The sequence below is a fragment of the Corallococcus sp. AB032C genome (assembly GCF_003668935.1).
GTDB classification, from domain to species: domain Bacteria; phylum Myxococcota; class Myxococcia; order Myxococcales; family Myxococcaceae; genus Corallococcus; species Corallococcus exiguus.
Genome location: NZ_RAWP01000026.1, coordinates 1 through 57,145 on the forward strand (window position 1 = coordinate 1; position 57,145 = coordinate 57,145).

At 71.2% G+C, this 57,145-nt stretch carries 46 protein-coding genes and 1 pseudogene (1 of these 47 cut by a window edge); 29 read left to right on the forward strand and 18 right to left on the reverse strand.

The window, feature by feature from the left end:
• The 4 genes from D7X99_RS13875 to D7X99_RS13890 form a co-directional block, all read left to right on the forward strand.
• Positions 1-988, forward strand: a 988-nt coding sequence (locus D7X99_RS13875; protein WP_233613365.1) for a methyl-accepting chemotaxis protein, incomplete at its 5' end; no start/stop codon positions are given.
• A gap of 66 nt (positions 989-1,054) precedes the next feature.
• Positions 1,055-2,101, forward strand: coding sequence for an ATP/GTP-binding protein (locus D7X99_RS13880; protein WP_121778226.1), 1,047 nt, complete (start codon positions 1,055-1,057; stop codon positions 2,099-2,101).
• Complete coding sequence (locus tag D7X99_RS13885; protein WP_121778227.1) at positions 2,098-2,724, forward strand: DUF3226 domain-containing protein; 627 nt, start codon at positions 2,098-2,100, stop codon at positions 2,722-2,724. Before D7X99_RS13880 ends, D7X99_RS13885 begins: the two co-directional genes overlap by 4 nt.
• Before the next feature lie 166 nt (positions 2,725-2,890).
• On the forward strand, positions 2,891-3,250 hold the full coding sequence (locus D7X99_RS13890) for a VOC family protein (RefSeq protein ID WP_121778228.1): 360 nt from the start codon (positions 2,891-2,893) through the stop codon (positions 3,248-3,250).
• Between the two features lie 6 nt (positions 3,251-3,256).
• Here D7X99_RS13890 and D7X99_RS13895 read toward each other — a convergent pair whose 3' ends face one another.
• The 3 genes from D7X99_RS13895 to D7X99_RS13905 are packed head-to-tail and all read right to left on the reverse strand — an operon-like array spanning position 3,257 to position 5,833.
• Positions 3,257-4,153, reverse strand: coding sequence for a hypothetical protein (locus tag D7X99_RS13895; protein WP_121778229.1), 897 nt, complete (start codon positions 4,151-4,153; stop codon positions 3,257-3,259).
• The gene (locus tag D7X99_RS44650; RefSeq protein ID WP_368667762.1) at positions 4,131-4,202 is read right to left on the reverse strand and encodes a hypothetical protein; all 72 of its coding nucleotides are present in this window, start codon (positions 4,200-4,202) and stop codon (positions 4,131-4,133) included. Before D7X99_RS44650 ends, D7X99_RS13895 begins: the two co-directional genes overlap by 23 nt.
• A gap of 47 nt (positions 4,203-4,249) precedes the next feature.
• Positions 4,250-5,833 (reverse strand): NAD(P)/FAD-dependent oxidoreductase, encoded by a 1,584-nt coding sequence (locus D7X99_RS13905; RefSeq protein ID WP_120598703.1) that lies wholly within the window; start codon positions 5,831-5,833, stop codon positions 4,250-4,252.
• A gap of 213 nt (positions 5,834-6,046) precedes the next feature.
• Here D7X99_RS13905 and D7X99_RS13910 point away from each other — a divergent pair, with 213 nt between their 5' ends.
• The 9 genes from D7X99_RS13910 (at position 6,047) to D7X99_RS13950 (ending at position 18,895) form a co-directional block, all read left to right on the forward strand.
• Positions 6,047-6,532 carry a chemotaxis protein CheW gene (locus D7X99_RS13910; RefSeq protein WP_120598696.1) on the forward strand — a complete coding sequence of 162 codons (486 nt, stop codon included), beginning with the start codon at positions 6,047-6,049 and terminating at the stop codon, positions 6,530-6,532.
• Positions 6,529-8,355, forward strand: a complete 1,827-nt coding sequence (locus tag D7X99_RS13915; protein WP_121778230.1) for a protein-glutamate O-methyltransferase CheR — start codon at positions 6,529-6,531, stop codon at positions 8,353-8,355. Before D7X99_RS13910 ends, D7X99_RS13915 begins: the two co-directional genes overlap by 4 nt.
• A gap of 12 nt (positions 8,356-8,367) precedes the next feature.
• Positions 8,368-8,982 carry a chemotaxis protein CheW gene (locus tag D7X99_RS13920; protein WP_121778231.1) on the forward strand — a complete coding sequence of 205 codons (615 nt, stop codon included), beginning with the start codon at positions 8,368-8,370 and terminating at the stop codon, positions 8,980-8,982.
• Entirely contained in the window at positions 8,979-10,622 is a 1,644-nt protein-coding gene (locus D7X99_RS13925; RefSeq protein WP_121778232.1) for a methyl-accepting chemotaxis protein, read from the forward strand. The genes D7X99_RS13920 and D7X99_RS13925 overlap by 4 nt, the downstream gene beginning before the upstream one ends.
• Before the next feature lie 9 nt (positions 10,623-10,631).
• A complete protein-coding gene (locus D7X99_RS13930) occupies positions 10,632-12,782 on the forward strand; it encodes a response regulator (protein WP_121778289.1) in 2,151 nt (716 codons plus the stop codon).
• On the forward strand, positions 12,779-13,843 hold the full coding sequence (gene cheB, locus D7X99_RS13935) for a chemotaxis-specific protein-glutamate methyltransferase CheB (RefSeq protein WP_121778233.1): 1,065 nt from the start codon (positions 12,779-12,781) through the stop codon (positions 13,841-13,843). Before D7X99_RS13930 ends, cheB (D7X99_RS13935) begins: the two co-directional genes overlap by 4 nt.
• 111 nt (positions 13,844-13,954) lie before the next feature.
• Complete coding sequence (locus D7X99_RS13940; RefSeq protein WP_121778234.1) at positions 13,955-15,688, forward strand: ATP-binding protein; 1,734 nt, start codon at positions 13,955-13,957, stop codon at positions 15,686-15,688.
• A gap of 96 nt (positions 15,689-15,784) precedes the next feature.
• Positions 15,785-17,566 carry a monovalent cation:proton antiporter-2 (CPA2) family protein gene (locus D7X99_RS13945; protein ID WP_121778235.1) on the forward strand — a complete coding sequence of 594 codons (1,782 nt, stop codon included), beginning with the start codon at positions 15,785-15,787 and terminating at the stop codon, positions 17,564-17,566.
• A 15-nt stretch (positions 17,567-17,581) separates the two neighbouring features.
• The gene (locus D7X99_RS13950; protein WP_121778236.1) at positions 17,582-18,895 is read left to right on the forward strand and encodes a dicarboxylate/amino acid:cation symporter; all 1,314 of its coding nucleotides are present in this window, start codon (positions 17,582-17,584) and stop codon (positions 18,893-18,895) included.
• Here the strand turns inward: D7X99_RS13950 and D7X99_RS13955 are convergent, their stop codons facing one another.
• A complete protein-coding gene (locus D7X99_RS13955) occupies positions 18,896-19,318 on the reverse strand; it encodes a response regulator (protein ID WP_233613367.1) in 423 nt (140 codons plus the stop codon).
• Positions 19,319-19,565: 247 nt separating this feature from the next.
• Between D7X99_RS13955 and D7X99_RS13960 the strand changes: the two genes are divergently transcribed.
• The 4 genes from D7X99_RS13960 (at position 19,566) to D7X99_RS13975 (ending at position 24,680) form a co-directional block, all read left to right on the forward strand.
• On the forward strand, positions 19,566-19,757 hold the full coding sequence (locus D7X99_RS13960; protein ID WP_121778238.1) for a hypothetical protein: 192 nt from the start codon (positions 19,566-19,568) through the stop codon (positions 19,755-19,757).
• A 100-nt stretch (positions 19,758-19,857) separates the two neighbouring features.
• Positions 19,858-21,336, forward strand: a complete 1,479-nt coding sequence (locus D7X99_RS13965) for a sensor histidine kinase (protein ID WP_121778239.1) — start codon at positions 19,858-19,860, stop codon at positions 21,334-21,336.
• Positions 21,318-22,715, forward strand: coding sequence for a sigma-54 dependent transcriptional regulator (locus tag D7X99_RS13970; RefSeq protein WP_121778240.1), 1,398 nt, complete (start codon positions 21,318-21,320; stop codon positions 22,713-22,715). The genes D7X99_RS13965 and D7X99_RS13970 overlap by 19 nt, the downstream gene beginning before the upstream one ends.
• Positions 22,716-23,159: 444 nt before the next feature.
• Positions 23,160-24,680 (forward strand): ATP-binding protein, encoded by a 1,521-nt coding sequence (locus D7X99_RS13975; protein WP_121778241.1) that lies wholly within the window; start codon positions 23,160-23,162, stop codon positions 24,678-24,680.
• A gap of 22 nt (positions 24,681-24,702) precedes the next feature.
• Here D7X99_RS13975 and cheB (D7X99_RS13980) read toward each other — a convergent pair whose 3' ends face one another.
• From cheB (D7X99_RS13980) to D7X99_RS14010, 7 genes are read right to left on the reverse strand one after another with little or no spacing between them, the layout of a single operon-like run.
• A complete protein-coding gene (gene cheB, locus D7X99_RS13980) occupies positions 24,703-25,734 on the reverse strand; it encodes a chemotaxis-specific protein-glutamate methyltransferase CheB (protein WP_121778242.1) in 1,032 nt (343 codons plus the stop codon).
• Complete coding sequence (locus D7X99_RS13985) at positions 25,731-26,552, reverse strand: protein-glutamate O-methyltransferase CheR (protein ID WP_121778243.1); 822 nt, start codon at positions 26,550-26,552, stop codon at positions 25,731-25,733. Before D7X99_RS13985 ends, cheB (D7X99_RS13980) begins: the two co-directional genes overlap by 4 nt.
• A 13-nt stretch (positions 26,553-26,565) precedes the next feature.
• Positions 26,566-28,932 (reverse strand): HEAT repeat domain-containing protein, encoded by a 2,367-nt coding sequence (locus D7X99_RS13990; protein ID WP_121778244.1) that lies wholly within the window; start codon positions 28,930-28,932, stop codon positions 26,566-26,568.
• Positions 28,929-31,472, reverse strand: coding sequence for a methyl-accepting chemotaxis protein (locus D7X99_RS13995; RefSeq protein ID WP_121778245.1), 2,544 nt, complete (start codon positions 31,470-31,472; stop codon positions 28,929-28,931). The genes D7X99_RS13990 and D7X99_RS13995 overlap by 4 nt, the downstream gene beginning before the upstream one ends.
• The gene (locus D7X99_RS14000) at positions 31,453-31,899 is read right to left on the reverse strand and encodes a chemotaxis protein CheW (protein WP_121778246.1); all 447 of its coding nucleotides are present in this window, start codon (positions 31,897-31,899) and stop codon (positions 31,453-31,455) included. Before D7X99_RS14000 ends, D7X99_RS13995 begins: the two co-directional genes overlap by 20 nt.
• Entirely contained in the window at positions 31,896-33,968 is a 2,073-nt protein-coding gene (locus D7X99_RS14005) for a chemotaxis protein CheA (protein WP_121778247.1), read from the reverse strand. Before D7X99_RS14005 ends, D7X99_RS14000 begins: the two co-directional genes overlap by 4 nt.
• Positions 33,965-34,357, reverse strand: a complete 393-nt coding sequence (locus D7X99_RS14010; RefSeq protein WP_121778248.1) for a response regulator — start codon at positions 34,355-34,357, stop codon at positions 33,965-33,967. Before D7X99_RS14010 ends, D7X99_RS14005 begins: the two co-directional genes overlap by 4 nt.
• Positions 34,358-34,559: 202 nt before the next feature.
• Between D7X99_RS14010 and D7X99_RS14015 the strand changes: the two genes are divergently transcribed.
• Both D7X99_RS14015 and D7X99_RS14020 read left to right on the forward strand, forming a co-directional pair.
• Positions 34,560-36,104, forward strand: a complete 1,545-nt coding sequence (locus D7X99_RS14015; protein ID WP_158627007.1) for a response regulator — start codon at positions 34,560-34,562, stop codon at positions 36,102-36,104.
• 80 nt (positions 36,105-36,184) lie between these two features.
• Positions 36,185-36,580: a response regulator gene (locus D7X99_RS14020; protein ID WP_158627008.1), complete on the forward strand. Its 396-nt coding sequence runs from the start codon at positions 36,185-36,187 to the stop codon at positions 36,578-36,580.
• 10 nt (positions 36,581-36,590) lie between these two features.
• Here the strand turns inward: D7X99_RS14020 and D7X99_RS14025 are convergent, their stop codons facing one another.
• Positions 36,591-36,971: a response regulator gene (locus tag D7X99_RS14025; protein ID WP_121778251.1), complete on the reverse strand. Its 381-nt coding sequence runs from the start codon at positions 36,969-36,971 to the stop codon at positions 36,591-36,593.
• A 184-nt stretch (positions 36,972-37,155) separates the two neighbouring features.
• Here D7X99_RS14025 and D7X99_RS14030 point away from each other — a divergent pair, with 184 nt between their 5' ends.
• A complete protein-coding gene (locus D7X99_RS14030) occupies positions 37,156-40,041 on the forward strand; it encodes a PAS domain-containing protein (protein WP_121778252.1) in 2,886 nt (961 codons plus the stop codon).
• 35 nt (positions 40,042-40,076) lie between these two features.
• On the opposite strand, the gene D7X99_RS14035 is transcribed toward D7X99_RS14030, so the two are convergent.
• From D7X99_RS14035 to D7X99_RS14045, 3 genes and pseudogenes are all read right to left on the reverse strand, one after another.
• Complete coding sequence (locus D7X99_RS14035) at positions 40,077-41,408, reverse strand: hypothetical protein (RefSeq protein ID WP_121778253.1); 1,332 nt, start codon at positions 41,406-41,408, stop codon at positions 40,077-40,079.
• On the reverse strand, positions 41,405-43,600 hold the full coding sequence (locus tag D7X99_RS14040; RefSeq protein WP_121778254.1) for a hypothetical protein: 2,196 nt from the start codon (positions 43,598-43,600) through the stop codon (positions 41,405-41,407). The genes D7X99_RS14035 and D7X99_RS14040 overlap by 4 nt, the downstream gene beginning before the upstream one ends.
• Positions 43,590-44,959: pseudogene (locus D7X99_RS14045) on the reverse strand (hypothetical protein). Before D7X99_RS14045 ends, D7X99_RS14040 begins: the two are co-directional and overlap by 11 nt.
• 123 nt (positions 44,960-45,082) lie before the next feature.
• Between D7X99_RS14045 and D7X99_RS14050 the strand changes: the two are divergent.
• The 3 genes from D7X99_RS14050 (at position 45,083) to D7X99_RS14060 (ending at position 48,530) form a co-directional block, all read left to right on the forward strand.
• On the forward strand, positions 45,083-45,604 hold the full coding sequence (locus tag D7X99_RS14050; RefSeq protein WP_121778255.1) for a hypothetical protein: 522 nt from the start codon (positions 45,083-45,085) through the stop codon (positions 45,602-45,604).
• Positions 45,601-46,761: a hypothetical protein gene (locus D7X99_RS14055; RefSeq protein ID WP_121778256.1), complete on the forward strand. Its 1,161-nt coding sequence runs from the start codon at positions 45,601-45,603 to the stop codon at positions 46,759-46,761. Before D7X99_RS14050 ends, D7X99_RS14055 begins: the two co-directional genes overlap by 4 nt.
• A gap of 125 nt (positions 46,762-46,886) precedes the next feature.
• Complete coding sequence (locus tag D7X99_RS14060; protein ID WP_121778257.1) at positions 46,887-48,530, forward strand: ATP-binding protein; 1,644 nt, start codon at positions 46,887-46,889, stop codon at positions 48,528-48,530.
• On the opposite strand, the gene D7X99_RS14065 is transcribed toward D7X99_RS14060, so the two are convergent.
• Positions 48,472-48,882 (reverse strand): hypothetical protein, encoded by a 411-nt coding sequence (locus D7X99_RS14065; RefSeq protein ID WP_120577135.1) that lies wholly within the window; start codon positions 48,880-48,882, stop codon positions 48,472-48,474. The two genes, D7X99_RS14060 and D7X99_RS14065, sit on opposite strands and share 59 nt — an antisense overlap.
• Before the next feature lie 94 nt (positions 48,883-48,976).
• Positions 48,977-50,950: an ATP-binding protein gene (locus D7X99_RS14070; protein ID WP_121778258.1), complete on the reverse strand. Its 1,974-nt coding sequence runs from the start codon at positions 50,948-50,950 to the stop codon at positions 48,977-48,979.
• Between the two features lie 275 nt (positions 50,951-51,225).
• On the opposite strand from D7X99_RS14070, the gene D7X99_RS14075 reads away from it, so the two are divergent.
• From D7X99_RS14075 to D7X99_RS14095, 5 genes are all read left to right on the forward strand, one after another.
• Entirely contained in the window at positions 51,226-51,678 is a 453-nt protein-coding gene (locus tag D7X99_RS14075) for a Fur family transcriptional regulator (RefSeq protein WP_120527796.1), read from the forward strand.
• A gap of 180 nt (positions 51,679-51,858) precedes the next feature.
• Positions 51,859-52,236, forward strand: a complete 378-nt coding sequence (locus D7X99_RS14080; RefSeq protein ID WP_120560878.1) for a response regulator transcription factor — start codon at positions 51,859-51,861, stop codon at positions 52,234-52,236.
• A 47-nt stretch (positions 52,237-52,283) separates the two neighbouring features.
• Complete coding sequence (locus D7X99_RS14085) at positions 52,284-52,769, forward strand: hypothetical protein (RefSeq protein WP_121778259.1); 486 nt, start codon at positions 52,284-52,286, stop codon at positions 52,767-52,769.
• 203 nt (positions 52,770-52,972) lie between these two features.
• The gene (locus D7X99_RS14090; protein WP_121778260.1) at positions 52,973-54,520 is read left to right on the forward strand and encodes a hypothetical protein; all 1,548 of its coding nucleotides are present in this window, start codon (positions 52,973-52,975) and stop codon (positions 54,518-54,520) included.
• Between the two features lie 225 nt (positions 54,521-54,745).
• A complete protein-coding gene (locus tag D7X99_RS14095; RefSeq protein WP_121778261.1) occupies positions 54,746-55,654 on the forward strand; it encodes a metallophosphoesterase in 909 nt (302 codons plus the stop codon).
• 22 nt (positions 55,655-55,676) lie between these two features.
• Here D7X99_RS14095 and D7X99_RS14100 read toward each other — a convergent pair whose 3' ends face one another.
• Positions 55,677-56,114 carry a DoxX family protein gene (locus tag D7X99_RS14100; RefSeq protein ID WP_120577140.1) on the reverse strand — a complete coding sequence of 146 codons (438 nt, stop codon included), beginning with the start codon at positions 56,112-56,114 and terminating at the stop codon, positions 55,677-55,679.
• Between the two features lie 326 nt (positions 56,115-56,440).
• On the opposite strand from D7X99_RS14100, the gene D7X99_RS14105 reads away from it, so the two are divergent.
• On the forward strand, positions 56,441-57,145 hold the 5' portion of the coding sequence (locus tag D7X99_RS14105; protein WP_233613371.1) for a transporter. Its footprint extends 78 nt past the window's final position; 705 of the gene's 783 nt are visible here — the first part of the coding sequence; the start codon lies at positions 56,441-56,443; the stop codon falls past the right edge of the window.

A 57,145-nucleotide genomic window follows, 5' to 3' on the forward strand; every position in this document is an offset into this window, starting at 1 on the left:
CAAATCTCCCAACTCATCCGTGGACACCCACTGCGGCGGAGACGCGCTGGTGGAGGGCCGCGCGTCTCCGCCGCAGTGGGTGTCCACGGATGAGTTGGGAGATTTGTCCGCGCGCACGTGGCTGCTCTACGAGCAATTGCAGGAGCTGCCCCGGGCGCTGAGCTCGTCGGCGGGGCACCTGGCGAAGGCGGGCACGCGGCTGACGGAGGCGAGCGACCAGCAGAACCGGACGTTGTCGCGGCAGGCGTCGGCCATCCACCAGGCGCGCACGACGGCGCAGGAGATCCAGCAGATGTCGAAGCTGGCGGCGAGCCGCGCGGGGAGCGTGTTGCAGGTGGCGGAGCGCGCCGCGGCGATGGGCAAGCTGGGCGAGGAGTCGCTGGCGGGCACGGAGCAGGGGCTCGCTGACATCCGGGGCCTGACGCACGGCTTGAATCAGCAGGTGGTGGACCTGGGCACGCGGGCACGCGAGGTGGGCCGGGTGTCGGAGGTGGTGAAGTCGCTGGCGGACCAGTCGCACATGCTGGCCATCAACGCGGCCATCGAGGCGAGCCGCGCGGGCGAGCAGGGCCGGGGCTTCGCGGTGGTGGCGCGGCAGATGCGCGAGCTGGCGGACCAGTCCATCAAGGCGACGGGCCAGGTGCGCGGGCTGCTGGAGGGCATGGAGGCCGCGACGGGTGAGGCGGTGGTCACCGCGGACAAGAGCTCGGCGGGCGTTGAGGCGGCGCTGGTGCCGCTGCGCAAGAGCGGCGAGCGGCTGCGGGAGCTCATCAAGCTGACGCACGAGTCCGCGGCGGCGGTGCGGCAGATTGCTGAAGCCGTGGCGCAGCAGCACGCGGGCGTGGATCAGCTGTTCAGCGCGGTGAGCGAGATGGACGAGCTGATGGCCGCGACGCTGCGGCAACTGGGGACCACGCAGGAAGCGGCTACGGCGGTGGCCCAGGCGACGGGGCAGGTGTCGGAGCTGGCGGAGCGGTACGTGTCGTAGGGGTGCGGCGGTCGGGGGGGATGACCGCCGTGGGCTGGCCCTCCCGAGGTCTGGTAGAAGGCCGCCATGCTGACCTCCATCACGGTCGAGAACTTCCGAGGCATCGAGCGGCTCCACGTCGAAGGACTGGGACGCGTGAACCTCATCATCGGGAGGAACGACAGCGGGAAGACGGCGCTGATGGAGGCGCTGCTGTTGGCACGCGACCCTCGAAATGCAATTGACATCCTGACTGCTCGGCAGCGCATGCGTGTCGCCAGCACCAACAATGCAGACCTGGCTGACTTCGATGAGTTCTGGCTGCCCATCTTCCACCGGATGGATGCTCTCGCTGGCTTTCGCATCCACAGCACTTCATTCGCGGATCGACCTTCGACGCTTGCAGTCGCAAAGGAGCCTGTAGACGGGCCCATGACGATTGACGGCGTCAGAGCCTCTGTCGTCACTCCTGCGTGGACCTTGAAAGCCACCGTCACAGGCGGGCGCCATGAGACGACCTCCGTCATCGACCAAACAGCCACGGGCGAGAAGCTCCCAACGGCGCAAACAAACATTCCGAGCCGTTGGATCTCCCCCAGCCCAGTCATTGGTAGCGAGGACATCCGAGCTTTTTCAAAGCTCAAGCAGCAAGGGCGTGATGAAGCGGTAACAGAGCTTCTCCGCTATGTGAACGATCAAATCTCAGGAGTCGAACTGCTCGCGCCAACGGGCAACCGTGTGAGTGTCTACGTTCGCTTACGACGCGAAGGGCTGGTTCCGCTCCTAATGATGGGGGAAGGAATGAAGCGCTACTTCGAGTTCGCGGTTTCGTTCGCAGCCACAGACGGCGCTTCGATCCACATTGATGAGATCGAAAATGGCCTCCATCACAGCGTGATGGAGCCCTTGTGGGCCTGGATCTCCAGAGCGACCCAAGCGAAATTCGCTCAGGTCTTCGCGACAACGCACTCCGAGGAATGCGTCCAAGCTGCTTCACGCGTCTTCAAGGCACAGAACGACGTTGGGCTTCGGGTCATCCGGCTCGACAAGCAGGAGCATGAAACCAGGGCCGTCGTTTACGACCGCGACCTTGTCGAAGCCGCGGAACGGATGGGAGTGGAGATCCGCGGATGAGCCGTCCTCCCAAGCCTCCGCCTCCGTTTCCCACGAAGCCGTTCGGGTTGCTGCTCGTGGAGGGTGGCGACGAGCAGAAGCTCTGTGAGGCCGTCGCGGGCGCCTCCGTGTGGAGTGGTCTCGTCTGTTGGAAGGCCAGTGGACGCGCGGACCTTCCGAATCTGGCGAAGCTCGCGACCCTGGATCCCAGCTTCGGGCATGCGCGCAGCGTCGGCGTCCTGCTCGACATGGAAGACAACCCTGTGGAGGCCCAGGCTCTCGTTCAGAGAACTCTGGCCGCGCTCAACGTCACCATGCCCTTCGTGCATGGCACATTTGTCCCAGGTGCCGCCCCGAAAGTGGGCGTCTTCGTGTCCCCGGATGGACAACGGACCGGCAGCATCGATGCGCTCTGCAAACAGGCCGTGCGGAATCCCGCGCTGGCCTCCTGCGTGGACGCCCTCGTCGCCTGCGCGGGACAGCCTCACACCACGCAAGCGCGCGGCATGAAGGGCTGGCTCGACGCATACCTCGCCATGCAGCCCGAGCCCCTCCGCCTGCACCAGGCACTGAACGGCCCCGAGATCTTCGACCTGAACCACGCGGCCTTCGACCCGCTCCGCGCCTTCCTCCAGGCCCTCTGACTTGCACCCGGTGCGCGGACGCCGTTACCCTTCACTCCGGTCGAAAAACGGCGGACCGGTTCGGTGAGCCCCGGTCACTTCCATGGTGGAAGCACTTGTCCGTCTCCTTCGGGATTCAGGACCCACGGCCCTTCGAAGGCATTCGTGTGCCTTCGCGAGGTCCACCATGAAGCTGAATCACCTTGATCTGCAGGTCCCCGACGTCCAGGCCACCGCCCGCTTCTTCACGCGCTACTGCGGCTTCACGTCGCACGCGAAGAACCATGACTCGCCCGCCATCGCCATGCTCGGCGGGACGGATGGCTTCGTGCTCATCCTCCAGCGCCGCAAGCGCGACTCCGACGTCTTCCCCGAGGACTTCCACGTCGGCTTCCTCCAGGACTCCGAAGCCCCCGTGCTCGCCTTCCGTGAGCGCGTGAAGGCAGACGGCCTGGAGGTGTCCGACGTCATCCGCAACAACCGGGGCACCCTCGTCTACTGCCGCGCCCCGGGCGGCATCCTCGTGGAGGTGAGCTGCCGCCCCTGAAAAGGGTCAACCGGTGCTCTGAAAAGTGGGCTCTTCCCGGGGCGTGGACCTCCACTCCCGGGAGTGCCAGTCGAGCTGCTGGGGACGCGGCAGCTTCCATTCGAGCTGACGCACCTGGGGAAGCTCGACGGGCCTCGGCCGCGTGGCCAGCCCCTTCCCACTCACGATGCGGATCAGGCGCGTCAACTGGTCCCGGTCGAGACGGATGCGCCCGTAATGGGAGAGCTGAATGGCCTCCAGCTCCGCCGCATCGATGCGGGAGCAATGGTGGGCAACGTAACGCGCAAGCCGGGGTCCCAGTGCGTAGTGGAGCTTCCGCGCCGTGAGCAGGGACCGGACCACACAGAGGCCCGCGTAGGGGTTCTCCTCCAGGTTGATGTCGAGCACCTGCTCACGGACCGCGCGGAAGAAGGGTTCTCCGTAGACCCGCCGCGCACGACCCTTCCGGGTGTCCAACTCCGCGGCCACGGCTTCCACGTTGAGGAACGTCGTCCGGGGCAGGTGCGCGAAGTCCCCGCCGTGCACCAGCTTCTGCTGGAAGGCCCAGGTGGATTCCAGGGTCCAGATGTCCACGGGGAGTTTCTGCACCTGGAGATGCAACCCTCCGAACCGGTTGACCCGGACCAGCTCCCGGGAGAACGCGGCTCGCAGCGCGGGCCCCGTCGCGCCCGCCACGACCAGATCCACGTCCCGAGGCGCCGCCGTCGCCGACACGGCCAGCAGGTCCCGCAGCGTGCCGCCGAAGACGAAGACCTGCCAGTCATGCTCCCGGAAGACATCCAGGAGCGACCGCATCGCACCGTGCCAGGGATGCGGCACACGGGTGACGAAGTCGCTCAGACGCTTGCGCAGGACCCGCCGCGGGTCGTGGAGGATGGCGCTATCCGTGGGTGAGCTGCGCATGGAGGCTGCAAGCGAAGGTGTCTGTCATTCCACAGACGTAGTCGGTCACCAACTGGAAGCGGGGAGGTCTGACATGGGAGGACCCGGCGCGCCCCTTCAGCCGCTCCGCGCCATGCGGAGCGGCGCCTGTTCTCCGGCGTCCTCCATCGGCGGCACATACGGCCAGCCCTTCAGCGGACCCTTGCCGGCTTCACGCGTGAGGTAGTCCGCCGCGATGTTCGCGCTCTCCATGATGGTCAACAGCCCGCTTCCCGGGTGCGTCCCTCCGCCCACGAAGTACAGCCCCTCCACCTGCGCGTTCTTCACTCGTGGCCTCAGCGGGCCCAATTGCATCCAGGTGTGCGACAGGTTGAACACCGCTCCCCGGAACACGTTGAAGTCGTCCCTCCACGTCTCCGCCGTGAAGTAGCGCTCCGCCTTCACGTGCTCTCGCAATCCCTTGATGCCCACCTTCTCCAACATCTTCGGGATGCGCTCGCGCAACGTCGCTTCCGTCTTCGCCCAGTCCACCGGACGCGCCGTGTTGGGCGTGGGCACCAGCACGTACAGCGTGGAGTGCCCCTTCGGTGCTCCCGTGCCGTCCGTCACTCCCGGGTTGCATACGTAGAAGGGCGGGTCGTCCACGTCCACCGTGCGGTCCTCCAGCGCGTCCTTGTCCGTGCGCCTCGCGCTCTCCGACAGGTAGATGAGGTGGTGCGGCAGGTCCGCGTACGTCGTGTCCAACCCGTAGTACGCCATGAACGTGCTGCACGAATACTTCGCCCGCTCCAACGCCCCGTCCGACAGCCTCGAGCCCTCCCGCAGCTCCGGCGCCAACAGCTTCTGCGCCGCGTACGCCAGGTCCGCGTTCACCACCACCGCGTCCGCGTCCAACACCTCGCCGCTCGCGAGCTTCACTCCCACCGCTCGCCCGGCCTCCGTGCGCACCTGCTCCACCGCCGTGCCCATCCGGAACGTCGCGCCCAGGTCCTGGGCGCACTTCATCATTCCTCGCGACAGCTCCCGGAAACCGCCCTGCACGTGCCACACGCCGAAGCACAGCTCGATGAACGGAATCACGCTGAACACCGAGGAGCACGTCGTCGGGTGCAGCCCCAGGTACTTCGACGGATATGCCAGCGCGTACGTCATCCGGTCGTCGTGGAAGAACGAATCCAACTGCCGGTAGAGCGTCTGCCATGGCTTGAAGCGCAGCGTGGGCGCGAGCCGCCAGGGCGCGTAGTAGTCCAGGCTGCCCGCGTTCGTGCAGATGAACTTCTCGTACGCGAGCGCGTACTTCCTCCTCCCGTCCTCCATCCACTCCTGGAGCGCGCGCCCCTTCCCCGCTCCGAACTTCTCCAGGTCCTGGCCCATCCGCTCCAGGTCCCTCCGCGTGTCCAGGTGCGTGCCGTCCCAGAAGTGCACGCGCGTGTTCGGGTCCACCGGCACCAGCGTGACGTAGTCCTCCAGCTGCTTCCCCGCGCGCCAGAAGATCTGCTTCAGGATGCCCGGCAGCTGGAGGATGGACGGGCCCGTGTCCACCGCGTACTCGCCGTCCTGTCCCAGCGTGAGGCCCTTCATCCGGCCGCCGGGCACCGCGTCCTTCTCCACCACGGTGACCCGGAAGCCCTGCCCCGCGAGGTTGATGGCGGCCGTCAGGCCTCCCGGGCCCGCGCCCACGACGATGACGTGCTGAACCATGTGCCTCACGATGCCCGGCCCCATGCCGCCTGGCGACTTCCCTTGAGGACGGCCCGGACAAAAAAGCGTTTCCTTCCGGGACTCCTGGCGTCCCGCCGGACGTTGGCTTCAGGCAGAGGCCCCACGCCATCCCCTCGGAGCGTTCTCTGGAAGACGGGCCCACATCCTGAATCCCCAGGGTGACCTGCCTCCTGTAGCCTGCGACGCGCATCCATGAATCCCCCCTCGGAGGCCCGCCCACAGGAAGTCCTGCTGTTCACCCTGGAGCGGCAGCGCTACGGCCTGCCCGTGGAGGACGTGCGCGAGCTGGTGCGCGCCGCGCGCCTCACGCCCCTGCCCCAGGCCCCCGACGTGGTGGAAGGCCTGCTCAACCTGCGCGGTGAGCTGCTGCCCGTGCTGGACCTGCGCCGCCGCTTCCGACACCCCGCTCGCGCCCTGTCCCCCATGGACCACTTCATCGTCGCATCCACCGGTGGACGGCTGGTGGCGATGCGCGTGGACCGGGCCGAAGGACTGCACGCCGTCACCCCCGGGGAGTGGGACCCGTCCCCCCGGGAGCTGCCGGGCGTGGGGTACGTGGCCGGCGCCGCGAAGCTGACGGATGGGCTGGTGCTCGTGCACGACCTGCGCTCCTTCCTCTCCGAGGCGGAGGCGCTGCAACTCGACACCGCGCTCGGAGCCCTTCCGGAGCCTGCTTGATTGGCGGCGTCCTGCCCCGGGGCTTCAAGGAGGTGCTCGCCCTGGTGGAGGAGCGCGCGGGACTCGCCGCGCCCAGCTGCCTGGCCGCCGCGTTGGAAGGCATCCAGCGCGCCATGGCCCGCGCCAACCAGGACGATGTGGAGGACTACCTGCGCGACGTGTCGTTCGACAACGCGCTCCTGGACGACCTGCTCACCGAGCTCACCATCGGGGAGACGTACTTCTTCCGCACCCACGAGCACTTCGACCACCTGCGCCGCGTGGTGCTGCCGGAGCTGCGCGAGCGCCAGGGGCCCAGCCACCTGCTGCGCGCGTGGAGCGCGGCGTGCTCCTCCGGTGAAGAGCCCTACTCCATCACCGCGCTGCTGATGGCCGAGGGCTGGGAAGACCACATGACGGTGCGCGCGACGGACGTGTCGCGCACGGCGCTCCAGCGCGCCCAGCAGGCCCGCTACACGGACTGGTCCCTGCGCGGCCCCTCCGCGGACCGCATGCGTCCCCACCTCAAGCAGGAGGGCCGCTTCTACCAGCTGTCGCCGGACGTGAAGCGCCACGTGCGGCTGGGCTACCTCAACCTGGCGCTGGAGACGTGGCCCTCGGCGGAGAGCGGCCTCTGGCAGCTGGACGTCATCTTCTGCCGCAACGTCCTCATCTACTTCAACCGCGCCACCATCGAGGGCGTGGCGCGCAGGCTCCATGCGTCCCTGGACGACGGCGGGTACCTGTTCACGGGGCCGTCGGATCCGCCGCTCGGGGACTACGCGCCGTTCGAGCCCGTCCTCACGGAGTGGGGCGTGCTGTACCGCAAGCCCCTGGCCAGCTCGAACGCCGGGCACTTCGTCCCGCTCCAGCCCCTGGCGCCGCTGCGCGCGGATGGAACTCCCTTCACCGTGGGCACGCCGGGTGTTGTCTCCGCCGGACGTTCCGGAGCGGGTTCGCTCCCCGCGGCGGTGCCCTCCGCGTCGCCGGGGACTCGGCCGTCTCTGACGGGAGGAGCCGCGCCGGGACTGCCCGCCGCTGGGATGTCCGCGACCGCCGGAGCGGATGGAGCGACCACGGGTGTCTCCTCTCCGTGGGCTTCCGGGCTCGCGGGAGCGGGGACTGCCGGGACCGGCTCGCCTGCTCCGGGGACCGGCTCCTACGGCGGCGCTCCTGCTTCGGGCCTCGGGACTCCCGGCGGTGGTGCTCCCGCTTCGGGCCTCGGAACCTTCGGCGGCGGCGCTCCCGCATCCGGGACGCCCTCCTCTGGCGGCGCTCCCGCTTCGGGGGCTCCGGCGGCTCGCACCGGTGATGCGTCCACGTCTGGCACGCGCACCCGCTTCACGCTCAGCGTGGAGGCCCTGGAGGCCGTGCGGGCGGCGCTGGCCCGCGGCGACTGGCGCGAGGCGGCCCGGCGGGCGGGGGCCCAATCGGCCGATCCAGAGGGCGCCCTGGCCGCGGTTCGTGCACTGGCCAACCTGGATCCGCGCGCGGCGCTGTTCGCCTGCGAGGAGGCCTCGGTTCGTCACCCACTGGTCGCCGGTCTGCGCTATCTGGAGGCGCTGCTGCTCCTGGGACAGGCGCGGCTGTCCGACGCGGAGAGAGCCGCCCGGCAGGCGCTCTACCTGGAGCCGGGGCTCGCGGTGGGCCACCTGCTCCTGGGCCACGTGCTGCGCCGGCAGGACCAGTCCGCCGCCGCGGCCCGGTCCTACCGCGAGGCGGAAGGGCTGTGCCGGAAGCTGTCGCCAGAGGCGCTGGTGCCGCTGGCGGAAGGTGAGCGGGCCGGAGCGCTGGCGGACGTGGCCCGCGCGGAGTGGCGGCGCCTGGAGCGGACGGAAGGCTAAAGAGGCGAGCGGATGCCGAAGCGCGAGGGAAACATCGACTGGGACAAGGCCCGGGCCCGTCTGGAAGCGCTGGAGCGCGCCACCGAGGCGCGCGACACCTTCACCGACGATGCGGCCCTCGCCGCGCTCGACGCGCGCGCCCTCTCCCTGGCCCGCCCGGCGGAGGTCCCCGTGCTGCCCGGCAGCCAGCGGGAGATGGTCCGCTTCCGGGCCGCGGGCCAGCTGTATGCCCTGGAGTCGCGCTTCATCCTGGAGGTCATGCGCGCGCCGGAGCTCACCCTGCTGCCGGGCGCGCCGCCGCTGTTGCGTGGCCTGACGTTGCTGCGCGGAGAGGTGCTGCCCGTGGTGGAGCTGGCACCGCTGTTCGGCCGGCCCGCGGCGCAGGGCACCGGCCCCGTGCTGGTGGTGGGCACGGCCCGCGCGGAGCTGGGCCTGCGCACGGATGAGGTGATGGAGGTGGCGGTGCTGACGGGCACGGAGCTGTTGCCCGCGCCCCCCTCCCTGGAAGAGGAAGCGGGCGCGCTGGTGTCCGGCGTCAGCCCCGACGGCACGCTCGTCCTGGAGGGAGAGGCCCTCCTCGCCGACGAGCGTCTCGTGTTCGAGCTTTCCGAAGAAGGAGTCGCATGAGCATCGGGAATCGCATCGCGCTGGGCTTCGGGCTGTCCCTGCTGGTCCTGCTGATCATCGCCGGCGTGGCCTTCCAGGGCGCCCAGCAGCTCACCACCACCACCGAGGGCCTGCTGGAGGCCCACAACAACTACAAGCTGCTGCGCGAGGTGCGCGCGCTCGTCGTGGACGCGGAGACCGGCCAGCGCGGCTTCATCCTCACCGGCGACGAGTCCTACCTGCGCCCGTACCAGAACGCCCTCACCGAGCTGCGCACGGACCTGGACGCCCTGCGCCCCGCGATGGCGAAGTACGCCGACCAGCGCTCACGCTTCGCGAAGCTGGAGCCGATGGTCGTCAGCAAGCTGGACGAGCTGTCAGACACCGTCCGCATGCGCCGGGAGCAAGGCTTCGAGGCGGCCCAGGCCGTGGTGAAGACCAACCGGGGCCAGCGGGAGATGGAGGCCATCCGGGAGACCATCACGGAGATGCGCGAGACCGAGGAGGACCGCTGGAAGCAGTACTCCGACGCCGCCACCCAGGCCGCGCAGCGCAGCGTCTGGGTGCTGGCGCTGGGCACCCTCCTGGGGCTGGCCATCGTGGGCGTGGGCAGCTTCGTCATCACCCGCGGCATCACCGACCCCCTGCGCAAGCTCACCTTCGGCGCGGAGCAGCTGGGCAAGGGCGACCTCACCCACCGCATCGACGTGCGCGGCAAGGACGAGATGGCCGACCTGGCCGGCGCCTTCAACGCCATGGCGGAGCGCCGCCAGCAGGCGGAAGTCCTGCTGGCGAAGCAGTCCGAGCAGCGCGAGCACACCCTCAAGACCGTGGCGGAGTTCGTCAACCAGCTGGCCGGCGCGTCCTCCGAAATCCTCGCCAGCACCACCGAACAGGTGGCCGGCGCCCAGGAGCAGGGCACCGCCGTCACGGAGACGGTGAGCACCATCGAGGAGATCACCAAGACGTCGGAGGAGGCCGCCGGCCGCGCCCGCGCGGTGAGCGAGTCCGCCCGTCACTCCGAAGAGGTGGGCCGCTCCGGCCGCCGCGCCGTGGAGGAGGCGGTGTCCTCCATGGGCGCCGTGCGCGACCAGGTGGAGTCCATCGCGTCGCGCATCCTCGCCCTGGCCGAGCAGGCCCAGGCCATTGGCGACATCATCACCACCGTCAACGACATCTCCGAGCAGACGCACATGCTCGCGCTCAACGCCTCCATCGAGGCGAGCCGCGCGGGCGAGCACGGCCGCGGCTTCGCCGTCGTCGCCTCCGAGGTGAAGGCCCTGGCGGACCAGTCCAAGAAGGCCACCGCGCAGGTGCGGCAGATCCTGGGTCAAATCCAGAAGGCCACCCACGGCGCGGTGATGACCACGGAGGAGGGCACCAAGAGCGTGTCCGCCGCCACGCGCGTCGTCACCGAAGCGGGCGCCACCATCCAGCAGCTGGCGGACCTGCTCACGCAGGCGTCGCTCACGGCCGCGCAGATCGCCGCGTCCGCCAACCAGCAGGCCACCGGCATCGGGCAGATCCGCCAGGCGATGCACGACGTGAACCAGGCCACGCAGCAGGGACTCATCTCGTCGCGGCAGACGGAGCGCGCGATGCAGGACATCAACGCCATGGGCCAGAAGTTGAAGGGGCTGCTCGGGGAGTTCGGGCGCTAACCCATGCCCATGGACCGCGACAGGCTGGCGCAGGCACTGCTGGACTCGTTCCTGGAGGAGCTGGAGGGGCACGTCGTGTCCCTCAACCGGGACCTGCTCGCGCTGGAGCAGGCCCCGGCGCGCGCGAAGGAGCTGGTCCCGGGCATCTTGCGGACGCTGCACAGCGTGAAGGGCGCGTCGCGCGCGGCCAGCGCCAGCATGGTGGAGAACGCCTGCCACCGCATGGAGGAGGTGCTGGAGCCGCTCATCCACGGGCGCGCGCCGTCGCCGGACCTCTTCGAGCTGTGCTTCGCCACCGTGGACGCGCTGGACGACGCGGGCCGCCGCCTGGCCGCGCGCCAGGACCTGTCCGGCTCACCGTTGGAGGCGCTGCTGCCCCAGTTGGAGCAGGCCGCGCATGGCACGCCCACCCAGGCTCCAGTGCCCGCCCCGAAGCCGGCGCCGCCCGCCCCTGCGCTCCACGAGAAGCCCGCGGAGGCCGAGCCGGAGCTCTCCTTCCCCTCGCAGGCCAGCGGGGAGACGCTGCCGGTGCGCGTGTCCGGGCAGAAGCTGGACGCGCTGCTGGGCCGCAGCGGTGAGTTGCGCGTGGCGATGCTGCGCCTGGAGGGCCACGCCGAATCCCTGGAGGCGCTGCGCGACGACGTGATGGGGCTGCGCGAGCGGGTGCGCGGCACGCAGTCCGAGGCGACGCTGCGCCGCGTGGAGCTGGCGCTGGCGCGGGTGGCGCGCGTGCTGGCGCAGGACCGCCGCGCGCTGTTCCAGTCCTCCACCGGCCTGGATGATGAGGTGCGCCGCGCGCGCATGCTCCCCTTCGAGGAGGGCTGCACCGGCCTGGAGCGCGCCGCGCGCGACGTGGCGCACAGCCTGGGGCGGCGCGTGCGCATGGAGGTGCACGGCGGCGGGCTGGACCTGGACCGCTCGCTGCTCCAGTCCCTGCGCGAACCGCTGCTGCACCTGGTGCGCAACGCGGTGGCGCACGGCCTGGAGGCGCCGGAGGAGCGCGTGCGCCACGGCAAGCCGGAGGAGGGCCGCGTGGTGCTGTCCGCGCGGCTTCGCGGCAGCCGGGTGGAGGTGGCGGTGGAGGACGACGGGCGCGGCCTGGACCTGGAGGCGCTGCGCGAGCGCGCGCGGGCCCGGGGCATGGAAGCGCCCGAGGACGACGAGGACGCGGCGCGGCTGGTGTTCCTGCCGGGCCTGTCCACCGCGGCGAAGGTGACGGCGGTGTCCGGCCGGGGCGTGGGCCTGGACGTGGTGCGCGCCCAGGTGGAGGCCCTGCGCGGCAGCGTGGAGGTGGCCTTCAAGGCGGGCCAGGGCACCCGCTTCACGCTGGACGTGCCCCTCACCCTGAGCACCCTGCGCGTGCTGCTGGTGTCCGTGGGCGGGCAGGTGCTGGCGCTCGCCAGCGAGGGCGTGGACCGGCTGTTGCGCCTGTCGCCCGCCGACGTGCGCGAGGTGGAGGGCCGCATGTCCTGGGTGACGCCGGAGGCGCTGGTGCCGCTGGCGTCGCTCGCGGGCGTGTTGGATTTGCCGCCGGGACCGCCGAAGTCGCGGCCCCCCGCGGTGGTGCTGTCCGCGGGCACCGCTCAGGCGGCGCTGGTGGTGGACGAGGTCATCGCGGAGCAGGAGGTGCTGGTGCGCTCGCTGGGCAGCCGCGTGAAGCGGGCCCGGCACGTGGCCGCCGCCGCGGTGCTACCGGATGGGCGCATGGCGCTGCTGCTCAGCCCCGCGTCGCTGGTGCGCGCCGCGGGGGGACGCCCCTCCGCCCAGTTCTTCCCCACGCCCAAGGAGCAGGTGGTGCGCCGGCGCGTGGTGCTGGCGGACGACTCGCCCACGACGCGCATGCTGGAGCAGAGCATCCTGGAGAGCGCCGGCTACGACGTCACCGCGTGCGCGGACGGCGCGGAGGCGTGGGAGCGGCTCCAGGCGGGCGGCGCGGACGCGCTGGTGCTGGACGTGGAGATGCCGCGCATGGATGGCTTCCAGGTGACGGAGGCCGTGCGCACCTCTCCGCGCTTCGGACGGGTGCCGGTGGTGCTCGTCACGTCGCGTGAAAAGCCCGAGGACAAGGCGCGCGGCCTGCAAGCCGGCGCGAGCGCGTACATCGTGAAGAGCGCGTTTGACCCCACGAGTCTGCTGGAGACCCTGAGGCGATTGCTATGAAGACCGAACCGTTGCGCATCCTGGTGGCCGAGGACTCGCCCACTGCCCGGCGGCTGCTGGTGGAAATCCTGCGCACCGACCCGGCGCTCACCGTGGTGGGCGAGGCCAGGGACGGCCTGGAGGCGGTGGAGCTGTGCCAGCGCCTGCAGCCGAACCTGGTGACGATGGACATCCAGATGCCGCGCATGGACGGCCTGGACGCCACCCGCCGCATCATGACGGAGGTGCCCACACCGGTGGTGGTGGTGTCCACGCTGGTGGAGCGCGACATCCAGACGTCCATGGCCGCGCTGAGGGCCGGGGCGTTGGCGGTGCTCCAGAAGCCGGTGGGCCCGGAGTCGCCGGACTTCGAGGCGGACAGCCGCCGCCTGCGCGACACGCTCAAGGCCATGGCCCAGGTGAAGGTGGTGCGCCGCTGGCCGGACCGCGCCGCCACGCCGCTGCCCCCGCCGGAGTCGACGCTCACACCCGGCACCCGCCCGCCCGCCGTGCTGGCGCTGGCCGCGTCCACGGGTGGCCCCGCCGCGCTCCACCGCATCCTGTCCGACCTGGGCAGCCACCCCTCTCCGCCCCCCATCCTGGTGGTGCAGCACATCGCGCTGGGCTTCGGCTCCGGCCTGGCCACGTGGCTGGGCACGGCCACGAAGCTGCGTGTGAAGGTGGCCGAGGACGGCGAGCCCCTCGTCTCCGGCACGGTGTACCTGGCCCCGGATGACAAGCACCTGGGCGTCACCCAGGATCAGCGCGCGCAGGTGTCCGGCGCCGCGCCCATCCAGGGCTTCCGCCCGTCCGCCAACTGGCTCTTCCGCACCGTGGCCCGCGCCTACGGGCAGACGGCCCTGGCGGTGGTGCTCACCGGCATGGGGCAGGACGGCCTGGACGGCATCCGGGACCTGCACCAGGCGGGCGGGCGGGTGATCGCCCAGGACGAGGCGACGTCCGTCGTCTACGGCATGCCCGCCGTGGTGGTGAGCGCCAACCTGGCGCACGAGGTCCTGCCGCTCGGGCAGATTGCGCGGCGGCTGCTGGCACTGCTCCAGCCTGGGGGTCGGCTCAGCTGAAGTGTTGGTTGAGTGAAATTCATACGCAGGAGTTGGCGAGCGGAATGGCGGGCCTGGAACGGAGTGTCAATATCGGGTCCAATCCGGGCATCCCCTCGCCCCTTTCTCCCGATGAGCGCTCCCACGACTGGCCTGGCTTATGAGGCGGTATTCGCCGCCATTCCCGACCCCGCCTACCTGCTGGATGGCACGGGTCGGCTGGTGTCGTGTAGCGCGGCGGGCGCCCGGGCGCTCGGCCGTGCGGCGGGTGAGATTCCGGGCAAGCACTGGAGCGAGCTGGGCCTGCCTCACGAGGCGCTGGCCGCGCTGGAGTCCGCGCGCGTCCGCGTGGTGACGCTGCGCGAGTCCACCACCGTGGAGGCGCCGTGGCCGGGCGCGCAGGGCATCCGCCGGCACGCGCTGGTGCTCACGCCGCTGGGCACGGACGCGGATGCGTCTCCGGCCGTGCTGGTGACGGCGCGGGCGCTCACGGAAGCGGAGGCTGTCTATTCGCGCGCCCTGGAGCTGGAGCAGGCCGCGCGCGCGGAGGTGGAGACCGCCGAGCGCCGCCGCTCCTTCCTGTATCAGGCGATGACGACGCTGTTCACGCACCCGCCGGATCCGCAGGGCATGTACACGCTGCTCGCGCACCTGGCGGTGCCGGACCTGGCGGACTGGTGCCTGGTGGACGCGCTGGAGCAGGGCCCGTGGGTGGGCCGCGCGGCGGTGGCGTGCCTGGACCCGACGCAGCAGGAGCGCGCCCGGGGTCTGCCCATGCGCACGGAGGTTCGCGACGACGCGCCGGTGGGCCTGTTGCGCGTGCTGCGCACGGGCGAGCCGGAGCTGGTGCCCGCGGTGACGGACTCGCTGTTGCGCGCGGCGGCGGCGGAGCCCGCGCACCCGGCGATGCTGGAGGCGTTGCAGGCGCGCTCGTACATGATCATCCCGCTGCGCGCGCGCGGCCACACGCTGGGCGCGGTGACGTTCGTGAGCTCCGGCTCCGGGCGCCGCTACGGCCCGGACGACCTGGCGCTGGCGGAGGACCTGTGCCTGCGCGCGAGCCTGGCCATCGACAACGCTCGACTGGTCGGTGAGTCCCGCCGGGCGGCGCGCGCTCGCGAGGACCTGCTCGCGGTGGTGTCGCACGACCTGAAGAACCCGCTGGGCGTGGTGCAGCTGGGCGCGGCGCTGCTCTTGCGCGGCACGGCGGGCAAGCCGGGCGGCGAGGCGGTGGCGAAGCAGGCCACGCGCATCAACGACGCGGCGGAGCGCATGTCGCGGCTCATCAGCGACCTGTTGGACTGGGGCCGCCTGGAGGCGGGCCACCTGCCGCTGGAGCTGGGCGAGCACACCGCCGTGGCGCTGGCCACGGAGGCGCTGGAGGCCATCCGGCCGCTGGCGGAGGCCAAGGGGTTGCACCTGGAAGCGGACCTGCCCGCGGAGGGCCTGCGCGTGAAGTGCGACCGCAGCCGCGTGCTCCAGGTGATGGGCAACCTGCTGGGCAACGCCGTGAAGTTCACCCCGCCGGGCGGCACGCTGGCGGTGAAGGCGGTGATGCGCGGCGGCGAGGTGTCCTTCGACGTGCGCGACACGGGCAACGGCATCGCGCCGGACGCGCTGCCGCACATCTTCGACCGATACTGGCAGGCCCGCGACGCGGCCAGCCGGGGCACCGGCCTGGGGCTGGCCATCGCCAAGGGACTGGTGGAGGCGCACGGCGGCTCCATCCGCGCGGAGAGCATCCTGGGCACCGGCAGCGTCTTCAACTTCACGCTGCCCGTGGCGCACGTGGGCGTGCCCGTCGCCGCCCCGCAGGCCGCGGCCTCCGGTGGCCTGTCGCGTCCGCGCGACACCTACGAGCACTGACGCCGCGCGGCCGCGGCCGCAGGCCACCCTGGCGGGCCCGGGCCATCCCCCACGCCTGTTGCCGAGGTGGCCTTCAGCGTGCCATGCAGGCGCCTTATGTCCTTCCTGCATCAGGCGCTGGTGTACCTGGCCGCCGCGGTCGTCGCCGTGCCCCTCTTCAAGAAGCTGGGGCTGGGCTCCGTGCTGGGCTACCTGGCGGCGGGCGCGGCCATCGGGCCGTACGGCGCGGGCCTCATCTCCGACGTGGAGAACGTCCTCCACATCGCGGAGCTGGGCGTGGTGCTGCTGCTGTTCGTGATTGGCCTGGAGCTGCAGCCGTCGCGCTTGTGGAACCTGCGCCGCTCCGTGTTCGGCATGGGCGGCGCGCAGGTGGTGCTGACGGGCCTCCTGCTCGCGGGCGTGACGAAGGCGCTGGGCCTGTCCTGGAACGCGGCCATCATCGCGGGCTTCGGCCTGTCGCTGTCCTCCACCGCGTTCGCGCTCCAGCTGCTCGGGGAGAAGAACCAGCTCACCACCGAGCACGGGCAGCTGGCCTTCGGCATCCTCCTGTTCCAGGACCTGGCTGTCATCCCGCTGCTGGCCGCGCTGCCGCTCTTGGGCACGTCCGATACACCGGCCACGGAGGCCGGGTGGCTGATGGCCGTGAAGGCCGTGAGCGCGGTGCTGCTGGTGGTGGTGGCGGGCCGCTTCCTGTTGCGGCCGGTGTTCCGCGCGGTGGCGTCCGTGCACAGCCAGGAGCTGTTCACCGCGACGGCGCTGCTCGTCGTCGTGGGCACCGCGTCGCTGGTCAGCGCGGTGGGCCTGTCCATGGCGCTGGGCGCGTTCCTCGCGGGCGTGCTGCTGTCGGAGTCCGAGTACCGCCACGAATTGGAAGCGGACATCGAGCCCTTCAAGGGCCTGCTGCTGGGCCTGTTCTTCATCGCCGTGGGCATGTCCGTGAACCTGGCGCTGCTCGCGCGCGAGCCCCTGCGCGTGCTGGCGCTGGTGCTGGGCCTCACCTTCCTCAAGGCGCTGGTGCTGTACGGGCTGGGGCGCGTGGGGCTGAAGAAGCCGGGCTCCGCGGAGAGCCTGGCGGTGGTGATTTCGCAGGGCGGTGAGTTCGCCTTCGTCCTCTTCTCCCTGGCCGTGTCCTTCCACGTGATGGACCGCGAGCAGGCGGACCTGCTGGTGCTGGTGGTGGGCCTGTCCATGGTGGTGACGCCGTTCCTGTCCGCCATCCACGAGCGCTGGGTGGCGCCGCGCTTCAAGCAGAAGGGCCCGCAGCGCGAGTACGACGTGTCCCCGGAAGAGGACCACCCGGTCATCATCGCGGGCATGGGTCGCGTGGGGCAGGTGGTGGCCCGCCTGCTGCGCGCCCGCCGCATCGGGTTCACCGCCATCGACGCGAGCGCGGAGCACATCGACTTCATCCAGCGCTTCGGCAACCAGGTGTTCTACGGCGACGCGTCCCGGTTGGATTTGCTGCGCGCCGCCCGCGCGGAGAAGGCCAAGGTGTTCGTGCTGGCCATCGACGACATGGCCGCGTCCCTGCGCACCGCGCAGATGGTGAAGGAGCACTTCCCGCACCTGACCATCTACGCCCGGGCGCGCAACCGCGAGCACGCGTACCGGCTGCTGGACATGGGCGTCACCCATCTCATCCGTGAGACGTTCGACGCGAGCCTCACCATGGCCGGCGACGTGCTCCAGGAGATGGGCCTCACCTTCGCGGAGGCCCGCCGGTCCGTGGAGCGCTTCCGCGAGCACGACGAGGCCCTGATGCTGGAGAGCGCCAAGGTCTTCAAGGACGAGAAGAAGTTCATGGAGGTCATCGTCCGCGCGCGCCGCGAGCTGGAGCTGTTGTTCGAGAAGGACGAAGCCGAGCAGAAGTCGGTCTGAGGGGGACGCACGACCATGAGCGCCGATACCGCTGGCCACTCGAAGTCCTCCCGCCTCTACCTGTGGGTGCTGGCCGCCATCTTCGCGGGGGGCCTGCTGGGCCACTTCGCGCCGTCCACCGCGGTGAAGCTCAAGCCCTTGGGCGACGCGTTCATCGCGCTGGTGAAGATGCTCATCTCCCCGGTCATCTTCCTGACCGTGGTGCTGGGCGTGGCCAACGTGGCGGACATGAAGAAGGTGGGCCGGGTGGGCGGCAAGGCGCTGCTCTACTTCGAGGTCATCTCCACGTTCGCGCTCATCATCGGCGCGCTGGTGGTGACGGTGCTCAAGCCCGGCTCCGGCTTCAACGTGGATCCACGCACGCTGGACGCGAGCGCCGTGGCCCGCTTCGCCCAGCAGGCGCATGACCAGTCCACCTCGGGTTTCCTGCTGCACATCATCCCGCGCACCTTCGTGGACGCCTTCACCGGCGAGGGCGACCTGCTCCAGGTGCTGCTCCTGGCGCTGCTGTTCGGCTTCTCGCTGACGGCCATCGGCCCCGTGGCGAAGCCCGTGGTCGTCCTCTTCGAGGCGCTCTCCAAGGCCTTCTTCCACATGATTGGCACGGTGATGAAGCTGGCGCCCATTGGCGCGGGCGCGTCCATGGCCTTCACCCTGGGCGCCTACGGCGTCACCAGCCTGGGCCCTCTGTTGCGCCTGATGGGGTGCTTCTATCTGGCGTGCGTGCTCTTCGTCGTGTGCGTGCTGGGGCTCGTCGCTCGGGTGACGGGCTTCTCCATCCTGAAGTTCCTGCGCTACATCCGCGCGGAGCTGTTCCTGGTGCTGGGCACGTCGTCGTCCGAGTCCGCGCTGGTGCCGCTGATGCAGAAGCTGGAGCGGCTGGGCTGCTCCAAGTCCGTCGTGGGCCTGGTGGTGCCCAGCGGCTACTCGTTCAACCTGGACGGCACCAACATCTACCTCACCATGGCGGCGCTGTTCGTGGCCCAGGCGCTCAACGTGGACCTCACGTTCACGCAGACGGCCACGCTGCTGGGCGTGGCGATGCTCACGTCCAAGGGCGCCTCCGGCGTGACGGGCGCGGGCTTCATCACCCTGGCCGCCACGCTGGCGGTGGTGCCGTCCGTGCCGGTGGCGGGGCTGGCGCTCATCCTGGGCATCGACCGGTTCATGAGCGAGGCGCGCGCGCTCACCAACTTCATTGGCAACGGCGTGGCCAGCATCGTCGTGTCCCGCTGGGAGAACGAGCTGGACCGCGAGCGGCTGCACGCGGAGCTCAACGGCGTACCCACTCCCGAGGCCCCGCCCGCCGACGCAGGGACGCCGGCCTGATCAGGGGTGCGCCACCGCGTCGCGCACCGCTTCCTTCAGCACGTCCAGGTCCACCGGCTTGTCCAACAACTGCCGGGCACCCAGCCGCTGGGCCTCCGCGTGTGTCTCCTCGTCCGCGAAGGCGCTGAGCAGCAGCACGGGGCACGCGATGCCCTGCGCGCGCAGCCTCCCGAGCGCCTCCAGCCCGGTGCGCCCCGGCATGCGCACGTCGCTGACGATGAGGTCCGGCGGAGCGAGCGAGCCGCCGTGACCCTGCATCATCGCCACGTAGTCGCCCAGCTCGAAGCCGTCCTCCACCTCCACCACCGTGTAGCCCGCGCGCTTGAGCGTGCGCACGAGCATCGCGCGCATCGCGTCGTCGTCCTCGGCCACCAGGATGCGCGGGGCGTGCGTGGCTTCTTCTCGCGGAGGTGCGTTCGTCATTTGATTGCGGAGGAGCATGGCGCATGCCACGTGCCTCCAAGGGAGATGGATCCGTCGTGCCGCGTGGGTCTCCGGGGCATCCTGCCCCCGTCGGGGCAATGTGCCCCAGGCATGCATGGACATCCCGCCCCGCGTTGGCAGCGCCTCACTCTGGGCCGCGCGTTGGCATGGCCGATGCTCTAGCCCCGGTCAGCCCCGCACCCCACACCCCACTTCACACCTCGCGGGCATGACACGGAGTCTCTCCATGAAGCGCACTTCCGCCCTGGTCCTCGGTCTGTCCCTGTCCATCGCCTCGGGCGCCTTCGCCGCCGAGGCCAAGCCCGCCAAGAGCGCGCCCGCCGCCCAGGCGAAGACCAGCCCCAAGGCGAAGAAGGCGAAGCAGGGCGCCAGCCAGAAGGCCCCCGCCGCCCCGGCCGAAGGCTCGAGCAGCAACTAGCCACACACTGTCGTGACGCAGCACCCGCGGTACTCGTAGCGTACCTCCCCGGTCCGTGTGTTCCTTCCCCCTCACGCACGAACCGGGGGTTGCCTCTTCCGTGAAGCTCGCTCGCAAATTCACCCTGGCCCTCGTGCTGCTCGCCGTCGCGGTGATGGCCGGGCTCCAGGCGTTCCAGGTCAACCGGGAGCTCGCCCGGTCGGAAATCGACACGCAGCACGACCACCGCCTGCTCGGTCACACGCTGGCCGGCTCCATTGGCAAGGCGTGGCAGCTGGCGGGTGAGTCCGAAGCCCTCACGCTCCTCAACCAGGCCAACCGCTTCCAGGAGCAGGTGCGGCTGCGCTGGGTCTGGCTGGACGGTGGACCGGGCTCTGGCTTCGCGCCGGCGCTGCCCCCGGCCCTGCTGCTCAGCCTGCGCGCGGGCAACGACGGCTGGTTGATGGACGAGTCCACCAGCCCGGGCGTGCTGCGCTCGTACACGCCGGTGTTCCTGGGCCGGCGCATGGGCGCCATAGAAATCACCGAGTCCATGTCCGAACAGGAGATGCACGTGCGCACCACCGTGGTGGGCACCTTCATCGCCACGGCGGCGCTCTCCCTGTTCTTCCTGCTGGCCGCCATGGCCATGGGCCGCAAGCTGGTGGGCCAGCCCGTGGAGCAGTTGGTGCATCTGGCGGGACGGATTGGCGAGGGCGACCTCACCGCGCGCGTGCCCCTGCGGCGCGAGCGCGGCGACGAACTGACGACGCTGGCGGTGGCCATGAACCGGATGGGTGAACAACTGGAGGAGACGCGGGCCCGGCTGGCCACGGAGACGGCGGCGCGCCTGCGCACGGTGGAGCACCTGCGCCACGCGGACCGGCTCACCACCGTGGGCAAGCTCGCGTCCGGCGTGGCGCACGAGCTGGGCACGCCGCTCAACGTCGTCATGGGCCGCGCGAAGATGGTCTCCTCCGGCGAGGCGGAGGGCGACGAGGTGAACGAGTGCGCCCGCATCATCTTCCAGCAGGCCCAGCACATGACCGGCATCATCCGGCAGCTGCTGGACTTCGCCCGGCGCCGCACGCCGTCCCGCGCGCCGGAGGATTTGTCCCTGCTGGCCGAGCGCACGCTGTCGCTGCTCAAGCCCATGGCCACCAAGCGGAGCGTGACGCTGTCCCAGGAGGTGCCCCCGGGCTTCACCGTGGAGGTGGACTCGGGGCAGTTCCAGCAGGTGCTCACCAACCTGGTGATGAACGGCCTCCACGCGATGAACCGGCCCGGCACCTTGCGCGTGCGCTCGCAGGTGCTGCGCTCCACGCCGCCCGCGGACGTGGGCGGCCCGGAGCAGGACTGGGTGCGGCTGGACGTGGAGGACGAGGGCTCGGGCATTCCCGCGGACGTGCTGCCCCACGTCTTCGAGCCCTTCTTCACCACCAAGGACGTGGGCGAGGGAACGGGGCTCGGGTTGTCCGTCTCCTATGGGATGGTGCGCGACCACGGCGGCTGGATTGACGTGAAAAGCGAGCCGGGCCGTGGGAGTTGTTTCTCCATCTACCTGCCGCCAGGGAAGGACGCATGCCAGGCCGCATCCTGATTGTCGAAGACGAGCGCGAGATGCGCGCCATGGTGGAGAAGGGCCTCCAGCGCCGGGGCTTCCAGCCCGTGGCCGTGGCCGCCGCGGACGAAGCCCTCCAGCGGCTTGCCGCCGAGGACTTCGACACCGTCCTCACCGACCTGCGCATGCCGGGCATGGACGGCCTGGCGCTGTGCGAGCGCATCGTGCTCAACCGGCCGGACATCCCCGTGGTCGTGGTGACCGCCTTCGGCAGCCTGGAGACGGCGGTGGCCGCCATCCGCGCGGGCGCCTACGACTTCATCACCAAGCCCATCGACCTGGACGCCCTGGTGCTGGTGCTGGAGCGCGCCGTGCAGCACCGCGCCCTGCGCGCGGAGGTGCGCCGCCTGCGCCAGGCCCTGGACCAGCGCCAGGACGACGGCGCGCTCGTGGGGGAGAGCCCCGCCCTCAAGCAGGCGTACGCGCTCATCGACCGGGTGGCGGACGTGGACGCCACGGTGCTGATTACGGGTGAGAGCGGCACGGGCAAGGAGGTGGCCGCGCGGGCGCTCCACGCGCGGGGCCGGCGCAAGGAGGGGCCCTTCGTGGCCATCAACTGCGCGGCCATGCCGGAGCAGCTCCTGGAGAGCGAGCTGTTCGGCCACGCCAAGGGCGCCTTCACCGACGCGAAGGCCTCGCGCACGGGCCTGTTCGTGAAGGCGAACGGGGGAACGCTGTTCCTGGATGAAGTGGGCGAGCTGCCCATGACGCTCCAGCCGAAGCTCCTGCGCGCGCTGCAGGAGCGCGTGGTGCGCCCGGTGGGCGGGGACACGGAGACGCCCTTCGACGCGCGCATCGTCGCGGCGACCAACCGCGACCTGGAGCTGGCGGTGGAGGAGAACCGCTTCCGCGAGGACCTCTACTACCGGCTCAACGTCATTGGCCTGGAGCTGCCCCCGCTGCGCGCGCGCGGCAACGACGTGCTGCTCTTGTCGCAGCGCTTCGTGGAGCAGTTCGCGTCCCGCACGGGCAAGAAGGTGGTGGGCCTGTCCCCCGCGGCGGCGCAGCGCCTGCTGGCCTACGGCTGGCCGGGCAACGTGCGTGAGTTGCAGAACTGCATCGAGCGCGCCGTGGCGCTCACGTCCTTCGAACAGCTCACGGTGGATGACCTGCCGGAGCGCATCCGCAACTACAGCACGCCGCGCGTGGTGCCGGAGAACACGGACCCGTCGGAGCTGGTGACGCTGGAGGAGCTGGAGCGCCGCTACATCCACCGCGTGCTGGAGGCGGTGGGCGGCAGCCGCACGCTCGCCGCCCGCATCCTGGGCGTGGACCGCAAGACGCTCTACCGGAAGCTGGAGCGCGGAGACACCGAGCCCCGGGAGGCCAAGGAGCCTCGTGAGCCCAGGAAGCCCTGAGCCGGGGAGGCACGGGGCACGCCTCCCCCGGGTGACGTCCACCTCCCTTTTTCCCAGCACCTGGGAGACCCTGGACCATCCGCTCCGGCCAAAACCCTCCGCCATGGGCGCAAGTCACGTCATCCCTCGGGGCGGGCCCCCGCTTTGCCTCGCGCGGGGTATGGTTCCAGGAGGATGCGTTCCGTTCCCGTCCAGAGCCGTGTCTTCTGTCGCGTGGTGGACCTCGCGCGCAAAGCAGGCGACAGGAATGTCACTGACCCGTTTCCTCCAAGAGGTTTCTCCCTACCCTCGGAAATCCACGAGTCCGCGTTTCGCGTAACAGGCAGTCAGGACGCCCGCCGCTGTCCTGGTTCCGTGTTCCGGCATTGAAGCCGGGCACGCTCCGCGGCATCGCTGTGTTTCCCACCTGAAGGAACCCGCTCCCCGTACCCCGACGACCCACCGATGGCCCAAGCTCCTGCCCGCCCGCGTTCCCGTCCTTCCGCCCCGTCCCCGACGGAGGCCTCTGGCCCGGGTCTGCAAGCGCTGCTGGAGGCGCTGCCAGAGGCCTTCCTCGGAGTGGACGCGGGCTGGCGCATCACCTGGCTGAGCCGGCGCATGCGCGAGCTGTTGGGGCCCCGCGTCCAGCCGGGCGATGACCTGCGCAAGAAGGTGGCGGACGTGCTGGGCCTGAGCGGGCACCTGCGCCTGGACATGCCGGCCACCGAGCAGCCCTCCGCCGCGCCCTACGAGCAGCGCTGGCACGAAGGCGGCTTCTGCTTCGAGGTGAGCACCCGCCCCGTGGACGGCGGCCTGCTGGTGCACTGCCGCGACATCACCCGCGAGTTCCAGGCCCGCCACGAGTTGCAGCGCGTGGGCCAGCTCTTCCAGGCGGTGATGGAAGGCACCACCGACGCCATCTACATCAAGGACATGGATGGCACCTACCAGGTCATCAACTCGGCGGGCGCGCGCGCCGTGGGCCGCACCGTGTCCGAGGTGCGCGGGCGCACCGACGCGGAGCTCTTCCCGCCCAACGAGGCCCGCATCAACGTGAAGCACGACCGGGACGTGCTCAAGGCGGGCCACCCCCTCACCTACGAGGATTCGCATCAGGCCCCCAGCGGGGACATCCGCGTGTGGCAGTCCACCAAGGGGCCGCTGCGCGACCCGGAAGGGAACGTGTTCGGCCTGTTCGGCATCAGCCGCGACATCACCCAGCGCAAGTGGGCGGAAGAAGAGGTGCTCCGGCACTCCGAGTTCCAGGAACACCTGATGGGCATCATCAGCCACGACATCCGCAGCCCGCTCGGCGCCATCATGAACTGGTCGCGCGTGCTCGCGGCCGGCGGGCCCGCGGAGGAGACGGCGCGCACCAGCCAGCGCATCGCCACCGCGGCGGTGCGGATTGAACGGCTGACGCGCCTGCTGCTGGACTTCACCCGCGCCCGGTTGGTGGGCGGCGTGGTGATTGAACCGCGCGGCACGGACACGCAGGAGCTGCTGGCCAAGGTGGCGCACGAGTTCCGCGTGGCCTTCCCGAAGCGCGACATCGTCGTGGAGCACAAGGGCAACACGCAGGGGCACTGGGACCCGGACCGCCTGGCGCAGGTGGTGTCCAACCTGGTGGAGAACGCCCTCAAGTACAGCCCGACGGACGCGCCCGTGCTCCTGTCCACGCACGGCCTGCGCAACAAGGTGGTGGTGACGGTCCACAACCAGGGCCGCCCCATTCCGGAAGCCACCCTGCCCCACCTCTTCGAGCCCTTCCGCCAGGGCCCGCAGCAGACGCGCACGCTGAAGATGAGCTACGGCCTGGGGCTCTACATCGTGCGCGAAATCGTGCACGCCCACGGCGGCACCATCGACGTCACCTCCACCGAGGGCGACGGCACCACCTTCACCGTCACGCTGCCGCGCCGCGCGCCGCCCCGGAAGGGCCCGCCGCCCGAGCCGCCTTCGCCCCCCTCGCACCACCACCCCTGAAACAGGGCCGCCCCGCGGTCCGTCAGACGAAGCGCGAGATGAGGGGCACCAGGTCGCCCAGCGGCGCGCTGCCGTTGGACAGGCCCGCCTCCGCCACCGCGCGCGGCATGCCGTACACCACGCAGGAGGACTCCGCCTCCGTGAGCACGACGCCACCCGCGGCGCGCAGGGCCCGCGCGCCCTGGAGCCCGTCCTCGCCCATGCCGGTGAGCACCAGCCCCAGCGCGTCCTTGCCCCAGACCTCCGCCACGCTCTGGAAGAGCACGTCCACGGAGGGATGGTGCGGGGTGCCCAGCGGATGGCGGTCCAGGCGCACCAGGTTGAGCGCCCCGTGCCGCGCCACCTTCAGGTGGTGGCCCGCGCGCGCCAGCACCGCGCGGCCCGGCACCAGCTCCATGCCGTCGCTCGCCTCCACCACCTCCAGCGCGCTCTGCGAGTCCAGCCGCTTCGCCACGGCCTCCGTGTAGCCAGCGGGGATGTGCAGCGCGAGCACCACCGGCGCCGGAAAGTCCCCGGGCAGCGCGGACAACAACCGCGTCAGCGCCTGCGGCCCGCCCGTGGACGTGCCCACCGCGAGCAGCTTCGTCGACGTCGCGGGCAGGGGCTTCGAGGGCGGGGCATCCACGGCCTCCGCCAGCTCCTGCTGATAGCGCGGCACCGCGCGCCCCGCGATGCGCACCTTCTCCACCAGCTCCGCGCCCAGCTCGTAGAGCCGGTCCGTGGCGAGCGCCGTGGGCTTGTGCACCAGGTCCACCGCGCCCGCCTGGAGCGCGGCCACCGCCAGCTCGCTGTCCGTGCCCGCGCTGCTCACCACCACCACGCGCGGCGCGTCCGGCATGCCAGCCAGCGCGCGCAGGAAGCCCATCCCGTCCAGCGACGGCATCACCAGGTCCAGGGTGATGACGTCCGGCTTGAGCTCCGCCACCCGCTCCAGCGCGTCCAGGCCGTCGCGCGCGGTGCCCACCACCTCCAGGCCCTCCGCGTCCGACAGCACCTTGCGCAGCACCTTGCGCGCGAACGCCGAGTCGTCCACCACCAGCACGCGCAACGTCATGGGTCCGCCTTGCTGTAGAAGAACGCGCCGCGGCGCTCCTCGCAACGCAGCGCCGTGCCGAAGCGCATCAGGGATTCGGAGGTGCCCACGACCAGGTGCCCGCCGGGCCGCAGCGCCCGGGTGATGCCGTCCACCACGCGGCGCGCGGTGTCGTCCTGGAAGTAGATGAGCACGTTGCGGCAGAGGATGGCGTCGCAGCTGCCCGGCTCCGGGTAGCCCTCCGTGTCCACCAGGTTGAGCTGCCGCCACTCCACCCGGGCCATCAGGTCCGGCCGCACGCGGGGACGGCCGTCCACCATGGTCAGCCAGCGCCCCATCACGCCCGGGGGCAGCGCGCGCAGGCAGCGCAGGTTGTGCTCGCCTGTCCTCGCGCGCTCCAGCGCCTTGGAGCTCAGGTCCGTGGCCAGGATGGACACGTCCCCCAGGATGCCCCGCGAGTCCAGCAGCATGGCCAGCGTGAGGGGCTCCTCGCCGGTGGAGCACGCCGCGCACCACACGCGGGGCTTCTTGCCCGCGCGGACCTCCGGCACGAGCAGCTCGTCCACCAGCACCTCCAGCGCCTGGGGCTCGCGGAAGAAGTACGTCTCGTGGACGAGCAGCGCCTCCACCAACGAGTCCAGCGTCTCCGGCCCCTTCGGGTCGTAGCGGAGGAAGTAGTAGTAGTCGAGCAGCGAGTCGAACCCGGCATCCAGCGCCCGGGTGGACAGCTTCTCCGCCAGCAGGTCCCGGTCCTCGGGCCCGTAGTGCAGGCCCGAGCGCTGCTCGATGAGCATGGAGAGGATGGCCAGGACCTGCGGGGACAGCGGCAGCGCACTCATGGCCGTGGGTGTCCTAGCGGCCGAGGGCCAACAGGCAGGCGCGGCGCACTTCGGGGTCCTCGTCGCGGTGGGCCGCCTTGTCCAGCGCCTCGCGCGCCTCCACCGTGCCCAGCGCCGCCACGGCGGGCGCGGAGGCCCGGCGGCCCGCGGGGCTCGCGCCGATGAGCGACTGCATCAGCGCCGCCTTCGCGTCCGCCCGGCGCATGCGCGCCAGCGCCGCCACCAGCAGGGGCGCCGTCGAGTCGTCCGCCGCCTCCAGCGCCGCCATCAGCCCGGGCAGGCGCCCCTCCACGGGCAGCGCCAGCGCGGACACCACCTGCTCGCGCAGCATCACGTCGCCCAGCAGCGACACCAGCTGCTGCGTCGCGTGCGAGCCCGTGCGCGTGGCGAGGAAGCCCACCGCCGCGCTGCGCACGCTGTCATCCCGGTCCCCGGCGGCGCGCAGGAGCGCGGGCAGCGTCTCCGGCGCGTCGTACTCCGCCACGGCGGACAGGGCGACCAGCCGCGTGGCCGGGTCCTCCGAGTGCACCGCCTCCAGCAGCACCGGCAGCGCGTCCGGCCGCCGGGCCACGCCCAGACCCAGGAGGGCCGCGCGGCGCACGTCCGCGTCCGCTGACGAGGCCGCCCGGCGCAGCGCCGCCATGGCGCTCTCCGTGTGCATGTGCGCCAGCGCGTCCACCACCGCCACGCGCACCTGGCCCGCGTCGTCGTTGGCCAGCGCGACGATGGCGTCCGCGGCGGCCTCCTCGTTGAGCTTCCCCAGCGACTGGCACGCGTAGTAGCGCACCCACGGGTCGCGGTCGTTCAGGCCGCCCAGCAGCGTGGAGGTGATGCGCGCCTGCTTGTCCGTCTGGCCCAGCGCGCGCATGGCGGTGGCGCGCGTGCGCTCCGACTCATGGTTCGCCGCGGCCAGCAGCGCGTCCACCGCGCGCGGGTCGTCGATGAAGGGCAGGCCGTAGATGGCCGCGTCGCGCAGCCGCTCATCCGGGTCCCGCATGGCCAACAGCAGCGCGTCCAGGCCGCGCGGATAGCCGAAGTACGCCACGATGCGCAGCGCCGCCCGCCGCTGGCGCGCGTCCGTGGAGCGCGCCGCCTCCAGCGCCAGGTTCTCCGTCGTCTCGCTGCCCAGTGACTGGATGGCGCCCACCACCGCCTGCGACACGCGGGGGTCCTCGTCCGCCAGCCGCGCGAACAGGGCCGGCACCGCGGACGTGTCGCCAATGCGCGACAGCGTCTCCGCCGCCAGCGCGCGCACCGTCGCGTCCCGGTCCTCCAGGCACAAGAGCACGTCCGGCACCGCCGCGGAGCGCTTGCCCACCAGCGGCAGCAGCACCCGCCTGCGCGAGCTGTCACCCTCGCGCAGCGCCTGCAGGATCTGCGCGTCCGCCTCCGCGCCCAGTTCGCCCAGGGCCGCCGCGGCCGCGCGCGACACGCCCAGGTCCTGCGAGTCCAGGAGCTTCAGGAGCCCCGTGGCCGCGTCCGCGCCGCCCACCCAGCCCAAGAGGCGCGCGACGGCGGTCTTCTCCCCCGCGTCCGCGCCCGCGATGACCTGGGCCAGCCGGCGCCCCGTGGGGTGCGGCTCCGTCGAGCTGGAGCGCAGCACCGACGGCACCGTGCGCGCGCCGCCGAAGCGCTGCACCTGCGCGTCGTGGATTTCGACGAGCGCCACCGCCGCCACGCGCACCACCGCGTCGTTGCCGCGCTGGAGCAGGCCCACCAGCGCGGGCACCGCGGCCTCCTGGCCGGTGCGGCCCAGCGCGCGCGCCGCCTCCAGGACGTAGAAGGGGTCGGACAACAGCGCCATCAGCGCCGGCACGACGGTGGGGTCGCCCGAGCGGCCCAGCACGTCGATGGCGGGGAAGATGCGGAAGAAGTTGCCGCTGCCCAGCGAGGACAGGAGCGCGTCCACCGCCGCGCCGCCGCCCACGCGGCCCAGCGCCTCGATGGCGGCCACCGCCACGTTGTCGTCCGGGTGGACGATGAGCCGCGACAACAGCGGCACGGACCGCCGGCTGCGGCGGCGTCCCAGCACCTGGGCGGCGTCACAGACGATGGCCGGGTTGGGGTCGTCCCCCAGCAGCTCCACCGGGCCCTCCACCTCGCCCGTGGCGGCCACCAGCGCGTCCACCGCCGCGGCGATGCGCGCCTCGTTGTCCCGGCGGTGGCGGAGCACGTCGCACAGGGGCTCCACCGAGGCGGAGCCCAGGCGCGCCAGCGCGGACACCACGGCGCGGCGCACCGCCCACGACGGCGCGTCCAGCCCGTCCACCAGCACCGGCAGGCTCGCCGGGCCCCGGCGCGACAGCTGGTCCACCTCTTCCACCCGGGCGCGGTCCTCCGCGGACAGCGACAGCGGGTGCTTCGCGGTCGTGCCGCTCACGTGGACTGCTCCCTGGTGTTCCGGGGCGTCCCCGGCTCCGTGGCGCCCAACAGGCCGCTCAGGTGGCTCAAGCCCTCCACCTGCTCTCCGTTCAGCCGCGACAGCTGTCCCAGCCGGCCCGCCACCTCCTTCACCTCCTTGGCGGTGACGGCCATGGCGCGCGCCTGCTCCGCCGTGGTGCCGGCGATCTCCTTCGCGCGGATGCGCATGTCCTCCACCGACCGGCCCAGCTGCTCGCTCATCGTGGCCTGGTCCAGGGCGGCCTTCGCCACCGCCGCCACGCCCGTGGCCTGCTTCGCGGCGGACAGGGTGAGCAGGGACAGGGCGTCCGTCTGCTCATCCAGCGCGCGCGCGGTCGTCTTCGCCACCCGGCGCACCTCCTCCGCGCCGCGCACCAGGCTCGTGAGCGCCTGGGCCTGCTCGTCCGTGGCGCGCGTCACCTCCTTGGCCAGGGTGGCCACCTGACGGCTGGCGAGCTCGCCCTGCTTGAGCGCGCGGGCCTGCTCCGACATGGCGCGCGTGGACTGGGCCACCTCCTTGCGCGTGGCCTCCATGGCCTTCGTCACCTCCTGCGCGGCCTTGGCCTGCTCCGAGATGCCGGTGAGCGTGCGCTGCGTGGAGGACGCCACCTCCTGCGCTGTCGCCCCCAGCGCCCCCACCTGCTGGCCCTGCGCCATCACCGCGGCGCTCACGCCCTGCACCAGCTGGCGCATCTGCGCGGCGCCCCGGGCCAGGTCCGTGGCGGCCTGGGCCTGCTCCTGCATCGCGCGCGACACCTTCTCCGCCACCTCCGACAGCTGGTTGTTGGAGCGCACCGCGTCGCGCAGCGCCTTGGCCTGGTCCTGGGTGGCCTGGGTGGTCTGCCGCGCCATGCGCCGCATCTCCGTGCCGCCCTGGTTCAGCGCCTGCGCGGCCTGCGCCTGCTCCACCGAGGACGCGGCGATGAGCCGCCCCTGCTCGCTTACCTTCGCCGTGGCCTGCACCAGCGCCTGCACCGCCTGCACCTGCTCCGCCGACGCGCGCGACGCCTCGCGCACGTTCGCGCCCAGGTCGTCCACGCCCTTGAGGATGGTGCTCAGCGCGCGCTCCGCGTCTCCCGCCAGCGCCGCGCCCTCGTCCGCCGCGCGCACGCCCTCGCCGGTGGCCACCGCCGCCTCGCGGGCCGTCGTCTGGAGGCCCCGGACGATCTTCGCCACGTCACTGCTGGCCGCCGCCGCGCGGTCCGCCAGGGCGCGGATCTCCTCCGCCACCACCGCGAAGCCGCGGCCGTGCTCGCCCGCGCGCGCCGCCTCGATGCTGGCGTTGAGCGACAGGAGGTTGGTGCGGTCCGCGATGAGGTTGATGGTCTGCACGATGTCGCCAATCTCCTCGGCGCGCCGGCCCATCTCCTTCATCACCCCGGACGACTCCACGATGGACTGGCGGATGCGGCCGAAGCCCGCGATGGAGCGCCCCACCGTGGCGCCGCCCTCGCGCGCGCTCGTGCCCACGCGCTCCGCGGCCAGCCGCGCCTCCTCCGTCAGCTGCGCCGCGCGGCGCGTGGAGGACTCCAGCTGCGAGGACGCGGTGGCGCTGGTGGACGCCAGGCCGTTGATGCTCTCCGCCCCGCGGGCCACCGCCTGGGCGGAGCGGGACAGCTGCTCGATGGTGGCCGCGTTGGCGTCCACCACGGCGGCGTTCTTCTCCGCGGTGGCGGCCACCTCCTCCACGCTGGCGGCCACCTCCTGCACGGTGGACGCGGTGGTGACGGCGCTCGCCTCCAGGGTGCGCGTGTGCTCGGCGACGCCGCGCACGCTGCGGGCCACCTGCTCCGACGTGGCGGCCGTATCCTCCACGCTGGAGGCCATGGCGGCCGCGTCGCGCACCACGTCCTGGAGCGTCTTGCCCAGGGACACCACGGCGCCGGACACCTGGCCCATGCGCTCGCCCACGCCCTGCGCGTCCGCGGCCAGCCGGGTGATGCCCTTGGACATCTCTTCAATGGTGGCGGCGACCTCCTCCGTGGTGGCGGCGCTGGTCTGGTTGCGCGACACCAGGTCCTCCACCGTGGCGGTCATCTCCTGCATGCTCGCCAGCAGCTCCTCGCTGGAGGCGGCCAGGTCCTCCGCGTTGGCGCTCACGCCCTTCACCGAGCGCGCCACCTCCTCCAGCGTGGAGGCCGTCACGTCCGCGCTGGAGGCGAGCGTGCCCGCGTCCTTGCGCACGCCGGACACCGACGCCGTCACCTCCTGCATCGTGGCCGCGTTGGTCTCCGCCTCCTGCTGCACGCCCTTCGCCGCGTCGCTCACGGACAGCTGGCTGCGCACCAGCGACTGCACCGCGGTGCCCGTCTGCTCCACCTGCGCGGCCACGGACTCGATGGCGATCCGCACCTGCTCGCCCGCCGCCGCCTGCTCGTTGCCCGCGGACGCGAGCCGCGTCGCCAGCTGCTCGGTGGACTTCACCAGCCCCACGCCTTCCGCCACCTGGAGCGAGGCGCGCTCCGCCAGCGCGCGAGCGTCCTCCAGCTTCCGCACGCTGTTACCGTTGTCCGTCGACATCCGCCGCCTCCTCCCCCACCACCCGGGGGAAATCGATGAGCATCACCAGGCGCGGGCCCACCTGCGCCACGGCCTTCACGAACCCCTTCGCGCCCTCCACCACCATGGGTGGCGGGGGCTGGATGGTGCGGGGGTCCAGCTTCAACACCTCGCGGGCGCTGTCCACGAGCAACCCCACGGTGCGCTCGCCCAGCTGGCCCACCACCACCCGTGAATCCAGGGACTGCGTCCCCGCCGGCAGCCCGAAGCGGGCGCGCGCGTCCACCACCGGGATGACCCGGCCGCGCACCTGCACCAGGCCGGCCACGTGCGGAGGCGCCCCGGGCACCGGCGTCGCGCCGGTGAAGGACTCCATCTGCACCACGTCCGCCGCGGGTATCGCGTATTCGGTCCCGTCCACCTTGAACAGCACGTGCAGCACGTTCATGACACCCACTCCCCTGCCCTGGACGCACGCTTGCGGCGGCCCGCGCGCGCCGCGCCCAGCGCGCCCAGGTCCAGCACCAGCGTGGGCTGGCCGTCGCCCAGGTCCGTGGCGCCGGCCACGCCGGGCACGCGCACGAGCGGATCCTCCAGCGGCCGCAGGACGATCTCCTGCTGTCCCACGAGCCGGTCCACCGCGAAGGCCACCGGCTCCCCGCGCTGGCGCACGATGAGCGCCTTGGCGCCCTGGCCCGCCGCGCTGGCGTCCCCGGTCGCGTCCAGCAGCGACACCAGCGACACCAGCGGCACCGCCGCGCCCCGGCGCTGCACCAGCCCGATGCCGTCCGCGCCCGCGGGGCGCACCACGCCCGCCACGTCGATGAGCTCCTCCACGGTGCCCACCGCGACCGCGTACCGGCGGCCCGCGCACTCGAAGATGATGGCGTCCATCAGCGTCACCGTCAGGGGGACGCTCAGGGTGAAGGTGGTGCCCACGCCCTTGCGCGTGTCCATGAGCAGCTCGCCGCCCAGCTGCTCCACGACGATGCGGCGCACGATGTCCATGCCCATGCCCCGGCCGCTGGTGCGCGTGGCCTCCTGGCGCGTGGACAGGCCGGGCCGGCACAAGAGGTCCAGCAGCGCGTCCGCGGAGTCCGGCACGGGGGCGCTCGCCGCCTTCGCCACCGCCTTCGCGTCCACGCCGCGTCCATCGTCGCGCAGGGTGAGCTCCAGCTGGCCGCTGGCGCGCGCATGGCAGGAGAGGCGCACCAGGCCTTCGGGAGGCTTGCCCGCGGCCTGGCGCTCCTCGGGGGACTCCAGCGCGTGGTCCACGGCGTTGCGCACCAGGTGCACCAGCGCGGGCAGCAGCCGGTCCGCCACCGCCTTGTCCAGCTCCGCGTCGCCCACGTCCAGCTCCAGCCGCACCGCCTTGCCCGTGGCCCGGCGCAGGCCGCGCACCAGCAGGGGCAGCCGCTCCAGCACGTCACCCACGCGCACCATGCGCAGCCGCAGGATGGCCGAGCGCAGGTCGCGCAGCTGCCGGCCGTTCTCCTGGAGGATGGCGGTGATTTCCCGCGTGGGCGCGCCCGCCTGGGTGAGCGCCGCCACCGCGCGCGTCAGCCGCGAGCGGTTGACCACGAGCGCCGCCAGCCACTCCATGGCCTCGTCCAGCCGGGACACCTCCACGCGCAGCAGGCCACCGCCCCGGCGCACCTCCGGCTCGTCCAGGTCTTCCTCCAGGACGGCGGGACCGGGCACGCCCGCCGCGCCACCCGGGACCCCGTCCTCGGGCGCCGGCTCGGCGGGTCCGGCGGCCTCCAGCGAGCGCACCGTGGCGGGAGCACCGCCCACGGCGTCCAGCAGCACGGCGTCCTCCGCGCGGGTGATGAGCAGCAGCGCGAACGCGAGCGACGCGCCCCCCGCGGCGGCGCCGGACAGGGGCAGCACCTTCACGATGTCCGCGAGCTTCGCCATGCGCTCGCGCACGGTGTTGATGTTGAAGCCCTTCGCGGCGCGCTCCGACGACGGCACGAAGTCCAGCCGCAGCGCGCGCTGGCCTCCGGCGAGCCCGCCCTCCAGCTGCTCACGCTCGGACGGGGTCAGGCGGGAGGCGAACGCGGCCTCCGCGTCCAGCCTCACGGGCCGGGACCGCTTGGGGGCCGCGTCCCGCACCTGCGGCCCCAGCGCCTCCAGCCGCTCCAGCAGGTTCGCGGGCGCGGGCGACGCCGTCTTCCCGGCGCCCAGCTGCCGCACGCGCAGCTCGATGGCGCGCAAGCCCTCCACCAGCGGCTCCACGCTGGACTCGGGCAGCCGGCCGCCGGCCTGATCCGCCAGCCGCAGCGACGCCTCCATCCAGTGCGCCACGGAGACGACGGGCTCCACGTCCACCATGGCGGACAGGCCCTTGAGCGTGTGCAGCGCGCGGAACAACTCGCGCACCGCGCGGGGCTGGGCCTGCCCCTTGCGAACGGCCTCCTCCACCGCGAGCAGGTCCTTCTGCGCGGAGGCAAGCAGCTCATCCGCCTCCGCCAGGTACGCGGGGAGGAACTCCGCGAACTCCCCGGTTCCCGTCACCCGCGCGGCGCCTCGGCCGGGGTCTTCTCCAGAAGGGCCCGGGCGGCGCCCTGGATGGAGTCCGGCGTGAAGGGCTTGGTCATGAAGCGGTCCGCGCCGGCCTGCAACGCGCGCTCACGGGACGCCTCGTCGCCACGCGTGGTGACGATGATGATGGGCAGGTTGCGCAGGTGGTCCTGTCCGCGCACGAACTCCACCACCTCGATGCCACCGATGTCCGGCATGTTGAGGTCCAGCACGAGCAGGTCGTACGGCTTGAGCGACAGCTGCTCGATGGCCTCCAACCCGCTGGACGCCTGGGTGAAGTGGCTGTCCGGATAGGGCCGCAGGCAGGCGACCACCATGTCGCGCATCACCTTGCTGTCATCGACGACGAGTACCTCGGGCATGGCGTCCTCTGGAAACGACCGGCCAAGCTAGATCGATTCCGATCCGCTGAAAGAAATGAGTCATCCGGCGCGCGTTGAACGTTGGCTGGTCCACGCCCGCCTTGGACGATGTGCCACGGCGGGCGACGAAGCGCCACGGCTGCCCGCACATCCGGCACCCTGCGCCCTCCTGTCTTTCCGCACCGGGGACCGAATCCCATCCATGCGCCCGCCTCCTCCGCCCGACGCCTCCTTCCCCCACCCGCCGGGCCCGCCTCCACTCCCACTGGAGCACGCACCGTGTGTCTGGGTGGTGGACGACAGCGCCAGCGAGGCGCGCTTCATCAAGACCGCGCTGGGAACGGGCTTTCAGGTGGAGACGTTCCCGGACGGCGCCGCGATGCTCGAACGGCTGCACGCCGGGCGGGCGCCGGACGTGGTGGTGTTGGATTGGGAGATGCCGGGAATGTCCGGTCCGGAGGTCTGCCAGTTCCTGCGCGGCCAGCGGGAGACCCAGGCCCTGCCGGTCCTGCTGCTCACCGCGCACGGCCGGCCGGAGGACCTGGTGCAGGGCCTGCGCGCGGGCGCCAACGACTACGTGGCCAAGCCCTTCCGCACGGAGGAGGTGCGCGCGCGGGTGGACGCGCTCGCGCGCACCAAGCGGCTGGCGGACGACGTGCGGCGCTCGAGCGAGGAGAAGGCGGAGGTGTTCGCGCAACTGGACGCGCTCCTCACGTCCTCGCCCGTGGGGCTTTCGCTGTTGGACCGGGACCTGCGCTTCGTGCGCGTCAACGCGCGCATGGCGAAGCTGGACGGATTGTCCGTGGATGCCTACCCGGGCCGGACGCTGGCGGAGGTCCTGCCCCGCTTCGCCTCGCGGCTGGAGCCCCTCCTCCGCCGCGTCATGGAGACGGGCGAGCCCGTGGAGGAGCTGGGCTTCACGCTGGAGCACCCGGGCGTCCCCCACGGCGAGCTGTACGTGATGGCCAGCTACCACCCGGTGCGCACGGCCCGGGGTGAGGTGGTGGGCGTGGGCAGCGTGCTGGTGGACGTCACCCGGCACAAGCAGGCGGAGGCGGAGCTGCGCGCGTCCGCGGAGTTCCGCGAGCGCTTCCTGGGCATCGTGGGCCACGACCTGCGCAACCCCCTCAGCTCCATCCGCATGGGCGCCAGCTTCCTCGTCGCCAGCGAGCAGCTGCCCCCCGCGCTGGAGCGCACCGCCAGCCGCATCATCAACAGCACGGACCGGATGACGCGGATGATCACCGAGCTGCTGGACTTCACCCGCAGCCGGCTGGGCAGCGGCATCCCGCTGAACCCGGCCGCCACGGACCTGGGCCAGGTGGCGCGCCAGGTGGTGGAGGAGCTGGAGCTGGTGCACCCCCACCGCACCGTGGAGGTGACGTCCACGGGCCCCCTCACGGGGAACTGGGACGCGGACCGGCTGGCGCAGGTGCTGAGCAACCTGGTGGGCAACGCGCTCCAGTACAGCCCCCCGGACGCCGCCGTGGAGCTGACGCTCGTGAGCGAGCCGGAGCAGGCCATCGCGCGGGTGAGCAACCCGGGAGAGACCATCGCCCCGGCGGAGCTGGAGACCTTGTTCCACCCCTTCCAGCGCGCGCGCACCGGCGCCCACGTTCCGTCGGGCCTGGGCCTGGGCCTCTTCATCTCCGACCAGATTGTCCGAGGCCACCGGGGCACGCTCACCGTGACGTCGGACGCGCAGCGGACGGTCTTCACCCTCACGCTGCCCCGGGCCGGCGCATGAGTCCCGGAGGGCGCACGCCACCCCGCTCCCGCGCCTCCCGGCCGTCCGGGCCCACGAGCCCCCTGGAAACGCTGGAGCCCGTGCCCTACCGTGCACGCGTGTCCACTCGGCAACACCGCACCACCCTGCTCCTCGTCGAGAACAACGAGGACGTCCGCGAGGCGCTGCGCGAAATCCTGGAGTCGGAGGGCTACCGCGTCCTCACGGCGATGAACGGCCAGGACGCGCTCAACCTGCTGGCGGAGCAGGAGCGGATGCCCGCCCTCGTCCTGCTGGACCTGGTGATGCCGGTGATGGACGGCCACGCCTTCATCGAACACCTGCGCGGCACGGGCGCGCTCGCGCGCATGCAGGTGCTGGTGCTCACGGCGCACCCCACCCTGCCCTTGCCGCATGGCGTGGCCGGACGGCTGGGCAAGCCGGTGAAGCTGGAGGCGCTGCTGGACGCCATCGCGGTGCACACCACGACGGCGTGATGCCGTGCGCTCAGGCGGCGGCGGGGCAGTGCCGCGCCACCATGGACAGCAGCTCCGGGATGTCCACGGGCTTGCGCAGCAGGCCCACCGTGCCCGGCGGGGCCTTGGCGGAGAAGTGGGCGGTGAGCATCAGCACGGGCAGCTCGCGGTAGCGCGCGTCCTCCCGCAGCCGGTGGAGGAACTCGTGGCCGTCCATCACCGGCATCATCAGGTCCAGCAGCACCAGGCAGGGCTGGTCGTTGTTGGCGGCGAGGACGGCCAGGGCGGCCTGGCCATTGGCGGCCTGGAGCACCGTGTAGTCCTCCATCTCCAGCAGCTCCGCCACGACCTCGCGCAGGTCCGGTTCGTCGTCAACGATGAGGATGGTGGAACGCGAGGGGGTGCTGCTCACGGACGGAGCCTACGCAGGTATTGCTACGAGCGCCAAGGAAGACGTGCCTCCCTGCCCCTCACTGCGTGCGGTGATTTCACGCGGGGCAGGGCCCCGCCCGTCCGCCTGTCGGGAATCACGAGGGAAACCAGGCGGGTCGGTTGCACCTGGAGGCCCGAGCCCCTACCCCCTTCTCTACGGGCCCATGAATCTCGTCGCGGACTTCATCGAAGCCAACCTGGACGTCCTGGTGCGGCGCTTCTCGAAAGCGGCGCGAGGGCTGGAGAGCACGCAGGGACTGAAGCCTTCGGAGCTCATCTCCACGGTCCCGGAATATCTCCGTGCGGTCGCGGCCATCTGCCAGCACGGCGCCACGCCGGAGCGGTTGGAGACGCGGACGCGCCTGGAGGAGGCCCACATCAACCTGCGGCTGCGCGTGGGCGCCACGCAGGAGGACGCGACGGAGGAATACACGCTCCTGGGGCGACTCATCCCCCAGCTCTGGGAGGACGCCCAGCCGGAGCGCAAGCCCGACGCCTCGGACCTTCAGTGCCTCTTCCAGCAGATAGAGGAGGCCATGGAACACGTGGTGCTCCTCTTCTCCGGCGACTCGCTGGAGGATCGCCAGCGGGAGAAGCGCTTCCTGCGCCAGATGGACGCGCTGGCGCCCCGGTCGCTGGAGCCCGGCACGGACACGCAGGGCCCGCTCAAGCCGCTGGTGGAGCTCATCGCCCGAGCGATGGAGGCCGCCGGGGCGGAGCTGTTCCTCGTGGACGCGGGCGGCCGGAGGTTGTTCCCCGCCGCGCACACCCTGCACCTCGTTCCGCCTGCCGGCCGGTGGGCGGACACACAGGGGCCGTCCTTCCTGGGCCGGGTGGCGCGCGCCGAGGAGCCGCTGGTGCTCGCGCAGACGCGGGGGCTGGAGGACTTCGAACGCGAAGGGCTGGCGGCCAGTGCGTGGAGCACGCTGCTGGGCCTGCGGCTGTGGCCCCACGGCGCGCTGATGGGCGTCCTCTGCGTGGGCTTCGCGGAGGCCCGGCCGGTGCCGCCGCGGGCCAAGCGCTTCCTGGAGACGCTGGTGGAGTACCTCTCCGGCATCCTCGACCGCGCACTGCTGATGGGCCGGCTGAGCGAAGCCCACGCGCGGATGGAGGCGTCGGAGACGCGCTATCGGCTGGCCAGCCAGGCGGCCGCGGACACCGTCTGGGATTGGAACCTCCTCACGCAGAAGGTCGCCTGGAGCGGGGAGACGCGCAGGCTGCTGGGCTTCGCGCCCGAGGAGATAGGCCCCCTGGCCCAATGGTGGGTCTCTCGCATCCACCCGGAGGACCGGGAGCGGGTGGAGCACGGCATCCACGCGGCCATCCAGGGCACGCAGGCGCGCTGGCAGGACGAGTACCGGTTCCTCAACCGCCAGGGCGACGTCGCGAGGGTGCTGGACACGGGCGTCATCCTGCGCGACGCGGCGGGCCGGGGCGTGCGCATGGTGGGCGCCATGCAGGACGTCACCTCCCGATGGGAGGCGGAGAACGGACACGAACAGCAGCTGCGGGAGGCGCGGACCGCGCGCGTCCAGGCGGACACGGAGCTGAGCCAGTTGCACGCGCTGCTGCGGCAGGCGCCCGTCGCGCTCGCCATCCTCCGGGGGCCCGCGCACGTCGTGGCGCTGGCCAACGACCGCGTCTGCCAGCTCTGGGGCCGCACCAGTGACCAGGTCCTGGGCCGTCCCGTGCTCGAAGCGCTGCCGGAGGTGGAGGGCCAGGGCATCCGGGAGCTGCTGGACGGAGTGCTCACCACGGGGGCGCCCTACGTGGGCCACGAACTGCCCGTGCGGCTGGCGCGGGCCGCGGGCGGAGCCCTGGAGGAAGCGTACTTCAACCTCATCTACCAGCCGCTGCACGAGACGGAGGTCGGCCTCCAGGGCATCCTCGTCGTCGCCAACGAGGTCACCGAAGCCGTGCAGGCCCGTCAGCGCGCGGAAGACCTGGCGGGGACGCTCAAGGCCAGCGAGGAGCGCCTGCGGTTGGCGCTGGACGCGGCGGACATGGGCAGCTGGGACATCGAGCTGGCCACGGGCCGGGGCACCTGGGACGCGCGCTTCCGCGCCATGCTGGGCCTGCCCGCGCAAGGCGAGGTGCTGCTCGACGAGGCCATGCGCTTCGTCCTGGAGGAGGACCGGCCCCTGGTGGAGCACGCGATGGCGGAGGCCGCCCGGCCCGGAGGCTCCGGCGAATACGCGTGCGAGTTCCGCGCGCGGCTCCCGAGGCCAGGCCAGGCCGAGCGATGGATCTCCGGGCGGGGCCACGTGCACTTCGGGCCGGACGGACGGCCCCTGCGGTTCGTGGGCACGGGGCTGGACGTGACGGAGCGCAAGCTGGCGGAGGAGGCGGCGCGCCAGCGCACGGAGTTCGAGCAGTACCTGGTGGGCATCGTGTCGCACGACCTGCGCAACCCGCTGAGCGCCATCACCCTGGGCACGTCGTCGCTGCTCAAGCGCGAGGACCTGAGCGAGCGCGCGACGAAGGCCGTCCTGCGCATCCAGAACTCCGCGGAGCGCGCGGTGCGGATGATCCGCGACCTCCTGGACTTCACCCAGGCGCGCATGGGCGGCGGGCTCCCGGTGCAGTGCCAGGATATGGAATTGGGGGCGCTGGTGCGTCAGGTGGTGGAGGAGGTGCGGATGACCGCCCCGGAGCGCGACCTCCAGTTGTCACTGCCGCAGGCGGGCCTGCGCGGCTGCTGGGATCCGGACCGCGTCACGCAATTGCTCATCAACCTGCTGGGCAACGCGCTGAAGTACTCGCCGGAGGACACGCCGGTGGCGGTGCGCCTGCGGGAGATGCCCGGGGGCATCCTGCTGGAGGTGCACAACGGCGGAGCCCCCATCGCCTCCGACGTGCTGCCCCGCATCTTCCAGCCCATGCAGCGCGGGGCACCGGGCATGGACGCGGCGACGCGCAGCGTGGGCCTGGGGCTCTACATCGTGCGGACCATCGTGCATGCGCACGGCGGCACCATCGACGTGACGTCCACGCAGGAAGCGGGCACGACGTTCACGGTGCGGCTGCCGCACGCCGACGCGAAGAGGTAGTGCGGCTGGCCTGGAATGGAGCGAAGCGCTCTCCATCAGGCCCGGTGCCGCTCCGCCTCACGGAAGAACTGGGTGAGCGAGGAGTCCAGCAACGACTGGCGGGACTGCATGTACCGGCGGGCGCGGAGGAAGGGCAGCCAGACGCGCTGGCCGACACGCACCTGGGACTCCTCCAGCTTCCGCCGTGGCAGCCACTCCCCGTTCAGGTGTTTCACCAGCACGTCGCCCAGGTAGGCCCCCACGGCTGGGGCGGTATGCCCGTCGATGAGGTCCCGCTTGTAGCGCTCCGGAAAGTTCTCCCGCCAGAAGTGGAAGTCCAGGTCCGTGAGGGACTCGGGCGTCGCGTCCATGATGGACGGCACCTTCGTGTGCAGCGCGGCCACGAGTCCTTCGGCCAGGTCTCCGTAGGAGGTGAGGACGCGCTCCGGATTCCCCACGTCCGAGGGAAGGGCGACTGGGAGCCACTCCTCCGGCGCTGGAGGCTGGAAGGCGTTGAGCTCGGCGATCTTCCGTTGCCGCTCGCTGATGGCGAACACGTCCGGCAGGCGCGAGAGGAACGGAGCCACGTCCGGGTGGAATCGCGGCTCGACGGGGACGAGTGCGGCGCTACGCTCCCTCAGCGTGCGCAGCACCGTGTCGAAGTCGAGGTCGGGCCGAAGGTGGACATGGGCGCGGGCCTGGGCCACTCGCGCTTCGTCTCTGGCGAAGTCCGCGGCGGTAGGCCACAGCACCAGGAGGACGGAGCCGTTGGGGAGTTCCTCCACGAGGTGCGCAGGCGTCGAGAGCACCCGTTCGCGACCTACGCTTTCCACGAGCTTGGGACCGAAGACATTGAGCCAGAACACCTCGTAGATCTTGTCGAAGCCATCCCTTCGCGAGGCCTTTTCATCACGACCGAAGTACGGAGCTCCTGCGAGCTGCCGATCCGCCATGCCATGAGCCATGGCGTAGTCGACCAGGTAGTGCGCAGCCAAGGTCCTGATCATATCTAAAAACATGAGACACCGCCCTCGCTCTGAAAACAACGAGAGGGGCTGAACACCAAGGCTACAGCTCAACTGATTTCCTGATGGAGGAAGATCGAGATCGAGCGTCAACTCAACCGAGGGCTGTGCACGGTAAAGTGCGACGGATGTTCCATGCTCATCGCGCTGCTCCTCCAACGCTTTCTTGATGGAGGCGCGCGAGTATTTTCGCCGTTGCGATCCCTTCACAACATCCGGCATCCAGCCTTCGGCGTGAGACTCCAGCGCTGCGAGGAAGGGCGTGAGCTCGGTGTCCGATTCGGCTCGATGGCCAAGTGCCCCGTCCAGCAGGAATCGCAGGCGATCGCCTGCTTTCGGCTCAAGAGAACTCATTGCCTTCATTGAAACAGCACCTCCACTCCTTTTGCCCTACTCTCAGCTCTATTCACGGCACGCTCAAGGGCATCAGGTTCCAATGGCTTGAAGGTCTCTTCGTAAATCAATCGGACCCTTTTGATTTGCGCCGTCTGTTCGAACCCAGGCCTACGGATATTCAACGTCTCACCGTAATACTTCAGTGCGGCTCTTGCGTCCGCAACCACTTGAGCAGCCAGAGCAGCCCCATCAAGGCCAAGGAAGTCCCGACTCTTGAAGCTGAACGTCTCCACACGAGGCGCCGAGCCAGCCGAGGGGCCCGCTTCAATGACGAGCACGTCCGCGAAGCGCAGGTCCGCCTTCGCCACGCCCACGTGCGTCTCGATGCGCGGCTGGTCGAAGTCCTTGAGCCACCGCCGCTGCGCCCGCGGCAGGGCCGCGTCCGCCTCCAGCAGGGCGATCATCCTTCTCTCGAAGGCCAGGCCCCGGGCATACCTGTCGCGAACGAGTTGGTAGCCCGCCCACTTCAGCGGCCCCTTCTCCGCGATCCCTTTCTTGATTTCAGCGGCCCGCGTCTCCAGGTACGCCACGTAGTCGGCCCAGAGTGGCTGCGCGGTGACGTCGGCAGGAGCCGCTTCCCGCAGGGACTGGCGGTGCCTCACCAGTTCATCCACGTTCATCGGCAGGCGCTCTCCTGGGAACTCCGCCTCCAGTTGCTTGAACTTCGCCTCCGCCACTTCCACGGGGAGTCCAGCTGCCTCGGGGGGCATCAAGGGCCGGGTACCGCCCCGTCTCCCTGCGCCTCCGCCGGTGGACGCGGCACTCGGGGGCTCGCGGTACCGCACCGCCAACGTGGCCTGTGCCTGGGCGACGTTGCCTCGCGCCTCGTATAGCGCCAGCGCACCCGCCTCGCCCCACTCCCCCACGAAGACGGCGGCCTCCCGGTTCTGCTGGAGATAGCGGGCCAACTCCCCCACGGCACTTTCTCCCAGCCGCGCCTCCAACCTCGCCAGCACGGCCTTCAGCGCCTCCACGCGGGACACCACCGCCTTGAGGCGAGCGCGCTCCAGTTGGGAGACGCCAGCTTCACGGAATGCGCGCGCCCCCTTGCCTCCCGCGTACAGGCCCACCATGAGGGCCGCGGGCGCCAACTGCCGCGCAGCCTCCTCGTACTCGCCCTTGGCGAGGGAGGCCCCGCCCTGCGCCGTCCCCGCCGCCAGGTGGTAGAAGCCCAGCGGCACCCCGAAGGTGAGGGAGTCAAAGGACGCCAGCGCCACGTTGCCCGGCGCGAAGGCCCCCAGGTACTGCGCCTTCTCTACCTCCTCGTACGCGGCCCGGTAGGGTGGTGGGAGCCGCGGGGGCAGCGCGGACGCATCCACGTCCCGGCTTCCGCCAACGAGGGGAATGGAGGCCGCGACATCATCCGCGGCCCGTCCCAGCCCGCGTGCGATGTCATCCGCGCGGAAGTCCCTCTCCGGGAAGTCGCTGAGGGACAGGCCCCGCTGCTTCAACTCCTCGCGCACCACCTCCATGGCCCCCAGGGCGCGCTTGAGCAGCTTGTCCTCGGCCAGCAGGCGCAGCAGCTGCCGCACCTCGTCGTCGTGAGAGGTGTGCAGGACGAAGAGGGCGAGGACTTCCGCCTTGGCCACGCCGTGCTTCTCGACGGCGGTGGAGAGGAAGGCCGCGCGCTTCTTGAGGAGGACGCGGGCGGCTTCGGCCTCCAGGGGGCCCAGGGCGCCCAGCCGGACGGCGTTCCAGTCGGAGAGGGCCTCCACCAGCCGGGGCATGTCCACCTGGCGCTGCAAGGCCAGGAAGGCCGCTGGCGTGGTGCACGCCAGGAAGGGCGCCAGCACCTCGTCCTCCGAGTCCAGGCGCGGCCAGCCCGAGGGGACTTCCCCGCACGCTCCTGCCAGGGCGCCCACCCCTCGAAGGGGCCTCGTCTCGTCGCCACCGGGACTCGGGGGAGACGGCGTGGCCCGGCGGCGGTGCAGGAGCGGTCCGGCCGTGGACTCCTCGTCGTCGAAGTCCTCGAGCGCGTCGTCCTCAGGGAGCGTCGCGACGGCACTCCGCCCCATGGCCACCATGGGCGTTGGGCCCGAGGCGGCAGCCAGGGTGCCCCCAGGGACCGCCCTTGAGGACCGCGAGGCGCACCCCGCCGTGAGGAGCGCCAGGGCCAGCACCAGGCCCACTCCGCCGCACCGCAGTCGCTCAGTGCGCATTGTCCACCCCCAGCCCCATGGCCGCGAAGGCCCCCGGCAGCAGCGTCCCTTCCGGCGTGGGAAACAACAGCGTGCCGCCCTGCCCCAGCGCGTAGAGGTTGCCCCCCAGGAAGCGCCACCGGGCCTCTCCCGAGACGACGTAGCGCGCACCTGGCTGGCCCATGGCCGTCGCCAGTCCGCCGACGGCCACCGTGAAGTCCCGGTGGAGGAGTTGCACCTCCACCCGCCCGTCCACGTCCACCCGGCCCCAGGAGAAGGCCTCCACCCCCAGGGAGAGGAAGAGGTGTCGTTGGCGCATGCCACTCAGGCGCACCGCGTCCCAGCTGAGAATCACCTCCCCGTAGGCGGAAGTCCCCTCCGGGAAGGACGCCTCCGCCAGCGGTACGGAGGCCGGGCCCGCCACCTGGAAGCGCGCCAACTCGTAGTCCGGGCCGAAAGCGCCCTGGCGGAAGCCTCCGCGCTGGAGGCGGCCTTCCAGGCGCGCGCGCATGTCCACCGTCGGCGTCAGCGCATCCACGCCCACGCCCACCACCGCGCCCCAGGCCCCGCCCTCGCCCGGGCGTCCAGGTGCGCCAGCGTCATGGACCTCGAGGTGCCTCCAACCTGCCCCCAGTCATGCACCGCCGACAGCGCCAGCGTGTAGCGGCCTGGGACAGGGGGCCGGCCGAAGAGGACGTGTTGCACGTCCAGAGCCACCTCCGCCCCCGTCAGACGAGCGCTCAGCACGTCCGAAGCGAAGGCCTCCGCGTACACCGGCCCCAATGTCCCCGTCGCGATGACGCCGGCCGGGTGGGAGTCGGGGTTGACGCGGTTGCCGTAGCGCCGCACCAGGTGTCCGGACAAGAGGGAGTAGCCCTCCATCATCCCCAGCCACACCGAGTTGGGCGTGTCCCCGCCCACCATGAAGAGGCGTACCACCTGCCCCCAGTCGGACAGCGTGTCCCAGTCCTCCTTCCTCACGAGGCCCGCGCCCTCGCCTCCGCCCCACAGCCGCAGCCGCACCGGCGCCCCGAGAATGAGGCGCAACGACTCCCCCTTCCCCAAGGCCACCATCGGATCCACCTGCACGAAGCCTTCGTCGGTGCCCGCGCCCCTCCCAGGCAGCAACGTCAACGTCGCCGCGTCCACGCGCAGCAGGTTCGTCCATGCGGGTGCCGAGTCTGACGTGGCGGGCGAAGAAGTCTCCTCCCCGGGCTGCGCCTCTCCCTCTCCTTCCTCTCCGGAAGACCCGGCCGAAATGGCCTCCTCCAGCCTGCTCACGATGGAGTCAAAGTCTTCCGGGGCAACCACCTCCTGCGCCCCTCCCGCCCCGGGTAACAGCAGCAGCAAGACGACGGTCCAACTCCAGCGCATGAACATGGCGTCTCCTTGGAAGGCCCCGGCAGGGAAAAGGACAGAGTCTTCCCTTTCGGTCCGACAGGGCCGCGGGCCAATGCTTTGCGCCGAGGGCGCCAGACAGGTCATGGACAGACGTGTCACGCCATGGCGCCTGTCATGGGCCGCCCTGTTGGATCGCTCGCGGGTCACCGGTATGCCCGGGGCCTGGCCTTCGAGCAGACCATGGTGTCCCTCCTGGAAGCGGATGCGGCCCTACCGCGGGCGCAGCGGCGGTGGCTCAAGGACTTCGACCAGCCGCGCATCGAGACGCACGTGGGGGTGGCGAAGGCAGACCTGCGCTTCGCGGACGTGCTCGTCATCGAGGATCGTCCGCCTGCTGGCCAGCCGCCTTGGGTGGAGACGTTCAGCTTCAAGAGCCGGGACTTGCGGCTCGCGGACAGGGATATCCTTGCGATGCAGATGGCCAGGGATGCGGGCAGTGCATTGCGGTACCATGGCGAGACGCTGAACATCCTCCGGGATCCCATCAGGCAACCGGCGAAGGTCCAACGGGTCCGCTTGGTCTATGAGGGAGGCCCACTCATGCCCAAGGATCCGACGATGGTGGGAGATGCGGTAACGAAAGCACAAAACAAAACCCGGGGCGTGGAGGTGTGGGTCGAATGAAAGTGCTAAGTCTTCACGAGCTGGGCATCGATGATCGCTTGCGGCTCACGCTCGAGAGTTCCTTCTCCCATCACGGCAACCTGGAGGCCGAACTCGCGCCGTTCATCCAGACATTGGAGGCGCATGCCGGCGACTGGATGCCAGAGATTGTTCGGGGTTCACGGAACCGGAAGTACACCAGGGCGTCCGTCTGGAAGGCTTTGGTGGAGCAACGTGACGAGACCAGCGCGTCGGTCGCGCTCTATCGAGCAGCGCCTCCTGCTGTCGAGCTGTGTCTTGACCTCTGGCTCTCTCCACAGCCAGCTGAGTTGAGTGTCTGGTTGGATATACAGCCGACCTCTTGTTTCTCGGAAGTAGAACGCTCTCGCAGGTTCGTGGATATGGTCCACGAATGGGCCACGCAATACCCGGTCCACCAAGCCTCTGCACACAGCATGGCTGATCGCGAGTTGGCGGGGTTTCCTCACTTCGGCCGCGAAGTGGAGGTGTCTCGGAGGGATGGCTTCGACAAGGTTTATGAGGTGTGTTGGCTGAACATCTTCGGCCCGAAGCTGGTGGAAACCGTCGGCCGCGAGCGAGTGCTGTCCACACCCGCCCACCGCGTGGAGGAGCTCCCCAATGGCTCCGTCCTCCTCGTGCTGCGCCCCACCGCCGCGGACTTCGCCAGCGACGAAGCGCGCGTGGCCCAGGCCCGCGCGCATGTCCACCTGCGGCCCGACCTCGACTTCGACACGGTGCTGCGCATCCTGCGTGAGCGCAGCGCCGCGCTGGCGTCAGTGGAGCCCCGCTTCCACCCGGACCTGACGCCGCTCCTCTCGCGTCTGCCGGATGAGGTCGCCATCAGTGCACGGCAGCGGAAGATCGCTGAACTCAATGCCTTCCAGCCACCCGAACCGGAAGAGTGGCTCCCAGTCGCCCTGCCCCCAGACGTGGAGAATCCGGAGCGATACAAGCGAGACCTCATCGACTCGCACACCGCCCCGGCCCTGGGGGGAACGTGGATTCCGCGACAGAACCCCGAAGAGTCTCAGGTGCGTGTCGGCCAGCGCCTCTGGCTGCCCTTCCTCCGCGCACGCCGCTACATGGAATCCCGCCAGTCGCTGCTGACGCACTCGCTCACGCAGTTCTTCCGGGAAGCGGAGCGACACAGGTCGTGACAGGAGCCACGCGCGTGCGCGCAGCGCGACCGGACGTCCACCGGGCAACTCCCCTTCATGAGGCCACGACCCGCCGCCACTGGACTTGTGTCCAACGGACGCACTAGGACCCCGTCCATCCCCCGATGCCCTCCGACTCCACGACACGCCCTGATGCGGCGCAACGCCCCACCGTGTGGCTGTTGGAGGACTCGCCCACCGAAGCCCGGGCCACGCAGGCCGCGCTCGCGTCCGCGTGTGACGTCGCCGTGTTCCCCGACGGGGCCGTGCTGGTGGAAGCGCTTGGCATCCAGACGCCGCCGGACGTGCTCGTGTTGGACCGGGAGACGCCTGGCCTCACCGGCCTGGAGGTCTGCGCCTTCGTCCGGAGCATCCCCGCCACGGCCCGCATCCCCGTCCTACTGCTCACTTCCCATCAGAGTCCCGAGGACGTCGTCGAAGGACTGGGCGCGGGCGCCAATGACTACGTCTTCAAGCCCTTCCGCGCCCAGGAGCTGGTCGCCCGCGTCCTGGGTCTGGCCCACTGGAGCCGGCAGCAGCGCCAGCGCGATACCCGGGTGACGAAGGAGCTCGACACCCACCGCCAGGACCTTTCGGACGAACAGGCCCGCCGGACCCTCGCGGAGAGCGCGCTCGAGGAGGTCCGCGCCGCGGAGCTGCGCGCCTGGAACAGTGAACAGCGCTTCCGGCTGGCCGCTCGCGCCACCCAGGACGCCATCTGGGAATGGAACCCCCAGACAGACACCCTGGAGTGGAGCAGCGGCGGACAGGACCTGCTGGGCCCGCTGGACGACCCGCGGGTGCCACGCCTGGACTGGTGGCGGAGACACATCCATCCGGAGGACCTCACCGCCGTCCAGCGCGGCTTCAGCGAAGCCATCGAAGGCGGCGGCGACGTGTGGCGCGGCAGCCACCGGTTCCGCGACGCGCACGGCGCCTGGCGGGAAGTGGAAGAGCACGCCCTCATCGTCCGTGACGAAGCCGCGCGCGTCGTCCAGGTGGTGGGCGCCCTGCGGGACGTGACCGCCCGGAAGCAGCTGGAGCAGGAGGCACGCCAGCGCGGTGACTTCGAGCGGCAGCTCATCGGCATCGTGAGCCACGACCTGCGCAGCCCGCTGTCCTCCGTCCTGCTGTCCTCCACGCTGCTCCTGGAGCGCGCGGGTCTCAACGACTCACAGCAGCAGCGCGTGCACCGCATCCGCACCGCCACCGAACGGGCCGTGCGGATGATCCGCGACCTGCTCGACTTCACCCAGGTCCGCCACGGCGACTTCCCCCTCAAGCTCCAGGGCGCGGACCTCCATGCCCTGGTGGAGACCGCCGTCGAGGAGGCCCAGACGCGCGCCCCCGGACGCGTCTTCCAGGTCACCTCCGCGGGCGACGGCGCGGGAACCTGGGATGCGGACCGGCTCTCCCAGGTGGTGGGCAACCTGCTGGGCAACGCGCTGACCTACGGCGACCCGGATGCCCCCATCCAGGTGCGCAGCCTGGGGACGGTGGACACGGTGGTGCTGGAGGTCCACAACGCGGGCGCGCCCATCTCCCCGGAGCTGCTGCCGCGCCTCTTCGCCCCCCTGGAGCGCGGCACCCCCCACCAGGCAGACCGCTCGGACCGCAGCATCGGCCTGGGCCTCTTCATCGTGCGTCAGGTGGTGCACGCCCACGGCGGAACCGTGAGCGTGACGAGCACGGCGGAGGCGGGCACCACCTTCACCGTGCGCCTGCCTCGACAGCCCCCCGCTTCGCCGCCAGCGTCACCGCCTGGGTGAACTGGTCGATGTCGTAGGGTTTCAACAGCAACTCGATGACATCTGTCCCCGTGTATTCCTTCGCGCCCTCGCGGTTGGTGGTGGTGAGCACGAAGGGGATGCCCGCGGCGGCGGGATTCGCGGCCAGCTTCTGGAACGCGTGCCAGCTCAGGTGGAACGGCACGCTGATGTCGTAGACGATGACCGCCGGCGCCGTCTCCCGCACCAGCGTGGCGAAGTCCAGGGGGCCGCGGATGACGTCCTGCACGCGCACGCCCTTCGTCTGGAAGCCCACCCCGTCGAGCACCTCCTCCAGTGCCTCGATGAGATCCTCGCTCCCGTTGAGCACCAGCACGGTGGGTCGCTTCTTCATGCGGGGAAGTTGCGTCCTTCCTCCCGGATGGACAGCGGCTCACGTCCACCGGATGTGGATCATCCAACAGAGGTGCCGCCCGCCCGGACGGCCGTCAGGCGTGGCCCACCGGAGGCCCCGCGCGGGGCAGTCGCACCCGGAACGTCGCCCCCTGCCCCAGGGTGCTCGTCACCGCCACCTCGCCGCCGTGCGCCTCCACGATGCGAGACAGGCGGTACAACCCCAGCCCCAACCCACCGTAGTTGCGCGCGGGCACGGCGCGCTCGAAGCGGCGGAAGAGGCCGTCCACCCGGTCCGGCGCGATGCCGATGCCGTGGTCGCGCACCACCAGCCAGGCCGTGGACTCGTCCGCCTGGACCTCCAGCTCCACGGGCTTGCCCGGGCCGAACTTCACCGCGTTCACCAGCAGGTGCGTCACCACCTGCCCCAGCCGCAGCGCGTCCCAGTGCCCCACCGCGGACGCCACGTCGCGCACCACCAGCAGGCACCCCGCGCGCGACGCCAGCTCCTCCGAGCGCAGCACCACGTCCCGCACCACCTGCCCCAGGTCCACGGCCTCCAGGTTCAGCCGGGGCGCGTGGCTCTGCATCTGCGACACGTCCAGCAGCCCCTCCACCAGGTCCGCCAGCCGCTGCACCTGCCGGTCCGCCGCCACCAGCGCGCGCTCCAGCCGCTCCGGCGCCACCTGACGCTCGAGCTTCAGCGCCGCCGCCGTGCCCTGCACGCGCAGCCGCAGCGCGGCCAGGGGCGTGCGCAACTCGTGCGCGGCCACCGCCAGGAACTCGTCCCGCACGCGCACCGCCTCGCGCGCCTCGCGGTACAGCCGCAGCTGCTCCGTCACGTCGCCAATGATGCCCGCCATGCGCACCGGCCGGCCCTGCGTGTCGCGGATGGCCCGGCCCCGGCTCACGCACGAGCGGTAGCCCCCGGCCTCGTGCTTCAGCCGGAAGGACACGTCGTAGGGCGCGCCCTGCTCCAGGTGCAGCGCCAGCGCGGACGCCACCGCGTCCCGGTCCTCCGGGTGCACCCGCGCGAGGAAGGCCTCCGACGTCCCCGGGAAGTCCTCCGGCTTCAGCCCCAGCATCTCCAGGAGGCGCGGGCTCCAGTACATGCGCTGGTTGCGCACGTCCCAATCCCACACACCGTCATAGGAGCCGGACACCACCAGCCGGTAGCGCTCCTCGCTCTCGCGCGCGGTGCGCTCGGCCTGCTCCAGCAACCCCACCCGCCGCTCCAGCTGGCGCACCATCGCGTACAGGTGCGTCTCCGTGGACAGCTCGCCGGGCACGGGCGCGGGCAGGGGCCCCTCCGCGCGAGACTCGCGCAGCAGCGTGGCCACCAGCTCGTCATCCCCCTGTGAGCGCCGCACGAAGGCGTTGGCCCCCACGTTGGCGGCCATGCGCAGGTCCAGCTCGTCCGGCGAGGTGGCGTGCGTGAGGATGACCGGCACGCGCGCGAGCTTGGGGTCCTGGCGCAGGGCCAGGCACAGCCGGAAGCCGTCCAGCCGGGGCATCAGCACGTCCGCCAGCACGATGTCTGGCGGGTGCCGCCGCGCCAGCTCCAGCGCGAACATCCCGTCCTCCGCTTCCATGAGCTCGAAGCGGAAGGGCGCCAGCGCCAGTTGCAGGAGCTTGCGGTAGACGGGGTCGTCCTCCACCACCAGCACCCGCAGCACGGACTGGCGGCCTTGCGCCTCCCGCGCCTCCCTGGGCAGGGCCTGACGCACCGCCTCCACCCGGGCTCCCAACGACATCCCGGTCGCGATGAACCCCGCCACCGGCAGGCCCGACCGCCGCAGGGCGTCCTGCTCGGCCGGTGGCGCCTCCAACCAGAGGGAGGCACCGGACGCGGCCAGCGCCTCACGCAGCGCGTCCAACCGCCCCGCCTCCGAGGCCAGCAGCGCCCCCGCCGCCAGCACCAGGTGCACCGGAGGGGACTCGCGCAGCGCCTGCACCAGCGGCTCCACCCCCGCCGCCAGCAGCACCCGCCAACCCTGCCCCTGGAACGACAGGGACAGGAGCTCCCGGTGGGAGCCCGGGGCTTCGACGAGCAGCAGGGTGGGCTTCATCGGGGGGACTGGAGGAGGAGGACGAGCGCGGGCGACAGGTCGTTCTGGAAGGTGGGACCCCAACGGCCCGCCACCAGGGTGTGGAAAGGGCGCAGTCTGGTGACGGGGGCCTCCGAGTCAAGGCAACCCTTTGGAAGTGTTGGAAGTTGGAAGGCCACGGACCAGGGAGGCCTGGCGCTGGCCTGCCGCGTCACAAGTACAACCGGGCTACAGGTACACTTCGTTTGCACAGGCGTGGGGGGACGTGGGCGCGGCGGTGTGTTATTCGACCGCCCATGGGTGCCAAGAAAGTCACGGCGCAGGAGAAGCTGACCGGGTTCCAGGACCGGATTCGCGCCGCGGGGCTGCGCAGCACCGCCCCCCGGGTGGCCGTGCTGCGCAAGCTGGAGACCGCCACCGCCCCCATGAGCCACGCGGACCTGGTGGAGGAGCTGGGCGGCGAGGGCTACGACCGCGTCACCATCTACCGCAACCTCACCGACCTCACCGAGGCCGGCCTCGTCGTGCGCGCCGACCTGGGCGACCACGTCTGGCGCTTCGAGCTCAAGCGCGCCGGCGCCACCGAGCACGCCAACAACCACCCCCACTTCACCTGCACCGACTGCGGCACCGTCGCCTGCCTCCCTGAAGAGTCCGTGCGCCTCACCACCGCCCGGGGAGTTCCCCGCGCCGTGTCGCAGCGCGCCGTGGAAGTGCAGTTGCGCGGTCTCTGCGACCGCTGCGAGTAGCACCCCCTCCAGCCCGCCAGGCGAGCCCCCGCTGGGGATGTGCTCACTGGTAGGCAGCCGCCTACATAGTGAGCTTCCGCTCTCCCGCCCCCGGACACAGATTCGTCCTGGCGAAGCGGAGGCCCGCCGTCCCGGCTCGGGGGACGGCGTGGGCGCTCCAGGGTTCGCAGGGGGATTGGGATGGAAGCCCATCACACGTTGCTGGTCGTCGACGACGACATGGACATCCGGGATGCACTCCAGGATGCGCTGGAGCTGGAGGGCTACGCCGTGCAGCTGGCGGCGGACGGGCTGGAGGCGCTGGAGCGGCTGCGCTCGTCGGAGCCCCGGCCACAGCTCATCCTCCTGGACCTGATGATGCCGCGCATGGACGGCGTCGCGTTCCGCGAGGCGCTGCGCCACGAGCGCGCGTGCTCGGACATCCCGGTGGTGGTGGCCAGCGCGGACCTGGACGTGCGCGACACGGTGGATGGCATGGGCGTGGCGGGCTACCTGCGCAAGCCGCTGGACCTGTCCGCGCTGCTCACCACCGTGAAGCAGCTCTGCCTGCCCGTCTGAACATCGAGCACGGGGACACGAAACCCATCCACGAAAGGAAGCGGACCATGAAGAAGCTCATCATCGCGGCAGTGCTGTGTCTGGGAACGACTGCCTTCGCGCAGGAACCCACCGGCACGCCGGAGAACCCTGCGCCGAGCGCGCCCAGCTCGCATCAGCATGGCCGCCGGTCCACGGGCATCGAGGCCCAGCAGGTGGGCCCCGCCATCGGTGACGCCGCGAAGAGCGTCGTGGGCGCGCCGACCTCCAAGGAGGCCGCGGCGCAGACGGGCGTGTGGAAGGAGAATCACGCCTTCGACCTGGAAGGCACCGTGAAGGCCAAGGACGACGACGACATCACCCTGGCGCGCAAGGACACGCTGCCGGAGGTGAAGCTGGAGGTGCGCGACAAGACGAAGGTGACCCTGGACGACCAGCCGGCGAAGGTGAGCGACCTGCCGGAGGGCGCCAAGGTGCGCGCGAAGTTCCAGCTGGACGGGGATGACTCCGTCGCGCTGGAGCTGAAGGCGACCTCGCCCAAGCCCAAGAAGTAGTCCGACGGCCGGACAGGTCCTTCAATGCCTCTCACCGGGCCCGCTTCCCACCAGGGGAGCGGGCCCGGTTTTTTTACTGCCCCTTCAGGGTCGGCCGCTGCCCTGGCTGGGAAGGAAATTGCCCTCTCTCCAGGGAATGCCGCACGGACAGCCTGATCTCCAGGGCGGGTACGCCGCTTGCTTAGGTGGCGCGTAGGGAGACCATGGTGAATCGACGACTGCTGGGGCTGGGCGTGTGTGTGGGGGCGATGGTGCTGTCGGCGTGGGGTTGCGGAGGGTCCGACGGGCCCACGACTCCCATTGATGACACGGACAATGTCGACCCGAGGCCAGGGGTGGATGCGGGGACCGGGGGCGACACCGACGCAGGGACGGACGCGGGCACGGACATCGACGCCGGCACGGATGCAGGGACGGACGCGGGCACCGACGCCGGGACGGACGCGGGCACGGATGCCGGCACCGACGGCGGCACGGACGCGGGCACGGTGGATCCATGGCCCGCGGATCCGGTGACGAACTATTCGGACCGCTACGGCATCGGCAGGGTGAAGTCGGTCAGCGTGGACCTGGGCAAGAACATCTGGGTGCTGGACGGCGACCGCATTGGCGTGGTGCGCGCGGACACGCAGAAGCTGGTCTGGGTGGGAGGGCCCGTGGGCCAGGCGGCGGAGGGCCAGCCCTCCAGCGTCATCTGCGGCGGCGAGGCGGGCCGCGCCTACGTGGGCTACTACGCGGACGACCTGGGCGTGGATCCAGAGTGGCCGGACATCCACACCAACTTCATCGTCACCGCGAAGCCGTGCGAAATCCCGGTGAACGAGACCACCTGCTTCCCGTTCAGCCCGCGCCGGCTCCAGTTCTACAAGCAGGGTGACGTGGACGCGGTGAAGCTGGACGCCAGCGGCCAGGTCGTCCTCGAAGGCCACATCAACCAGTCCCGCCGCGCCAACAAGGACGCGAACGGCAACCCCTTCATCCAGACGGGCCCCACCGTGGTGGACGGCGTCAGCCTGGGCATCCGCAACAGCAACGACCACCACTTCGACGAAGACCGCGCCATGTACAGCTGCACGTCCGTGCTGCGCGGCCCGAACAAGGGCGACGTCTTCTTCGGCTCCAACCACGGCGTCACGCGCATCCGGGGCCTGACCTACAACGCCCACCGGCACCCGGTGTGGTTCGACGCGCGGGGCTCCCAGTACGCCGGCTACACCTACGGCCTGGGCATCTCGCCGGACGGGGACGTGCTCATCGCGAACGAGTGGAACTTCGGCACCGTCACGCCCGACACGAAGCTGGAGAACTGGGACGACACCACCACGCCGGGCATCAACCCGCAGAAGGTGAAGTCCTCCTACCTCCCGGAGGTCAACTCGCAGGAGACCTTCGATTCCTGGCGCGCCTTCCAGCAGACCACGGACAAGAAGTACTACCTGGGCAGCAAGGACCTGGGGCTGTGGGAGATGACCATCCTCTCCGCCACCAACCCCTTCCAGAAGGGCACCCGCGTCGGCGCGGACGTGCCGGCGCTCGGCGGCATCAACGCGCTGGCCTCCACGAATGACGGCTCGCTCTTCATCGGCACCAACACGGGAGGCCTCTACCGGCTGACCCCGTCCAAGACGGTGGAGAAGGTGGCGGACGTGCGCGGCAACAAGGTCCTCCAGCTCGTGTACGACGGCTCCGGCACCTCCGGCATGTTGCTGGTGCTGACGTCGGAAGGCCTGACCGTCCTGCGCGGCCACTGAGCAGGACTCCCACCCTGACGCCGGGGCGGTGCGCATGTCGCACCCGGCGCCACGGGGGGGGTGATGGTTGCCTGGAAGGCGCGGGAAATGTTCTGGAAGGAGGCTCGGTTCTGCTTCCGCCCCCGTGCCTTCGTGCAAGGGGGCAGGCGGGCCGGGCCCCCGGGCTTCACGGCCCCCCGGACTGCTCTCTACAATCGCCTCGCCCCGCCGGAGGAATCCGAACGCATGCGCCTGAGACTCGCCCGCCGCCGTCACGCCGCTGGTGCCGCCGCCTCCCTCGCCATCTCCGAGGCGGTGGAACCCCACGGTCGCAACGAGCTCCAGGCGCGAGGCCCCGACCCCTTCCGGCCGGACCGGCGCCTGCGCTGGAGGGATCACTTCGTCCTCACCGAGCACCTGCTCCAGCTGGACAGCATCCACCCGGAGCATGACGGCCTGCGCATCGCGCAGCTGTCGGACGTGCACGTGGGCCAGGCGACCAGCGACGTGCGCATCCGCCGCGCGGTGGCCGCGGTGAACGAGGCCGCGCCGGACCTGGTGTTCCTCACGGGCGACTACGTCACGCACAGCCCCAAGCCGCTGCCGCGCGTGCGCCAGCTGCTGCAGGGGCTCAACGGCCCCGTCTTCGTGGTGATGGGCAACCACGACCACTGGGTGGACGCGCCCTACCTGCGCATGTCCTTCGAGGCGCTGGGCTACACGGTGCTCCAGAACGAGCACCGCGTGGTGAACGTGAAGGGCGCGCCCTTGACGGTGCTGGGCATCGACGACGGGCTCACCGGCAAGGAGGACGTGGAGGCCACCTTCCGAGGCGCGCCCACGTCCGGCACGCGGCTGGTGCTGGCCCACACGCCTCCCACCGCGGAGAAGCTGCCCGCGCACTCGGGGCTGGTGCAGTTCTCCGGGCACACCCACGGCGGGCAGTTCATCGTCCGGGGCCTCACGGAGGCCCTCTTCCGCCGCGCGGGCCAGCCGTACATCCGCGGCCACTACCGCGTGAATGGCAACCACCTGTACGTGAACCAGGGGCTGGGCTTCGGCTTCGGCGGGCCGTACCTGCGCCGGGGCAGCACGCCGGAGGTCGCCTTCTTCACCCTGCGCACGCAGCAGGCCGCCCACGTCAGGGCGACCTGATCCACGGTGACAGCGCGCCCCTTCAGCGAAGGGGCGTGCCCAGCTTCATGCCGCCCAGGGCGTTCTCGCGCTTCTTGCGCGACAGGCTGAAGGGGCCGGGCCCGAAGTAGACGATGAGCAGGGCGCCTCCCGCCATGGAGAGGTTCTTCATGAAGTGGATGAGGTTGTTCTGCGCCTGGACGGGGTCATCCATCTTCCAGAAGTGATGGACCATGAAGGCGGACGCCACCAGGAACACCGCGAGCATGGCCGCGCCCAGGCGGGCGAAGGCGCCCAGCAGGACGCACAGGCCCCCCACCACCAGCACTCCGCCGGACACCAGCACCGCCGTGCGCGGGTCGGGCACCCCGGACGCCTGGGCGTAGGCCGTGAGGGCCTGGAGCTGGATGAAGTGATTGAGCCCGCTGGTGATAAAGATGACCGAGAACAGCAGCCGTCCCAGCGGTGCGAGCAGCCCCATGAATGACCTCCATGCCTCCAGCGTGTCCTCCCTCAACGCGGACGGGTCGGTGTCATTCTCCAGATAGGCACGGATGGGCGGGCGGACAGCTGTCCCCCGCTCCCCTGCCCGCTCTCCTGGCGGGTGGACAGTCGGTCCGTTCCCAGGGTGACGCACCGGCGGGCTGCGACAACACGCCGCACTGCGCCGGGATGGGGGGACGCTAGGGTGGCCACGCCTTGAGAACCCCCACCCTGGCCCTCCTGAGCGCCGCGCTGCTCCTCGTGCCCACCGCCCCGGCCTGGGCCTGCGCGAGCTGTGCGTGTGGCGACCCCACCCTCACGTCCATGGGAGGCGAGCAGCCCTTCGAAGGGCGCCTGCGGCTGTCCACGATGCTGCGCGCGTGGGGGCACACGGAAGGGGTGACGGGCGTGGACGCGCAGCGGCTGCGCGAGCTGCGCATGGACGTGGCGGTGGCGTACGCGCCCAGGCCCTGGCTGGTGCTGGCGGTGAACCTGCCGCTCCAGGCCCGCGAGGTCCAGGACGTGAGCCTGGGACTGGAGCGCGGCTGGGGGCTGGGCGACATCGACGTGACGGCGAAGGCGTTCGTGTGGAAGGACAAGGAGTTCTCGCCGGACCAGCTGATCAGCGTGGTGGGAGGGGTGAAGCTGCCCACGGGCCCCCGGCTGCACGCGAGGGACGGCACGACGCTGGGCATCGACGCGCAGCCCGGCAGCGGCTCCGTGGATCCGATGGCGGGGCTGGCGTGGCAGGGCTTCCGGGGCAACTGGTCGTTCCTCGCGAGCGCCCTGGGCTTCCTGCCCTCGCGAGGGCGCGACGACTTCCGGCTGGGCGCGTCGGTGCGCACGCAGGTGGCGGCGCAATACCAGCCGTCCCCCAGGTGGGCGGTGCGGCTGGGAGTGGACACCCGGGCGGAGAAAGCGCCGGACACGAACGGCACGCCCGAGGAGGCCGGAGGAGGCTTCATCGCGTACGCGTCGCCGGACGTCCTCTTCAGCCCGGGCATGGACGTGGTGGTGCAGGCCGGGGTG

Excerpts from the sequence above, each read along its gene's own strand:
- D7X99_RS13880 (WP_121778226.1), top strand. The coding sequence starts at position 1,055 with ATGCTGACCTCCATCACGGTCGAGAACTTCCGAGGCATCGAGCGGCTC.
- D7X99_RS13885 (WP_121778227.1), top strand. The coding sequence starts at position 2,098 with ATGAGCCGTCCTCCCAAGCCTCCGCCTCCGTTTCCCACGAAGCCGTTC.
- D7X99_RS13890 (WP_121778228.1), top strand. The coding sequence starts at position 2,891 with ATGAAGCTGAATCACCTTGATCTGCAGGTCCCCGACGTCCAGGCCACC.
- D7X99_RS13895 (WP_121778229.1), bottom strand. The coding sequence starts at position 4,153 with ATGCGCAGCTCACCCACGGATAGCGCCATCCTCCACGACCCGCGGCGG.
- D7X99_RS13905 (WP_120598703.1), bottom strand. The coding sequence starts at position 5,833 with ATGGTTCAGCACGTCATCGTCGTGGGCGCGGGCCCGGGAGGCCTGACG.
- D7X99_RS13910 (WP_120598696.1), top strand. The coding sequence starts at position 6,047 with ATGAATCCCCCCTCGGAGGCCCGCCCACAGGAAGTCCTGCTGTTCACC.
- D7X99_RS13920 (WP_121778231.1), top strand. The coding sequence starts at position 8,368 with ATGCCGAAGCGCGAGGGAAACATCGACTGGGACAAGGCCCGGGCCCGT.
- D7X99_RS13925 (WP_121778232.1), top strand. The coding sequence starts at position 8,979 with ATGAGCATCGGGAATCGCATCGCGCTGGGCTTCGGGCTGTCCCTGCTG.
- D7X99_RS13930 (WP_121778289.1), top strand. The coding sequence starts at position 10,632 with ATGGACCGCGACAGGCTGGCGCAGGCACTGCTGGACTCGTTCCTGGAG.
- cheB (WP_121778233.1), top strand. The coding sequence starts at position 12,779 with ATGAAGACCGAACCGTTGCGCATCCTGGTGGCCGAGGACTCGCCCACT.
- D7X99_RS13940 (WP_121778234.1), top strand. The coding sequence starts at position 13,955 with ATGAGCGCTCCCACGACTGGCCTGGCTTATGAGGCGGTATTCGCCGCC.
- D7X99_RS13945 (WP_121778235.1), top strand. The coding sequence starts at position 15,785 with ATGTCCTTCCTGCATCAGGCGCTGGTGTACCTGGCCGCCGCGGTCGTC.
- D7X99_RS13950 (WP_121778236.1), top strand. The coding sequence starts at position 17,582 with ATGAGCGCCGATACCGCTGGCCACTCGAAGTCCTCCCGCCTCTACCTG.
- D7X99_RS13955 (WP_233613367.1), bottom strand. The coding sequence starts at position 19,318 with ATGACGAACGCACCTCCGCGAGAAGAAGCCACGCACGCCCCGCGCATC.
- D7X99_RS13960 (WP_121778238.1), top strand. The coding sequence starts at position 19,566 with ATGAAGCGCACTTCCGCCCTGGTCCTCGGTCTGTCCCTGTCCATCGCC.
- D7X99_RS13970 (WP_121778240.1), top strand. The coding sequence starts at position 21,318 with ATGCCAGGCCGCATCCTGATTGTCGAAGACGAGCGCGAGATGCGCGCC.
- D7X99_RS13975 (WP_121778241.1), top strand. The coding sequence starts at position 23,160 with ATGGCCCAAGCTCCTGCCCGCCCGCGTTCCCGTCCTTCCGCCCCGTCC.
- cheB (WP_121778242.1), bottom strand. The coding sequence starts at position 25,734 with ATGACGTTGCGCGTGCTGGTGGTGGACGACTCGGCGTTCGCGCGCAAG.
- D7X99_RS13985 (WP_121778243.1), bottom strand. The coding sequence starts at position 26,552 with ATGAGTGCGCTGCCGCTGTCCCCGCAGGTCCTGGCCATCCTCTCCATG.
- D7X99_RS13995 (WP_121778245.1), bottom strand. The coding sequence starts at position 31,472 with ATGTCGACGGACAACGGTAACAGCGTGCGGAAGCTGGAGGACGCTCGC.
- D7X99_RS14000 (WP_121778246.1), bottom strand. The coding sequence starts at position 31,899 with ATGAACGTGCTGCACGTGCTGTTCAAGGTGGACGGGACCGAATACGCG.
- D7X99_RS14010 (WP_121778248.1), bottom strand. The coding sequence starts at position 34,357 with ATGCCCGAGGTACTCGTCGTCGATGACAGCAAGGTGATGCGCGACATG.
- D7X99_RS14015 (WP_158627007.1), top strand. The coding sequence starts at position 34,560 with ATGCGCCCGCCTCCTCCGCCCGACGCCTCCTTCCCCCACCCGCCGGGC.
- D7X99_RS14030 (WP_121778252.1), top strand. The coding sequence starts at position 37,156 with ATGAATCTCGTCGCGGACTTCATCGAAGCCAACCTGGACGTCCTGGTG.
- D7X99_RS14035 (WP_121778253.1), bottom strand. The coding sequence starts at position 41,408 with ATGAAGGCAATGAGTTCTCTTGAGCCGAAAGCAGGCGATCGCCTGCGA.
- D7X99_RS14040 (WP_121778254.1), bottom strand. The coding sequence starts at position 43,600 with ATGCGCACTGAGCGACTGCGGTGCGGCGGAGTGGGCCTGGTGCTGGCC.
- D7X99_RS14050 (WP_121778255.1), top strand. The coding sequence starts at position 45,083 with ATGGCGCCTGTCATGGGCCGCCCTGTTGGATCGCTCGCGGGTCACCGG.
- D7X99_RS14055 (WP_121778256.1), top strand. The coding sequence starts at position 45,601 with ATGAAAGTGCTAAGTCTTCACGAGCTGGGCATCGATGATCGCTTGCGG.
- D7X99_RS14060 (WP_121778257.1), top strand. The coding sequence starts at position 46,887 with ATGCCCTCCGACTCCACGACACGCCCTGATGCGGCGCAACGCCCCACC.
- D7X99_RS14065 (WP_120577135.1), bottom strand. The coding sequence starts at position 48,882 with ATGAAGAAGCGACCCACCGTGCTGGTGCTCAACGGGAGCGAGGATCTC.
- D7X99_RS14070 (WP_121778258.1), bottom strand. The coding sequence starts at position 50,950 with ATGAAGCCCACCCTGCTGCTCGTCGAAGCCCCGGGCTCCCACCGGGAG.
- D7X99_RS14075 (WP_120527796.1), top strand. The coding sequence starts at position 51,226 with ATGGGTGCCAAGAAAGTCACGGCGCAGGAGAAGCTGACCGGGTTCCAG.
- D7X99_RS14080 (WP_120560878.1), top strand. The coding sequence starts at position 51,859 with ATGGAAGCCCATCACACGTTGCTGGTCGTCGACGACGACATGGACATC.
- D7X99_RS14085 (WP_121778259.1), top strand. The coding sequence starts at position 52,284 with ATGAAGAAGCTCATCATCGCGGCAGTGCTGTGTCTGGGAACGACTGCC.
- D7X99_RS14090 (WP_121778260.1), top strand. The coding sequence starts at position 52,973 with ATGGTGAATCGACGACTGCTGGGGCTGGGCGTGTGTGTGGGGGCGATG.
- D7X99_RS14095 (WP_121778261.1), top strand. The coding sequence starts at position 54,746 with ATGCGCCTGAGACTCGCCCGCCGCCGTCACGCCGCTGGTGCCGCCGCC.
- D7X99_RS14100 (WP_120577140.1), bottom strand. The coding sequence starts at position 56,114 with ATGGGGCTGCTCGCACCGCTGGGACGGCTGCTGTTCTCGGTCATCTTT.